The sequence below is a fragment of the Delftia sp. BGA-UO-ETr-SB1 genome (assembly GCF_059567865.1).
This window is the reverse complement of the sequence record NZ_JCAQOW010000005.1, coordinates 669,173-724,635: the sequence shown is the minus strand read 5'-3', so window position 1 is coordinate 724,635 and position 55,463 is coordinate 669,173. Positions and strand designations below refer to the sequence as shown.

Sequence of the window (55,463 nt, the reverse complement as noted above, 5' to 3'; positions counted from 1 at the left end):
CGGCCGAATACCAGCGCGGCCTGGCCCGCTACCAGCAACTGCGCAGCGGCCCCGCCTACCGTGAGGCCGTGGCCCGCCTGGAAGGCCAGCACACCGTCACGCAGAAGTGATGTGAATGGATATGGGTCCGGCATGGTGCCGGGCCTGTTGGTGGAAAGCGTCCTTTCGGGATGCTTGGTTTGGCGCCCTTCGGGGCGCTTTTTTGTTTCCCTCGCTCTACACTGGGCGGCCCCGTGTCAGTGGCTGCTATCGATAGCGAAGCTGCTGATGCAAGTACAGCATGCGTTGACGGCCGTTTTGTGAAGTTTCTGATCGATTTTCCCAACCCCCATGACGGTTCGGCCGCCCGGCTGCGCCATGGCTTCGGACCGCCGCTGCGCAGCCTGGCAGCCCATGCGCCCGAGCAGGTGCGCGGTGTGCTTGACGCCGTGCAGCAGGCCGCCCAGGCCGGCCTGTGGTGCCTGGGCTGGGTGCGCTACGAGGCGGCGGCGGCGTTTGACGCGGCCTACGCGGGCGCCTTGCATGCCACGCCGCAAGGCGAGCCGCTGGCCTGGTTTGCCGTCTTCGACGGCCCCCGGCCCTGGCCTGAAGACGCGGACGCAGTCGATGCCGGCCCTCAGGTGCAATCTCAGGTGCAATCTCAGGTGGAATCTCAGGTGCAATGGCAGCCCGGCCTGGAGCGTGCCGATTTCGATGCCGCCATCGCGCGCATCCACGAGGCGATTGCGGCCGGTGACTGCTATCAGATCAATTACACGGCCCAGTTCATGGGCCGGCTGCTGGGCGACATTCCATCGCTGTTCGCCGCGCTGCGCCGCGCCCAGCCCGGCGGCTACGTGGCCTGCATGGACAGCGGCGACGAGCGGGTGCTGTCCGTCTCGCCCGAGCTGTTCTTCGACTGGGATGGCGAACGCATCCTCACGCGCCCCATGAAGGGCACGGCGCCCCGTGGCGCCACGCCTGCACAGGACGAGGCGAACGTCCAGGCCATGCGGTCCTCGCCCAAGGAGCGGGCCGAGAACGTGATGATCGTGGACCTGCTGCGCAACGATGTCTCGCGCATTGCCGAGCCTTTCAGCGTCCAGGTGCCGCGCCTGTTCCATGCCGAACCCCTGCCCACCGTGTGGCAGATGACGTCCGACGTGCAGGCGCGCACGCGGCCCGGCACGGGCCTGGCGGACGTGTTTGCGGCGCTGTTTCCCTGCGGCTCCATCACGGGCGCGCCCAAGCGCCAGGCCATGCGGCTCATCCACGAGCTGGAACCGGGTCCGCGCGGCGTGTACTGCGGCGCCGTGGGCGTGGTGCGGCCCGGCATCGCAGCGGGGCGCGTGCACGCCACCTTCAATGTGCCCATACGCACGGTGGTGGCGCGTGGCACGGAACTGCGCTGCGGCATCGGCAGCGGCATCACCTCGGGCGCCGAGGCGCCTGCCGAATGGCAGGAATGGCGCCACAAGAGGGCTTTTCTGGACAAGGTGTGAAAGGGCGTGCAGCCATGGCGGATACGGACTTCGATTTCGACATTCTGGAAACCCTGGCCCTGCGGGATGGCGGTTTCATCCACCTGCAGCGCCATGTGACGCGCATGCAGGACGCGGCGCGGCATTTCGGCCGGCCCTGCACGGATGCCGTGCTGGAGCAGGCATTGCAGCAGCTGCGCCAGGCGCACGCCAGCGGCCACTGGCGCGTGCGCCTGGCGCTGGATGCCACGGGGCGGATACAGACCCAGGCGGCGCCGCTGCCGCCTTCCGCCACGCCTGTTCGGCTGGCGCTGGCCGACCGGCCCATCGCCAATGCGGTGGCGCATGGCGACTGGGTGCGTTTCAAGACCTCGCGCCGCGCGCACTACGACAGCCTGCAGCCCACCGATGCCTCGGTGTTCGACACCGTGCTCCACAACGAGGACGGCGAGATCACCGAGGGCACGCGCGGCAACATCGCCGTGCTGCTGGCGGGCCGCTGGGTGACCCCGCCGCTGTCCAGCGGCCTGCTGCCCGGCGTGGGCCGCGCTGTGGCGCTGGACGAGGGCCGCGTGGTGGAGCACCCGGTGCGGCTGGACGATCTGCCGCGCGTGCAGGGCTGGACCTTCGTCAACAGCCTGCGCGGCTGGCTGCCGGCAGTTCTGCGCTGAGCTGCAGGCTAGGGCGGAACTCATGGTTTTCAGGGATGGATTCCACAAGGCAATGTCAGACAATCGGTGAATATTGTTGAGCAATATCATTTTGATTGTTGGCTGATGCCTGTCTCCCCTGAGATCGATCCATGCATGAATTCCGTATTTCCCGCCGCGCGCTGATCAGCGCCGCGGCTGTCCTGGCGGCGGGCCCGCTGTGCGCCCAGACCACCTATCCCAACAAGCCCATTCGCGTCGTCGTCGGCTACGCGGCAGGCGGCTCGGTCGACCTGGTGGGGCGCGTGGTGGGTGACATCCTGGCCAAGCACCTCAATGCGACCGTCGTGGTCGACAACGTGCCCGGTGCCGCCGGCGTGGTGGCCGCGCAGCGCGTGGTCGGTGCCAAGGCCGACGGCTATACCCTGCTCGCAGGCTCCAGCAACGAATTGGCGGGCACGAAGTTCGTCAACGCCGCGCAGAAGTACGACCCGGCCACGGACCTGACCGGCATCGCGCTGACCGGCGTGCTGCCCAACCTGTGGGTGGCCGGCACCAAGATGCCGGCCAGGACCATCGACGAGTTCATCGCCCTGGCCAAGGCCCATCCCGGCAAGTACAGCTACGGCAGCCCGGGCATCGGGTCCACGCCGCATTTCTCGGGCGAGCTGATCAAGAAGATTGCCGGGGTGGACATCGTCCATGTGCCCTACAAGGGATCGGCCGCGATGACCAGCGACCTGGCCGGCGGCAACCTGGATTTCGCCATCGTCTCTCCCTCGGTGGCGGCTCCGTTCATCCAGAGCGGCAAGATCAAGGCCCTGGGCGTGACCACGGCCCACCGCATCGCCATGATGAAGGACGTGCCCGCACTGGGCGAGAACGCGGCGCTCAAGGGCTATGCGCTGAGCGGCTGGTTCGGGCTGGTGGGGCCCAAGGACCTGCCTGCCGAGGTGGTGGCCAGCCTGCAGAAGGCCTTGAAGGCGGGCCTGGCCGATCCGGCGATGCGCGCGCGCCTGGAAGGGGCGGGCATCATTGCCCCCACGGGCGACGAAAACCTGGCCCAGATCATCCGTACCGACATGGGCAAGTACGCCGAACTGGTCAAGTTCGCCAAGATCACGCCGGAAAACTGAAGCAGGGCCGGCCGCCATGAAAAACGCCTCGCTCCCCGAGGCGTTTTTCATTCGGGCCTGTGCAGGGCATGCAGGGACAGCAGCCCCTCGAACGCATCGCGCAGCGGCTGCAGCGACGGGCCGGCAGGCGCCAGCCGTTGCAGCGCGCAGGCCGCTGCCTCCAGCGTGGACAGCTGGCCCGGCGCATGGGCCTTGCGCAGGGCGCCGTAGTGCGAGGTGGGCAGGTCGCCCTGCAGTGCCAGGCGCGGCAGGGCCTGCAGGCCGGGGTTGAGGTAGAGCATCTTGCGGCTCTTGCGCCAGGTGGCGTCCAGCACCACCAGGCGCAGGTCCTCGGGGCATGGCGCGGGCTGCGGCCAGGGCGCTTGCCTGGCCAGGCCCAGCTGATCGCCGTGCGGTGTTTCCGGATAGAGCAGTACGGCCTGCCGCGGGGCGTCGCCCGACTGCCAGGGCGCGTGCAGCAGTGCCTGCAGCTGCGCTGGCTCGAAGGCCTCGCCCACCGCCAGGCGGCTGGCGGGCAGGCACAGGTGCAGCAGCCGGCCCGTGCCCTTGGCCTGCAGTTCTTCCTCGGGATGCTGGAGCACCAGCAGCTGCACCGCATGCGGCACCGGCTGCACCAGGGGGCACAGGCAGGTGCGCTCAGGGCGCAGGCATTGCGCGCAGCGTGCGCGGGTGCTCACGGCGGACAAGGCCCGGCGCCTGCCTTACAGGCGACCCTTGTAGTAGCTGGGCTTGTCCATGTCGGCGATTTCCACGCTGAGCTGGACCATCATGCCGGCCGGCTGGGGCGTGAGGCGGCGCAGCACCGCGGCAATGCCTTCGGACAGTTCTTTCTTGGCCGTGTCGGTACGGCCCGCCAGCAGGCGCAGCTGCACGTGGACGAAGCCTCGGTTGGCGGGGGCCGAGCCGATCTCGAACTGGCTGACTGGCAGCAGGCGGGCCTTGACGTCGGCCTCGTCCAGGATGCTGGGGTGGCTGCAGACGAAGGCGTTGAGTTCGGTCAGCAGTTGCTGGCCGGGCAGGCCGGCGAGGTTGTCGGTGTATTCGACGTAGAGATGGGGCATGGATGTCTCCGTTCCGGTGGTGAAGAGGGATTCAGGGGAGGGGTGGGGCCAGGCGCGAGACCTCGTCCAGCGCCGTCAGCAGCAGCTGCACGTCGATGCGCGTGTGGGAGGCCGACAGCGCAATGCGCAGCCGCGCCGTGCCTTCGGGCACGGTGGGCGGGCGGATGGCGGGCACCCACAGGCCGCACTCGCGCAGGCCTTCCATCACGGCCAGGGCCGTGGCGTTGGAGCCTATGACCAGGGCCTGCACGGCGGTGCGTGAGGGCAGCAACTGCCAGCCCGTGCGCGCCAGCAGCGGCGTGAGGCCGGCGCGCAGCTCGGCAATGCGTTCGGCCAGGGCCTCGCGGCGCTCGTCCTCGGCCTCGATCAGGGCCACGCTGGCCTGCAGCGCGCTGGCCAGCATGGGCGGCGCGGCCGTGGCGAAGATGTAGCTGCGCGTCTTTTGCAGCAGCCATTCGACCAGCATGTCGCTGCCCGCGACAAAGGCACCGGCCACGCCAGCGGCCTTGCCCAGCGTGGCCATGTAGAGCACGCGGGGCGAGGCGTTTGCGCCCGTCAGTCCCGCCTCGGCCAGGCTGCCCCGGCCTTGTGGGCCCAGCACGCCGAAGCCATGCGCGTCGTCGAGCAGCAGCAGCGCGTCGTGCTGCTCGCACAGCGCCAGCAGTCCCCGGATGTCGGCCACATTGCCGTCCATGCTGAACACGGCATCGCTGATGACCAGCTTGCGGCGGGCCGTGCTGGCGGCCAGTTGCGCGGCCAGATCGGTCAGGTCGGCATGGGCATAGCGGTGGACCTGGGCGCGCGACAGGCGGGCGCCGTCGATCAGGCAGGCGTGGTTGAGCGCATCGGAGAACAGGGCATCGCCCGCGCCCACCAGGGCCGGCACGATGCCGGCATTGGTGGCGTAGCCCGCATAGAAGTAGAGCGCGCGCGGCAGTTGCACGAAGTGCGCCAGCTGTTCCTCCAGCGCGGCGTTGGCCGTGCTGTGGCCGCTGACCAGGGGCGAGCCGCCCGAGCCGACGCCAAAGGCCTGGGCGCCCGCGCAGGCGGCGCGCACCAGGGTGGGGTGGCCGGCCAGGCCCAGGTAGTCGTTGCTGCAAAAGGCCAGCATGGGGTGGCCGTCCACCTCCATGTGAGCGCCGCTGGCGGCGCCCTGCAGCGGCGCCGTGGCGCGGCGGCGGCGGCGCAGGTGGGCCGCGTCGAGCTCGGCGATGCGCGCGGGGATGTCGTCCAGCCAGGAGCCGCTCATTGCCATTGCTCCGGCAGGGTGTAGGTGGTGGCGCGCGGGTCGGGGTGCTGCTGGAAGGGGATGTCGGCCAGCAGCGGCGCCTGCAGTTGCCGGTCCAGGTGCTGGCGCAGCCAGGCCATGTTTTCCTCGGGCACCAGCATGGCGGGGTCCACGCGGCTGGCAATCCAGCCGGCCAGGCGCAGGCCGCGCGCGCGGATGGCCTCGGCCGTGAGGGCGGCGTGGTTCAGGCAGCCCAGCCGCAGGCCCACGACCATGACCACGGGCAGGTCCAGCGCGCAGGCCAGGTCGGCGCCCGAGAGCTGGTCGGACAGCGGCACGAGAAAGCCGCCCGCGCCTTCCACCACCACGGCGTCGGCCTGTTCGGCTAGGCGCCGGTAGCTGTCCACGATGTGTGCGATCTCTATGGAGCGGCCGGCGCGCTGCGCGGCGATGTGCGGCGACATGGGATCGGGCAGCAGCACGGGGTTGTCCAGTTCGGGCGGCACGGTCAGGGTGGAGGCGGCGCGCAGCGCCAGCGTGTCCTCGTTGGCCCAGCCGCCCTGGCCGTCGGGCTCGGCGCCTGCGGCCACGGCCTTCATGCCCACCACGCGGGCATGGTGGCGGGCCAGCGCATGCAGCAGCCCGCAGGAGGCCAGGGTCTTGCCCACGCCCGTGTCGGTGCCGGTGACAAAGCAGCCAATGGTGCGGTGGGCGTTCACGAACGGTTCTCCTGGGCCAGGGTGTCTTCAAGGGCGGCCAGCGCGCTGGCGGCCAGGTGCTGCACGGCCTCTTCGTCCAGCAAATAGGGAGGCATGGCGTAGAGGGTGTTGCTGATAGGGCGCAGCAGCAGCCCGCGCTCCAGTGCGGCTGCGCTGTAGCGGCGCGAGAAGTCGGGCAGGGAGGTCTGCACATCCCAGGCCCAGATCATTCCCTGGCGCCGTGCGTGGCGCACGCGGGCGTGCTGGTTCAAAGGGGTGAAGGCGCCGTCAAGCCTTTGCGCCAGCGCGAGGTTGGCGTTGATGGCATCGGTCTGCTCGAACAGCTCCAGCGTGGCCAGGGCCGCGCGGCAGGCCAGCGGGTTGCCGGTGTACGAGTGCGAGTGCAGGAAGCCGCGCGCCACGGAATCGTCGTAGAAGGCGGCGTAGACGGTCTCGGTGGTCAGCACGGCCGACAGGGCCAGCGTGCCGCCCGTCAGGCCCTTGGACAGGCAGATGAAGTCCGGCCGTATGCCGGCCTGCTGGTGGGCGAACATGCTGCCCGTGCGGCCGAAGCCCACGGCGATCTCGTCCACCACCAGGTGCACCTCGTAGCGGTCGCACAGGGCGCGCGCCAGGCGCAGGTATTCGGGGTCGTGCATGGCCATGCCGGCCGCGCACTGCACCAGCGGCTCGACGATGAGGGCGGCCGTGGTCTCGTGGTGCTGCTCCAGCCACTGGCGCAGGCCTTCGGCGGCGCGCCGTGCCACATCGGCCGGGCTTTCGCCGCCTTGCGCGCCGCGTGCATCGGGGCTGGGCACGGTGTCGGCCAGGCGCACCAGGGGGGCATAGGCTTCGCGGAAGATGGGAATATCGGTCACGGCCAGCGCGCCCACGGTTTCGCCGTGGTAGCCGCCGGCCAGGCCGGCAAAGCGGCTCTTGGCGGGGCGGCCCAGGTTGCGCCAGTAGTGCGCGCTCATCTTGAGGGCGATCTCGGTGGCCGATGCGCCGTCGCTGCCGTAGAAGGCATGGCCCAGGCCGGTGAGCGTGGCCAGCCGTTCGGACAGCTCGACCACGGGCGCGTGCGTGAAGCCGGCCAGCATCACATGGTCAAGCCGGGCGAGCTGGTCGGTGAGCGCGGCCTGGATGTGCGGATGGCTGTGGCCGAAGAGGTTGACCCACCAGGAGCTGACGCCATCCAGGTAGCGGCGTCCTTCGGTGTCGTGGAGCCAGGGCCCCTGGGCGCGCGCGATGGCGATGGGGGGCGCGGCCTCGTGCCGCTTCATCTGGGTGCAGGGGTGCCACACAGCCGCAAGGCTGCGGGCGGCAAGCGATTGAGTCATCGCGCGATTGTCACACCGCAGCGCAGCTCACAGCTGCTGCGTGGGAACGTGGTGGCGCAGTTCGACCTGGCGGTTGGCATCATCCACGAAGACCAGCTGCGGCTGGTGCGTGGCCACGTCGGTCTCATGCACCTGGGCGAAGGAGGCAATGATCAGCAGGTCGCCCACGGCGGCACGGCGCGCGGCCGAGCCGTTGACCGAGATCATGCCGCTGCCGCGCTGGCCCTTGATGGCATAGGTGACGAAGCGCTCGCCGTTGTCGATGTTCCAGATGTGCACCTGCTCGTTCTCGACGATGTTGGCGGCGTCCAGCAGGTCCTCGTCGATGGCGCAGGAGCCTTCATAGTGCAGCTCGCATTGCGTGGTCTTGACGCGGTGGATCTTGGATTTGAGCAGGGTGCGGAACATGTTTTGTCTCTCGAGGGGCGCTTTGCGCGGTCTTGATGGGGCCTGGGCTGGCAAAAAAAGCCACCAAGTCTATATGCGAAGGAGAAATCCCATGAAGGCCGTGAAGTTGTTCAACAGCAGCGGCGCCGCTGCGGGGCCTGGCTTCAGTTCAGGTCGAGCACGCAGCCATCGCCGATGCTGTCGCGCCATACGCGGATGCGGCTGGGAGCGGGCTGCAGGTCGGCCAGGGAATCGGCAATGAACAGGCACAGGTTTTCCAGCGTGGGCTTGCCCAGGCCGGGGATTTCGTCGAGAAAGCGGTGGTCCAGCGCGTCGCCCAGGGTCTTCAGGCGCGAGCGCAGGTAGCCCAGGTCGATCACCATGCCGTTGTCCGGATTGCGCGGGCCGGTGACGCTGACCTCGGCGTAGTAGGTGTGGCCGTGGATGCGGCGGCTGCTCTCGGTTTCGATGGCGCGCTCCAGCGTGTGGGCGGCATCGAAGAAAAAGCGCTGGTGAACGGTGAACTGCATGGCAAAAATCAGCGGATGCCGGTGAGCTTGTGGGTCTGCAGGCTCAGGCGCCAGGCCGGGCGCTGCAGGCATTGCGCTATGCAGGCGGCCGTGTTGTCGGCCTGCAGGACGTTGTCCATGGGCTGCAGGAAATAGCGGTCGAAACGGGTGCCGGCCTCGATGGCCTGCAGATCGAAGCCGGGCTGCGGCCAGACCAGCTTGAGCTCCTGGCCGCTGCGCTGCACCCATTCGGCGCCGGCCTTGGGGCTGATGCACAGCCAGTCGATGCCCTCGGGCGCGGCCACGGTGCCGTTGCTTTCCACGGAAATGCGAAAGCCGCGCGCATGCAGGGCGGCGATCAGGGGCTCGTCCACCTGCAGCAGGGGCTCTCCCCCGGTCAGCACCACCATGCGGTGCTGGCTGTCTCCGGCTGGCCATTGGGACAGGATGCGTTCGGCCAGGGCGTCGGCCGTGGCGAACTTGCCGCCCAGCGTGCCGTCGGTGCCCACGAAGTCGGTGTCGCAGAACTGGCAGATGGCGCTGGCGCGGTCCTGCTCACGGCCGGTCCAGAGGTTGCAGCCTGCAAAGCGGCAGAAGATGGCCGGCGTGCCGGCCTGGCCGCCCTCGCCCTGCAGGGTGTAGAAGATTTCTTTGACGCTGTAAGTCATGGTGCATGGAGGCCGGTGGAGCCGGCCTGTCGGTGTGCGCGTGCCTGTATCCGTGCCCGCTAGACGGGCGTATAGGCCAGGCGCACGTAGATGGGCGCAAAGGCTTCGGCCTGGGTGATCTCGATCAGCGTTTCCTTGGCCAGCTCCAGCAGGGCGATGAAGGTCACGACCAGCACGGTCGAGCCTTTCTCGGGCTGGAACAGGGTCTCGAACTCGACGAAGCGCCGGCCCTGCAGGGCCTTGAGCACCTGGCTCATGTACTCGCGCACCGAGAGTTCCTCGCGCGTGATCTTGTGGCTTTGCACGAGCTTGGCGCGCTTGAGAATGTCGCGCCAGGCCGATTGCAGCTCGGCCACGTCCACATCGGGAAAGCGCGGCTGCAGGTTCTGCTCGATGTGGATCTGGGCCCGGAGGAAGTCACGCCCGTAGTGCGGCACCTGGCCGAGCTGGTGGGCAGCGAGCTTGATCTGCTCGTACTCGAGCAGCCGGCGCACCAGCTCGGCGCGCGGGTCCTCGGCCTCTTCGCCGCCTTCCTGCTTCTTGGGCGGCAGCAGCATGCGCGACTTGATCTCGATGAGCATGGCCGCCATCAGCAGGTACTCGGCCGCCAGTTCGAGGTTGCGGCTGCGGATCTCGTCGACATAGCGCATGTACTGGCGCGTCACGTCCAGCATGGGAATGTCGAGGATGTTGAAGTTCTGCTTGCGGATCAGGTACAGCAACAGGTCCAGCGGCCCTTCGAAGGCTTCGAGGAAGACCTCCAGCGCATCGGGCGGGATGTACAGATCCTGCGGCAGGGCGAACAGCGGCTCGCCGTACAGGCGCGCCAAAGCCACCTGGTCGATCACGACCGGGGTGCCGTCGCCAGGAGGGGGGGATGTGGCGGAGGCGCCCGCAGGCGCCAGCGCGGATTCAGCCTCGGCCATGCCTTGCTGCCTGGGCGAATGCCGCATGCGCAGGGTGCACGGTGGGAACAGGCTGATTTTTCATCGCATGGGCAATCAGGAGTTCGTCTGGTAGACGTAGGGCTTCTGGTCCACGCGGCCGGCGCGCAGGTCTTCCCAGACTTCGTGGTTCACGTCCTTGTCCCACAGCAGCGAGCGGCCGGCCAGCTGCTGGCTGGGCAGCTCGGGCTTTTGCTTCTTCAGGTCGTTGATGAAGTTGGTGGCGTCGGAGCGATAGTCGGGGCGGCGAAAGAATGACATAGTCTGATAACCTCTTGAATCGCGTGATTTTACCGGGACACCGCCGATGAACCTAGTCTCCCGTCTTCTGGGGGTGGCCGTGGCCGTGATGGGCATGCTCTCGCTGCCCGGCTGCGATCCCCAAAACATCAAGGAACTCGAAGAAGGCCTGTCCACCGAGGCCGACGTCCGCGCCCGCTTTGGCGAGCCCGAACGCATCTGGACCGAGCCCGACGGCTCGCGCACCTTCGAGTACAACCGCCAGCCCGCCGGCAGCCGCAACTACATGATCACCATCGGCACCGATGGCCGCATGAGCGCGCTGCGCCAGGTGCTGGCGCCGCACAACTTCGAGAAGATCCGCCCCGGCATGGATGAGGAGCAGGTGCGCCGCATGCTGGGCAAGCCCGCCAAGATCACGCCCTACCAGCTCAAGCAGGAAACCGACTGGGACTGGAACTACATCGATCCCCCCACGCGCGACATGGAGTTCACCGTGACCTTCGGGCCCGACGGCCGCGTGCTGCGCAGCGCCGGCCGCGAGAAACTGCACGGCGGCGCCTGACAGCAGGCCCTTGCAAGTTCCTGCAAGCATCCTGCGATGCGCTGTACCCTGCACGCCACAGCGCGCCGGGGCAACAGTCTCTAGAATCCGGGTTTGTACCTATGACACCCCATGGGTACGGTGAAGGCCCCGAACCGGGGCCTTTGCGACGATAGATCTGTCATCACCCCGACAATGTCCACGCCTTCCTTACCCGCTGCCGCGCCTGCTGCGCCTGTCCCGGCCACCGCTTCGCTGCGCCATGGCCTCTTCGAGGATGTCCAGGCCCTCTTCACCGGAACCCTGTTCGTGGGCATCGCCATGATGATGTTCGCCCAGGCGGGGCTTTTGACGGGAAGCACGGCGGGCCTGGCCTTCGTGTTGCACTACGCCACGGGCTGGCCGTTCGGCCTGGTCTTCTTCGCGATCAACATCCCGTTCTACTGGTTTGCCTGGACGCGCGTGGGCCGCACCTTCACGGTCAAGACCTTCATCTGCGTGGGCGCGCTGTCGCTGATCACCGAAATGGGGCCGCGCCTCATCCACATCGACTACCTGCACCCTGCATTTGCCGCCATTGCGGGCGGCCTGCTCATGGGCTCGGGCCTGCTGTTCCTGGCGCGCCACCGCTCCAGCCTGGGCGGCGCCACCATTGCCTCGCTCTACCTGCAGGACCGCTACGGCATCCGCGCTGGCAAGGTGCAGATGGCCATCGACTGCTGCGTGGTGCTGCTGGCGCTGTGGGTCGTGCCCTTCGAGCGCGTGGCCTGGTCGGTGCTGGCGGCCGTGATCATGGGCGTGTTCCTGGCCGTGAGCCACCGGCCCGGGCGCTACGCCGGGCAGTAGCCTCAGGGCGTCAAAGGCTGCCCATCGGGCGTGCGGTAGCGGACCGTGATGCCGCTGTTGTCTGCGGCTGCCCCGTCATCGCTCATCGCATCGACGGCCTTGCCCACTCCCTTGCCGACGATCTTGACCGTGCCCACGGCCGCATCCGCGGCCAGCCCCACGGCAGAGGCCGTGACGCTGACCGCCGTGGCCGTCACGGCCACCACGGTGCAGCCGTACAGCAGGGCGCTGGCGCACAGGCAAAGAAAAGCCCCCAGGGCCGGGGACCGTGAGGGCTTGCGGGACTTTGCAGACTTCATGATTGTCGTCCAACACACTGTGCGCAATCTTTGAAACCGGCAGAGCCTAAGTCAGGGACGCCGAGGAAGGGCCGCCCCGCACCGAGGGTGTCGCCGGGTGCCCGTATGCCCCCTTCAGGGGGAAGGCGCGAAGCGACTCAGGGGGCATTTCAATGTATACGCATGCCGGGTGTGGCACCGGGGAAGGGCTCCAGCACGTAGATGCCGGGGTTGGCCTTCTCATCGGCGTGGCTGGCTGCCAGCACCATGCCTTCGGAGATGCCGAACTTCATCTTGCGCGGCGCCAGGTTGGCCACCATCACGGTGAGCTTGCCCTGCAGCTGCTCGGGCTGGTACATGCTGGAGATGCCGGAGAACACGTTGCGTGTCTTGCCTTCGCCCACGTCCAGCGTGAGCTGCAGCAGCTTGGTCGAGCCTTCCACGGGCTTGCATTCCACGATCTTGGCGATGCGCAGGTCCACCTTGGCGAAGTCGTCGATGCTGATGGTTTCGGCAATCTCCTCGCCGCCGGGCAGGACCTTCTCGACCACGGGCTCGGGGGCCTCGAACAGGGCCTCCAACTGCTTGACGTCCACGCGCTGCATCAGGTGCTTGTACATGCCGATGGCATGGCCGGCGCCCAGCAGGTTCTGTGCGTCGGCGAATTGCAGCGGCGCCACGTTGAGGAAGCCTTCCACCTGTTCGGCCACGGCCGGCAGGATGGGCTTCAGGTAGATGGTCAGCAGGCGGAAGGCCTCGATGCAGGTGGTGCACACGTCCTGCAGGCGGGCGTCCATGCCTTCCTGCTTGGCCAGCTCCCAGGGCTTGTTGGCATCCACGTATTCGTTGACGCGGTCGCACAGCTGCATGATTTCGCGCACGGCGCGGGCCGTGTCGCGGTTCTCGAAGGCCTGGACGACGGCCTCGCTCTGGCCGCGCAGCTGGGCCAGCAGGGCCTGGCCGTCTTCGCTGACCGTGCCCAGCTTGCCGTCGAAGCGCTTGGCGATGAAGCCGGCCGCGCGCGAGGCGATGTTCACGTACTTGCCGATCAGGTCGGAATTGACGCGGGCCATGAAGTCATCGGGGTTGAAGTCGATGTCTTCATTCTTGCCGTTGAGCTTGGCGCCCAGGTAGTAGCGCAGCCACTCGGGGTTCATCTGCAGGCCTAGGTACTTGAGCGGGTCCAGGCCGGTGCCGCGGCTCTTGCTCATCTTCTCGCCGTTGTTCACGGTCATGAAGCCGTGCACGCAGATCTTGGTGGGCGTCTTGCGGCCGCTGAACTTGAGCATGGCGGGCCAGAACAGCGTGTGGAAGGTGATGATGTCCTTGCCGATGAAGTGGTACTGCTCCAGCGTGGGGTCGGCCATGTAGGCCTCGTAGTCCTCGCCACGGCGGTCCAGCAGGTTCTTGAGCGAGGCCAGGTAGCCCACGGGCGCGTCCAGCCAGACGTAGAAGTACTTGCCCGGCGCATCGGGGATCTCGATGCCGAAGTAGGGCGCGTCGCGCGAGATGTCCCAGTCGCCCAGGCCCTCGCTGGTCGTGCCGTCCGGGTTGGTGCGCACGCCGAACCATTCCTTGATCTTGTTGGCCACCTCGGGCTGCACATGCTGGCCGTCCTGGGTCCACTCGGTCAGGAACTCCACACAGCGCGGGTCCGACAGCTTGAAGAAGAAATGCTCCGAGCTCTTGAGCACGGGCTTGGCGCCGGACAGCGCCGAGTAGGGGTTGATCAGGTCAGTGGGCGCGTAGACGGCGCTGCAGACCTCGCAGTTGTCGCCGTACTGGTCCTTGGCATGGCAGCGCGGGCATTCGCCCTTGATGAAGCGGTCGGGCAGGAACATGTTCTTCTCGGTGTCGAAGAACTGCTCGATAGTGCGCGTCTCGATGAAGCCGGCAGCCTTCAGGTCCCTGTAGATCTGCTGGGCCAGCACGTGGTTCTCGGGCGCGTCGGTGTTGTGCCAGTTGTCGAAGGCGATGTGGAAGCCGTCCAGGTACTGCTTGCGGCCTGCGGCGATGTCGGCCACGAACTGCTGGGGCGTCTTGCCGGCCTTCTCGGCCGCAATCATGATGGGCGCGCCGTGGGCGTCATCGGCACCCACGAAGTTGACCGCGTTGCCCTGCATTCGCTGCGCACGCACCCAGGTGTCGGCCTGGATGTATTCCATGATGTGGCCGATGTGGAAGTTGCCGTTGGCGTACGGCAGGGCGGTGGTGACGAAGAGTTTGCGTGCGGTCATGGATGGCGGCTTTCTCGGGGGAACCTGACATTCTAGAAGGGCTGGGCGGTTGTGGGGCGGCGATGGCTTTTCCGTGCAGGCCGACATACGAGGGAGTTGTTGCGGGCCTTCGCTGCGCTAGGCCTGTTGGCTGCAGGCCGTCAGTTGGCGACCAGCGGCCGTTGCCAGCCCAGGAACTGCTCTATGTCGCTGCGCCGCGCCAGCGCGTCGCGCCGGCCCAGGGCCATGAGTTCGCGGGTGAAGCTGCGCTCGAACAACAGGTAGCTGGCCAGGGCGGCGCCGCGCGGGTCACTGGCGTCCTGGCGCACGCCCAGGGCGCCCAGCAGGGTGCGCATGGGCAGGGGCAGCTGGCCCACGTGGCGCGCGGCGATGGCGTCTATGCGCTCGGACGGCGAGATGACCAGCAGCTGCAGCGGGCGCAGGCGGCTGCGTTCGCGGTCGGCGGGGGGGATCAGGGCCAGCGTCTGGTTGATGCGCTCGGCGCGCTCCACGTCCAGGGACAGGGCGTCCAGGAAGATGCTGGACAGCGTGTGGCCCGCGATGTGGGCCAGCGACGGGTAGCTTGCGCCTTCTGGCGGCGGCCTGGCCGGCGGCTCGGTGCGCCGGCCCGCGCCCACGACGAGGATGCGCTCGGCGCCCAGGTGGATGGCGGGCGCCAGCGGCGCGGTCTGGCGCATGGAGCCGTCGCCGAAGTATTCGGTGGCGCCGTCCAGCGGCAGCGGCGTGGCCGGAAAGATGAAGGGGATGGCCGAGGAGGCCAGCAGGTGCGCGTGCGTGATCTGGGCGGCGGCGGCCTTGCGCTGGTTGCGCACCCAGGGCTGGAGCTGGTCCTGCGCCTGGCAGAAGGTCACGTGCTCGCTGGTGGTGTAGCTGGAGGCGGACACCGCCAGCGCGCGCAGGTGGCCGTCCGCGATCAGTTGGGGCAGGCGCTCCAGCGGAACCAGGCCGCGCGACAGCAGCCGGCCCAGCGGCTGGTTGTCCAGCAGCGAGCGCGGGCGCATGCGGCCCCAGCGCGCCAGGGCCCAGCCCAGCGACAGCAGGGTCAGCCAGCGCGCGCCGCTGCGCAGCACGCTCAGCGAGTCGGACAGGTAGATGTCCTCGGGCCGCAGGTTGCGCCAGATGCGCGACATGCGGCGCACGGCCCGGTCGAAATGGTCGCTGCCGCAGGCCAGGGCCGCCGCGTTGATGGCGCCGGCCGAGGTGCCGACCAGGATGGGGAAGGGATTGGGGCCATGCTGCTGGCCGCAGGCGCGGCGTATTTCGGCAATGGCCTCCAGCACGCCGGCCTGGTAGGCGGCGCGGGCGCCGCCGCCGCTGAGCAGCAGTCCGGTGCTGGGGGGAGGGAGGCTGGAGTCGGGTGAGGGCGCGGCATCGGGCATGCCTGGAGTGTGCCGCGCGCCGGCCGTCATCAGATCAGGGGATGACCCCGAAGGGATCAGGCCTTGGCCAGCAGGGAGCCCAGGTCCTTGCCGGAGATCAGGGCGATGCCCTGCTGCTTGGCCCAGGCGGCTGCATTCTCGGCCGGCGGCTGCAGCGACAGGTAGCAGACCGTGGCCGCATCGCGCGCCTGGCCTGCGGCCAGCAGGGCGCGCAGCGGCTCCATGCCGTGCACGCCGGCCTTCCAGCGCTTGGCGCTGGCCACGGTGGTGCGGCCTTCGCGTTCCAGCACGAAGTCGGCGCCGTCCTTGTCGGACAGGCGGGTCACGGTGTAGCCCTCGGCCTGCCAGGCGCGATCGAGCCGATCGGCGAACTCGCGCCAGCTTTGCTGGGCGGCGATCTCCAGGGCCTGCTCCACCTTGGCGGGGCTGGGCGCGCGCAGCTGGCGCCAGGCGGCAACGCAGCCTATGCCGAAGAAAGGCAGGGCGGTGATGGCGGCGAACGGCGCGATGTCCTTGGGCAGCAGCGCCGTGGACACCAGGGTCACCAGCGCGGCCAGCGCGATGCTGATCCACCAGCGCGAGCGCAGCAGGATCGCGAACAGGGAGTTGTGGGCCATCTTGAATTTCACGGGGCGGATCTTTCGCGGAAAAAGGCGGTAACAGGGGCCGCAAAGGCAGCAAGGCCCGCATTGTCTCGCGTGAGCGAGGGGATGGTGCCTTGGATAGACTATCCGGCTCTAGGAGTAATCAAAGCAATGGCAGTCACAGAACAAGCGCTCTTGGCCGCGCTCTCCAGCGTGCTCGACCCCCACACCGGCAAGGACTATGTGAGCACCCGCGCCCTGCGCAACCTGCAGGTCACGGGGGCCGACGTGGCCTTCGACGTGGAGATGGGCTATCCGGCGCAAAGCCTGGTGCCGGCGCTGCGCGGCCAGTTCGTCGCGGCGGCCAAGACCGTCGAGGGCGTGGGCAATGTCTCGGTCAACATCACGTCCAAGGTCGCCGCGCATGCGGTGCAGCGCGGCGTGCAGTTGCTGCCGGGCGTCAAGAACATCATCGCCATCTCGTCCGGCAAGGGCGGCGTGGGCAAGAGCACGACCACGGCCAACCTGGCGCTGGCGCTGGCCGCCGAGGGCGCGCGCGTGGGCATCCTGGACGCCGACATCTACGGCCCCAGCCAGCCCATGATGATGGGCATCTCGGGCCGCCCCGAAAGCCCCGACGGCAAGACCATGGAGCCGATGGAAAGCCATGGCGTGCAGGTCATGTCCATCGGCTTCCTGGTCAACAACGACCAGGCCATGATCTGGCGCGGCCCCATGGCCACGCAGGCGCTGGAGCAGATGCTGCGCCAGACCAACTGGAAGGATCTGGACTACCTGCTGGTGGACATGCCGCCCGGCACCGGCGACATCCAGCTGACGCTGGCCCAGCGCGTGCCCATGACGGGCGCCGTGGTCGTCACCACGCCCCAGGACATCGCGCTGATCGATGCCAAGAAGGGCGTGAAGATGTTCGAGAAGGTGGGCGTGCCCATCCTGGGCCTGGTGGAGAACATGGCGGCCCACGTCTGCACCAACTGCGGCCATGTGGAGCACATCTTCGGCGCCGAGGGCGGCAAGCAGATGGCGGCCGAGTACGGCATCGACTACCTGGGCGCCCTGCCCCTGTCGCTGCAGATCCGCCTGCAGGCCGACAGCGGCAAGCCCACCGTGGTGGCCGAGCCCGATAGCGAAGCCGCGCAGATCTACAAGAAGGTGGCGCGCGACCTGGCCGTGAAGGTGGCGCTCAAGGCACGCGATTTCACGAGCAAGTTCCCCACCATCACGGTGAGCCAGGGAACCTGACCCTTCTGGCGCTGCCGGCATGAACCTGCTGACCTCGATGCGGTATCTGGCGGCGCTCAACGAGCACCGCCATTTTGGCCGCGCGGCGCTGGCATGCCACATCACCCAGCCGGCGCTGTCCAATGCTCTGCGCGCGTTGGAGGAAGAGTTCGGCACGGTCATCGTGCGCCGGGGCCGCTCGTTCGCGGGCTTCACGCCCGAGGGCGATCAGGTGCTGGCCACGGCCCTGGCCATGCTGCGGGCCGAGGAAGGCCTGCGCCAGGAACTGAGCGCCGCCGCCGGCGCGCTGCGCGGGCAGCTGCGCATGGCGGCCGTGCCCACGGCCATGCCCATGCTCACGCGCTTTGCGGCCCTGCTGCGCGAGCACCATCCGGGCATCACGCCCGTGGTGCTGTCCATGAGCTCGGCCGAGATCGAGAGCGGGCTCGAAGACCTGTCGCTGGACCTGGCCCTGGGCTACAGCGCGCGCATGCCGCCGCGCGGCCCGCGCCTGCAGTCCTGGCCGCAGTACGAGGAGCATTACTACCTGCTGTGCCGCGAGTGCCGCGATGGGCAGGGCGAGGGCCGGCCCTTTGCCTTTGGCGCCGACATCGCCTGGCGCGAAGTGGCCGGCATGCCGCTGTGCCTTCTCACGCCCGACATGCACAACCGCACGGTGATCGACGAGGCCTTCGCCGCCGTGGACATGGCCGTGCAGCCCGCCATGGAAACCAACTCCGTGCTGACCCTGGTGATGGCCGTGGCGCAAGGAACGGATGGCATGACCACCGTGCTGCCCGGCGCCATGGTGGCCACGGTGCGCCACATGCCGGGCCTGGTGGCGCGGCCGCTGCGCTCGCCCGAACTGGTCACCCCCATAGGCTTCATGGCCCAGCAGGGCGTGGCGCCCACGCGCGCGCTGCAGGCGGCGCTGCAACTGCAGGACGACGCCGGTTGGCGTGCGCAGTGCCTGCGGCATGCGGGGGCGCTGGCGGGTTAGGGCCTGTTCACACTAATGCGAGGATCGCGTTGCCCGGCAGCCGGGCAACCCGAAGGGAAGCTGCCTGCCAGCCCGCCACTCAGCGTTGCGCTCCTTGTGCGTGTGAGCACACGCACGGCGTCGCGCGCCTTGATTGGCGGGCTGGCAGGCAGCTTCGCGACCCCGCATGAGTGGGAACAGGCCCTAGCGCCCTTCGCTGGAAGCAGCGACCGGGAGTGCTGTCGGTTGGGTTTCTTCCGGCACAGGCGGGCACCGTTCGAAGGCCGTAATATCATTCATATCAGAGCGCTTGCATGCCGCAAGCACTCGTATGAGAATATTTTGATGGCAACTGCAACCAATCTTCCCGTTGATCGGGCCATAAAGGCACTGGGCCAGAGCATTGAACTGGCGCGGCGGCGGCGGGGGCTGTCGCAGGCCGATCTGGCATCCCGCATGGGCGTTTCGGTCAGCACCGTGCGCCGCCTGGAAGATGGCCACCCCGGAATTGCGCTTTCCTATCTGGCAAGTGCCCTGCAGGTCTTCGGTGAGTTGGAGAAATTGCGCCTGCTCCTGGACACCCCGACCGACTCCGTCGGACTGGCACTGATGGATGCGCAACTGCCTGCGCGCATCTACAGCAAACGCCGCAAGGCACCCAAGGCGTTCTGAAGGGCGAATGCGACATGGTGACGCGCTCCGCTGCAATGGTCCACAACATGAAGTCGGAACTGGACGTGTGCCTGGGCAAGGCGGGCACGGCCGTGGGCAGGCTGGTATTCGTGCGCAACGGCATGCGCATGTTCACCCAGTTCGCCTACTTCCAGGACTGGCTGGGTCACAAGGATGCGTTCAACGTCTCCCCCGATCTCGCGCTCACGCCGATCTACCAGACGCGCAAACCAGAGACCCGGGAGGACTCCTTGTTCTTCCTTGCGCTGGGAGACACGGAGCCGGATGCCTGGGGGCGGCGTGTCATTGGCCGTGCGCATGCCAAGCGGCGCGAGAAGGACCCGGCTCTTGGGGCACTGACCGAACTCGACTACCTTTGCGCCGTCGATGACTTCAGCCGGATGGGCGCCCTGAGGTTGCGCAGTGCGCAAGGCGTCTATCTGGAGTCCGTACGCGCAGGGCAGACTGCGACGCCTCCGATGCTGGAACTGGAGAAAATGCTCGCCTCCTCGAGGGCCGTGGAGCTCGGCAGGGAGTCGGCCCAGGATCTGGCCTACCTGCGGGGCAAGGCGACCTCGCTGGGAGGCATGCGCCCGAAGTGCAGCATCCTTGATGAAAAGGGGCATTTGGCGTTGGGGAAATTCCCCAGCGTTCAGGACGATCGCAATGTGACGCGTGCCGAAGTCCTGGCGTTGAAACTGGCACGCCTGGCCGGCATTGATGCTGCACAAGCCCATGTGGTTGCCGTGCATGGCACGCCTGTGGCGGTCATCCGCCGTTTCGACCGTGGGCCCGGGGATACGCGCATTCCCTACATATCCGGCGCCACACTGCTGCAGGCGAGTCGGCAGCATGAACACGCGTACACCGAGGTGCTCGCGCAGATGAAGGGGCTGAGCGCGAACTACGTGGATGACGCGCGGCAGCTATGGCGGCGCCTGGTGTTCCATCACCTCATCACCAATGTCGATGACCATCTGCAAAACCTGGGGTTCCTCTATGTAGGGGACAACCAATGGCAGCTTTCCCCGGCATTCGACATCAATCCCATGCCGGAAAAGAACCGTGAGTCCAAGACATGGTTGAGCGAAGACACAGGCCCCATCACCAGCATGGCGCAGTTGATGGGCCAGGCCTCGCAATTTTCACTGAGCCGCGACCAGTCGCTGGCGATCGTGCGCCAGGTTGTCGGGGCCGTGTTGCAGTGGCGTGTGCTGGGCCTGTCTGCGGAGGTTGGAATGACCGCGCAGGAACTCGATGAGTTTGCCCTGGCATTCGACCACCCGGACCTGGATGACGCCAGGAAACTGGCGGGCCTGTGAAGGCCTGGACGGTTCAGGCCGGCTGGGTCCGCTGCCCTGCCAGCGCAGTCTCTGGCGTGGCGTTCGGCGCGGCATTCAATGCGGCGCGCACCACGTCGGGCGTGAAGGGCGCGGCGTAGAAGCGCCTGCCGGTGGCGTCGAACAGCGCATTGGCCAGCGCGGCCGGGCCGGGGACCGAGGCCGATTCGCCTGCGCCCATGGGGGGCTCGTCCTGGCGCGGCATCAGCACCACTTCGATGGGGGGCAGGTCGCGGAAGCCGATGATGGGGTAGCTGCCCCATTCGCGGCTGGCCACACCTTGCGCATTGAAGGCGACCTTCTCCATCAGGCTGCGGCTCAGGGTCTGGATGACGTTGCCGTGGATCTGGTGGCGCACGCCGTCGGGGTTGACCATCATTCCCGTGTCCTGGCCCACGACCAGGCGCCGCACGGTGATGCGGCCGCTGGCGGGGTCCACGTCGATGTCGATGACCCAGGCGGCCCAGGCCGCGCCGAAGCCGGGAAAGCGGCTGTGGATGTAGCGCGCATAGGCCACGCCGCGCCCGTGCAGCAGGCCGTCGGCGCCGGGGCGGCCCCGGCTTCCTGTGTGATTCCGCTGCCAGCCGGCGTGGCGAGCCGTGGCCTCGATCAGCTCGATGGCGCGCGGGTCATCGAGGTGGCGAACACGGTAGTCCACGGGGTCGGCGCCGGCCGCATGGGCCAGCTCGTCGATCATGCAATCGTGGGCAAAGGAATTGGGCAGGGCCGAGACGCCGCGCAGCCAGGATGAGCGCACGATGGGCGCCATGTCATGGCAGGTGATGCGCTGGCTGGCGTAGCGGTAGGGCGGCACGGCGGTGCGGTCGCCCATCTCCAGCGTGCGCGGCTCGCCCGGGATGCGGCCCGTGAGCAGCAGGGCCAGCAGCGGCGCGTCGTTGGAGGGGTAGCGCACGGCAAAGTCGTAGGCCAGCAGTTCGCCCCGGGCATCAATGGCCGCGCTCACGTCCATGAGCTGGGCCGTGCCCTTGGGCTCCCACTGGTGTTCCTGCTCGCGCGTGAGCTGCACGCGCACGGGCGCGCCCACGGCCATGGACAGCAGGGCGGCGTCGGCGCAGACATCGTCGGCGCAGTTGCGGCCGTAGCAGCCGGCCGCCTCCAGGCGCACGATCTCGATGCGGTCCTCGCCCAGTTGCAGCAGGCGGTCCAGGTCGGTGCGCAGCATGTGGGGGTTCTGCGTGCCGGCCCAGAGCTTGAGACGGCCCCCGCTGAAATCGGCCACGGCGCAGGACGGACCGATGGAGGCATGCATCTGGTAGGGCCAGACGTAGCTGCGGCGCAGTTCGGTGGCCGCACCCGTGCCGACGCCCGCGAAGGCATCGTCCACAGTGCCCTGGTCCAACAGCGAGCGGTGCTGGGCGGGATTGGCGCGTATCGCCGCAGCCAGATCGGATAAGTCAGGCGCTGGCGGCACGGCCTGCCATTGCACGCGCAGCGCGCGCATGGCGGCAATGGCCTGTTCCTCGCGGTCGGCGACCACGCCGACGAAGTCGCCCTCGGTGACCACCTGCACGTTGCCGGGCAGGTGGGCCACGGAGTCGCGCTCCACGGCCACCAGGCAGCGGCCGATGAAATCGCCGCCGTCGCGGCCCGGGTGCGGAGGGCGGATGACGCGACCATGGCGCATGCCGGGCACGCGCACATCATGGACAAAGCTCAGTTCGCCCGTGGCCTTGGCAGGGATGTCCACGCGCGCCGCGCCACGGCCGACCAGCCGGTATTCGCTGGCGGGCTTGAGCTTCACTTCCTGATCGGGCGGGGCCAGCGTCAGCTGCAGTTGCTGGCCGCGCAGCAGATCGCCATAGCCGAGTTCGCGGGCATCGCTGCCATCGGCAAAGCGCACCGCGCCATCCCGTGCCTGGAGCCGGTCCGCCGCCACATTCCATTGCTGCGCGGCCAGTGCCAGCAACTGCTCGCGCGCCTGGGCGGCGGCGCGGCGCAGCGGCACGGCCGAGATCTGGATGCTGGCGCTGGCAATGGTCGGGCCCTGGTTGGGCGCGGCGGCCGTGTGGCCCAGCACCATGTCCAGGCGCGCCAAAGGCACTTCGAGCTCTTCCGCCACGATCTGCGCCAGGGCCGTGCGTATGCCCGTGCCCAGGTCCACATGGCCGTTGAAGGCCAGGGCGCGCCAGCCCTGGGGCGCGGCTTCGTCGGCCAGCACGGCCACGAAGACCTCGGGCGTGGACTGCACATAGTCGGTGGCCGTGCCGGGCTGGCCGGGCGCAGGGCGCGGCGGCGCCACGGGCTGGCGCACCACGAGCAGGGTGTCGGCGCGCGTGAGCAGCTGTGCGTGCAGGGCTTGGGGCTGGGGCAGGTTCATGGGGCGGTGTTCTTCGCGGGCACGCTTTCAGGCGTGCCCTGTGCATGTTATGCACTCCGGGGCCGGCTGCGCAGGGCCGGCCCCATAGGCGCGTTGGCGCGGTGGGATCAACCTGCGGCGAGGGCGTCGGTGTCGGCGATGGCCTGGCTCAGCGGCATCACGGCCGCGTACTTCTGGGCCATGTCGAACAGGTTGGCCTCGTGCGGGCCCAGGGCGCGGTCGCCGCAGCAGTCGGCCACCACCAGCGGGCGAAAGCCCGACTGCATGGCATCGACCACGCTGGCGCGCACGCAGCCGCTGGTCACGCAGCCGGCCACCAGCAGGGTCTGCACGCCGCGCTGTGCCAGCCAGGGTGCGAGCATGGTGCCGAAGAAGGCTGAGGGCGTGCTCTTGCGCACCACGTATTCGCCAGCGGCCGGGGCCAGCTGGGGCACGATGGCGCTGTTGGGGCTGTCTTCCTTCAGGGTCAGCATGCCGGGCACCTTCAGGCAGAAGATGTTGTGGTCGGCATCGTCGTCCGAGAACACGATGCGGCTGTGCGCCACGGGCCAGCCGCGCTCGCGCGCATGGGCCAGCAGGTGCTGCGTCTGCGCGATGGCTTCGGGGATGTTGCCGCCGCCGAACACGGCCGGGTCGGCAAAGCCGTTGACGAAGTCGATGATGAGCAGGCCGAACGGGGCCTTGAGCGGCAGCGGCGTGCCGAAGCCCTGGCGTGCGTAGGCAGAGATGTCGCCCTGCACGCCCTCGGTGGGAACGCTTTGCGTGCTGGTGGTGGCGGTGGCGGTTGTCATGCGATGTCCTTTCCTTGCTTGGACCTTTTGGCGGCGCGCGCCAGTCCTTCCTCGTCCTGCACCACGCCGTCGATGACCGTGGGCTTGCCGTCCAGTGCCACCGAGCAGTGGCGCATGGGAATGTCGATGTGGCAGGCCGTGGTGCGGCTGCCCCCGGCCTCGTTGTTGGGGCCCATGGACCACAGGAAGTTGCCCTCGAAGGCGCGGGCGTCCATGCCGATGTGGGTTTCCTTGTTGTAGTGGGCCAGCATGGACCAGTGGGCGCGCGGCTGCAGCCCCCAGCCGATGTGGGAGACGGCGTAGGCCTCGGGGTCCTCGTAGGAGGCCATGTACTCCTTGAGGATGTCGGCCTGCAGGCCGCCGCTGATGCGCGTGACGTAGCCCTTTTCGATGACGAGTTCGATGGGCTCGGTCACGTAGTCCTTCATGGGCAGCAGGATGTCGCCCCGGTCCAGCACCACGCGGCCGTTGCTCTCGCCCTCGTCGGGCCAGGTCAGCACGAAGCCGCTGGGCCAGTGGTCCCAGCGGCCGGGCTGGTCCACGAAGCCGTATTCGCAGATGGCCGGGAAGCTGCCCAGGCGGCAGCGCAGGTCGGTGCCTGCGGCCGAGGTGATGTGCATCTGCCCGGCCGCCTCGATCAGCTTGGATGCGGCCTGCACGCGCGCGCGGTCGCCCTCGGTGGGCACCAGGCGGCACAGCACCTCGGGCGGCTCCACGGCCAGCAGGATCTTGGTGCCGGTCTGCAGGATCTCGTGCTGCTCGGGCGAGAACAGCAGGGTCATCAGGTCCAGCACCAGGTCGCTGGCCTTGAGCGCGGCGATGGCGGCGGGGTTGCCGGTCAGCGGCGTCGTGCCCAGGTAGGCCAGCGAGTCGCGGCTCAGTGATTTTTCGGCATTGACGGGCGGCAGGTCCAGGCGGTTGACGCGCGCCCCCATTTCGCTGGAGGCGGCGATGGCGCAGCGCAGCGTCTGCGGGTGCGTGTCGGCGCCCGTGAGCACGGTGACGGTCTGGCCGGCTTCGAGCCGGGACAGCGTGAGCACCTGCTTCCAGGCGTGGATCAGATCGATATCGCTGACGGACATGGTCGGCTCCTTGGTGTCGCGATGGATGGGAGTGGGCTGCAGTTGGACATTCAGTCCACCCGCGCGCCGAGGAAATCGCCGAGCGCAGCGTAGAAGCCGGCCTCGTTGTCCCAGGGGATCATGTGGCCGGCATTGGGCACGCGCACATGCTCGGTCTGGGGTGCCAGGCCTTGCCACTCGGCCACGTCCTCGCTGCGCACCACGTCGCCGCGCTCGGCCGTGACCAGCAGCAGCGGGTGCTGGATGCGGGGCAGGTCGGCATGGATGTCGTCACGGCCGAAGTCCTCGAAGCTCTGCACGATGGCCGGCTCGTGGCAGGTGTGCAGCCACTGGGCGCGCAGCTGGCGCTGCTCTTCGGTCCAGGTGGGGCAGAAGGCGCGCATGGCCTCGGCATCCATGCCCAGCGTGGCCTGGCGGATGGAGTCCACATACCAGGGCAGGGCGGCCGGGTAGGCGCGGCGGCCGGGGCCGGAGACCGGCGGATCGACGATGACCAGGCGCGTGAGCCCCACCGGCTGGCTGCGCGCGGCGCGCACGGCGATGCGTCCGCCCATGGAGTGGCCGACCAGCGCCCAGCGCTGCAGGCCCAGGGCCTGGGCGAAGGCGGCCACGTCGGCGGCCTGGGCATCGAGGCTGTAGTCCAGGCCCGGGCCGGAGGACGACAGGCCGCGCCCGCGCACGTCCAGAACATAGGTGTCGAACTGGCGGCCCAGGTGCTCGGCCACGAAGCCCCAGGTCACGGCCGGGCTGGTGATGCCGGGGATCAGGATGACGGCGTCGCGCTGCGCGCGTTCGCCCTCTGCGCCGCCGTAGCGCAGGTAGTGCTGGCGGATGCCGTTGGCGTGGACGTTGCCGCCGTAGCGGAATGTGCAGGGGGTGGGGGAGCTGGAGTGGCTGGTCATGCGTGTGTTCCTCAGGCCTTGGCTGCGCTGGTGCCGGTGTCGTAGGGATAGGCGCCCGACAGCAGCGCGCCCGCGCCCGGCACCACGGGGTCCAGCCCCAGTTCCTTGAGGATGGCATAGGTGGTGGCGATGGAGGCGGTCAGCACGGGCTTGCCGGTCTGGGCCTCGACCTGGGCCACGGCCGGCAGCGAGGGCATCTGCACGCAGGCCGACAGCACGATCACGTCGGCGTCGGCGTAGTTCATGCCGGCCACGATGCCGGGCAGCTTGGCGGGGTCGTGGCGGCCCACGTCCAGGTTGTCGGGGATCTCCAGCGCGCGCCAGTCCACGATCTCGAAGCCTTCGGCGGCCACGTAGTCCATGACCAGCTGGGTCAGCGGAATCATGTAGGGCGCCACCAGGGCGATCTTCTTGGCACCCATGACCTTGAGCGCTTCCACCAGCGCGCCGGCGCTGGTGATCACCGGGGCGGTGGCGCCATTGCTGGCCGTGCGCTCGGTCAGGCGCTGCTGCGAGACGCGGTGGTAGCCCTTGCCCATGGCCATGATGGCCACCAGGCAGGCATAGCCCAGCACGTCCACGCGCGCGTCGCTCAGCTCCAGCGCGCAGCGGTCGCTTTCGGCGTCCATGGCGGCCAGCTCCTCCTTCTGGACCTTCTTCATGCGCATGCGGCTGGAGTGGAAGGTGAAGCGGTCCTGCGGGCGCAGCGTGGAGTGGGCCTGCAGCATGGCCGGCACTTCGGTCTCCATGGTGGTGTTGGAGCTGGGGACGATCTGGCCGATGCGGAACGTTTTGGTCATGGACTTGCCTTTGCGAAGTTTCGAGGGTTTCTGATCAGAATCAACTGAGTGTGTACGCTTTATTCTTGCAAAAGACGTGCCGTCTTGCAAATGAGAATTTTCTCGGGGTTTGTACTGATTTGGTGCAGAAATTGCACCAAAAATGGCGAACTTCAATTTATTCTGCCGCCCTATGGTGCATGCGTCGATTTGAAAAATTCAAGCGCATACACCTGAATTAAGTGTTTTGTTGCCTGGCACGCTTCCTGCTCTACACCCTGCAAGGACGCGCCGAAGCAACGGTTGCCCCGTCTGGCTTTCAACATTCCTGCAAGGAGAAAACTGTGTCTCAATCCCCTCGAATCGCCGTTGTCGGCGCCGGTCTCGGCGGGGCTGCAGCTGCCAAGCTGCTGCTCCAGGAAGGCTTCAATGTCCGCGTCTATGAGCAGGCGCCCAGCTTCTCGCGCCTGGGAGCCGGCATCCACGTCGGGCCCAATGTGATGAAGATCCTGCGCCGCATCGGCATCGAGGACGCGCTCAACGAGCAGGGCTCGCATCCCGACTACTGGTACAGCCGCCACTGGCAGACGGGCGACGTGCTGGCCCAGATCCCGCTGGGCGACTACGCCGTCAAGGAATACGGCGCCAGCTACCTGACCGTGCACCGTGGCGACTTCCATGCGCTGCTGGTCGAGGCCCTGCCAGACAGCGTGATGGCCTACGGCAAGTTCCTGACCAAGGTGGAGGACCGCGGCAATGTGGTCGTCATGCACTTTGCCGACGGCACGACCGAGGAGGCCGACATCGTCATCGGCGCCGACGGCGTGAACTCCCGCATCCGCGAGGAACTGCTGGGCCCGGAGCTGCCCAAGTACGCGGGCTACCTGGCCCACCGCGCCGTGTTCCCCACGCCCGAGGTCAAGGCCGGCATGCTGCCCTTCGACGCCTGCGTGAAGTGGTGGAGCGATGACCGCCACATGATGACCTACTTCGTCACGGGCAAGGCCGACGAGCTGTACTACGTGACCGGCGTGCCCGTCGAGAAGTGGGATCTCAACGATCGCTGGCTGGAAAGCAGCAAGGAAGAGATGCGCGAGGCCTTCTCGGGCTGGCATCCCACCGTGCAGGCACTGATCGACGCCACCGTGGAAGTGACCAAGTGGTCGCTGCTCGAGCGCGATCCGCTGCCGCTGTGGAGCCGTGGCCGCCTGGTGCTGCTGGGCGATGCCTGCCATCCCATGAAGCCCCACATGGCCCAGGGTGCGGCCATGGCCATCGAGGACGGCGCCATGCTGGCGCGCTGCCTCAAGGAAGTCGGCGCGCACAACCATGAGCTGGCCTTCGCCCTGTACGAAGCCAACCGTGCCGAGCGCGCCAGCAAGGTGCAGCGCATCTCGCACGACAACACCTGGCTGCGCACCAACGAAGATCCGTCCTGGTGCTTCGGCTACGACGTGTTCAACGTGCCCCTGGTCGAGCCCAAGGTCAAGGCAGCGGCCTGATACTCGCTGCCTTGCCGGACGAGGGGAGGGAATCCCCCCCTCCTGTCCGGCCGCAGAACGCCGACATCCTGAACCGCAGCCAAGTTGCAAGAGCCTCGTCCCATGGGAACCCCAGTCCATCCAAGCAGTACACCCAGCCCCATCCGCCTGCAGGTCAATGCACGCGCATGCGAGGTGCCGGCAGCGCCCGGGACGGCGCTGCTGCATGTGCTGCGCAATGACCTGGAGCTGAACGGGCCCAAGTACGGCTGCGGCCTGGGCGAATGCGGCGCCTGCACGGTGCTGATCGATGGCGTGGCCGCGCGTTCCTGCGTGATCCCCGTGCGGGCGGCCGTGGGCCGCGAGGTCACCACGCTGGAAGGCCTGGGCTCGCGCCAGTGCCCCGGCCCCACGCAGCAGGCCTTCATCGACTGCCAGGCGGCCCAGTGCGGCTACTGCCTCAATGGCATGATCATGACCGTGGAGGCCCTGCTGCGCCGCAACCCCAATCCCACCGAGCAGGAGCTGCGCAACGAGCTGCACCACAACCTGTGCCGCTGCGGCACGCATGTGGAAATCATGCAGGCCGCCCTGCGCGCCGTGCAGCTGCGTGCACAACGCGCCGCGCTGCAGGCACCCTCCGGTTTTCCATCTTCCAGCGCGGGCGAGGTCCAGCCATGAGCCCGGCCGGCAACACTCCCGCCCTGCCTTCCGACCTGCTGCACGGCCTGGCGCTGCGCCCGCCCGTCGCGGCCTGGGACGGTCTGCGCTACCGGGGCAGCGTGCCCCTGCATGCACGGTTGCAGGACGCCCAGGCCATGGCCGGCGTGGTGGCTGCGGTGCAGCGCGGGCATTTTCTGGGTGTGGTGGCCGTGGCGCCTGTCCATGCCCGGCAGGCCGCTGCCAGCCTGGCCCCTGCCTGGGATGACCGGCAGGAAGCCAGGGCCGCCAGCGCGCCCCGTGCTGCCGACAGACCCGACAGAGCCGACAAGGCTGGCAAGGCCGACCTGCCCGATGCCGGCCGCTATGTCTGGCGCATGGCGGCGCCCGTGTCTTGCGAGGGTGCCGCACGCGCAGCCGTGTGGTGCCTGGACGGCCATGCCAGCGTCTGGTTGCCGCCCTGTGACGCGGATGTGCGGCAGATGATCGGCCGTGAACTGGCCGCATTGCTGCAATGCCCCGAGTCCGCGCTGCGGCTGTTCAGCCTGCCGGCCACGGCGGCCGGCACCCCGCATGTGCTGGATCTCATGGACGCAGCGGCCGATGCGGCCCTGCTGTCCCAGGCCGTGGGCCGGCCTGTCAGCGTGGCCTGCGAGGCCTGGACTGCTGCGGGCAGCGCAGACAGCCGGGAGCTGGTGCTGCGCGTGGGTGCGCAGCCTCCGCAAGGGCTTGAAGCCGACACGGCGGTGCAGCCTCAGCCGGGCAATGCATCGCCACAGCCAGACCTGCTGCTGTCCGACACGCCCTGGGCCGTGCGCCCCAGCATGGCGCGCCTGCTGAGCCAGCCCGAGCTGGCGCGCGCCGCGGCCCTGGCTACCGTGCTCGATGCCGGCGAAGTGCATGAACGCCGGCAGACCGCCAGCCTGCGGCATGCCGGCCTCGATGATCTGAATGCCGCCCAGGTCTTTGCCCGCGAAAGCCACTGGCATGAGCAGGCGCTGGACCAGGGCCGTGATCCGCTGCAATGGCGGCTGCAGCACCTGCCCGAAGGCCCGGTGCGCGATCTGGCGCAGGAGGTGGCCGAGCGTGCGCAGGCATCGCAGCAGGCACCATCCCACCAGGGTGCCGATGGCCGCCTGCTTGGCCGGGGCTTTGCCACCGCCCAGCTGCAGACCCTGGATGCGCAGGGCGCCGACCTCCATGCCTGGAGCGCCTGGGTGGCCGAGGTGGCCGTGCACCCGCAAACGGGCGAGATCGAAGTGACCCGCGTCGTGGCCGGCCATGACAGCCGCAGCCTGCAGGCGGCGCAGGCCGCCAGCACGCGGCCCGAGATCGTCCAGCAGGACCCGCAATTGCTGGCCGATGCGCGCCGGCTGCTGGGCGCAGCGCCCGCTTTTGACGACTGGGCAGGGTCCACAGCTTCCGCTGCTTCTTTCGATGTGATCGCCAAGCCCGGCTCCGACCTGGCGCAGCACGCGCCCGGCGATGTCTCGGTCATCCGCCAGGGCAATCTGGCGCTGGATGGCGTGACCACGCTGCCCGCCGCCGCCGCCATTGCCAACGCCATTCACCATGCGACAGGCGTACGCCTGCGCGAAGTGCCCTTCCAGCCAGAGCAACTGCGCCTGGCCCTGGCGGGCGAGGGCGCCGGCAAGCCCGGTGTGGCGCGGCCCGGCCGCGGCTGGGGCTGGCTGGCCGCAGGCGCCGCAGGCCTTGCCGGCATGGCCGCCATGGCCTGGCCGCTGAAGCCAGCCCTGCCGCTGACCGACGGGCCCGACGTTTCCCTGTACTCGCCGCAGGCCCTGGAGCGCGGCCGCCTGGTGGCGGCTGCGGGCGACTGCGTGGTCTGCCACACGGCCCCGGGCGGTGCGGCCAATGCCGGCGGCTTCGGGCTGGAGACGCCGTTTGGCACCATCTACTCCACCAACATCACGCCCGACAACGAAACCGGCATCGGCCGCTGGTCCTACGCGGCCTTCGAGCGCGCCATGCGCCACGGCATCCACCAGGACGGGCGCCAGCTGTATCCGGCCTTCCCGTACACGGCCTTCGCCAAGCTCAGCGATGGCGATCTGCAGGCCCTCTACGGCTACCTGATGTCCCAGCCCGCCGTGAAGGCCAAGGCGCCCGAGACGCAGCTGGCCTTCCCCTACAACCTGCGCCCGGCCATGGCGGGCTGGAACCTGCTGTTCCACGACGCCACGCCCTTCAAGGCCGACCCTGCGCGCAGCGCCGAATGGAACCGGGGCGCCTACCTGGTCGAAGGCGCGGGCCACTGCGCGGCCTGCCACTCGCCGCGCAATGCGCTGGGTGCCGAAAAGACCGGCATCCACTACCTGGGCGGCGGCGAGGCCGAAGGCTGGACGGCGCCCGCGCTCAATCAACTGGCCGGGGGCAAGCTGCCCTGGAGCCGCGAAGAGCTGTACCAGTACCTGCGCACGGGCTTCTCGGCCCGCCACGGCGTGGCGGCAGGCCCCATGGCGCCCGTCATCCACGGCCTGGCCCAGTTGCCCGAAGCCGATGTGCGCGCCATGGCCACCTATCTGATGGAACTGCCGGGCCAGGCCCCTCAGGCCGCCCAGGCCGCCGCACCGGCCATGCCGGCACCGGCCGCCGTGCAGGCGGCGGCGCCTGCGGCTCCACCTGCCAGGGCGCTGGACCGCCACGCCAATGGCGAACGTATCTACCAGAACGCCTGCGCGGTCTGCCATGAGGCGGGCAGCGGTCCCACATTGTTCGGCGTCAAGCCGCAGCTGGCCCTGAACACCAACCTGCATGCGGCCAGCCCCGACAACCTGGTCCAGGTGATCCTGAACGGCATACAGGCGCCGGCCGACGATGCGCTGGGCTACATGCCCGGCTTCGGGGACAGCCTGGATGACAGGCAGATCGCGGACCTGCTCGGATATTTGCGCGAACGATTTGCACCGGAGGAAAAAGCTTGGCCAGACGACACGAAGACGATTAACCGGCTGCGCATGCAGGCACAGGCGCATGCGCACTGAGGGCGGCAATGGGCAGCAATGAGCGGCGGCAGGGGCGATGCCGCGGATATGGACACCTTGCCCTGGAATCTCTCCAGGGCCTGGGTCCTGACATCTGATGCTGGGGACGGGTGATGGGCAACAACGGACGGCGCTGTCGATGTGCAGCCTGTCCGCAATGCGCCCATCGCCCGGATGCAGAGACCGACATCCGGAAATTTTCCATCGGGCCATGGAGATGGCGCCTAGGGAGCGGTTCGCTCCGGATGTGTGAAGGGTGGAAGGCACGGCAGGAGACGGCAACACAAGCTGAACGGCCTTGCCTGGGAAAAGACAGATTCAACAATTGCGATGGCTAGAAAAGGAGTCCCTGCATGTCATCTACATACATTTCGGTGGAAAAAGGCATCCAGACAGCGGGTGTCGGCAAGTTCCAATATCGGCTGTTCGTCATCTTCGGGCTGGTCTGGCTGGCCGATGCCATGCAGGTGCTGTCCATCGGCTTCAGCGCGCCGTCCATTGCCAAGACCTTCGGCAAGACCGTGCCCGAGGCGCTGCAGACCGGCACCTTCTTCTTCATCGGCATGCTGATCGGCGCCTTCGTCTTCGGCCGCCTGGCCGACCGCATCGGGCGCCGCCCGGTGCTGATGATGGCCGTGGTGATCGACGCCTTTGCGGGCGTGGCCTCGGCCTTTGCGCCCGAGTTCGCCTGGCTGCTGGTGCTGCGCTTCATCACCGGCATCGGCGTGGGCGGCACGCTGCCCGTGGACTACACCATGATGGCCGAGTTCCTGCCCAGCGACCGCCGCGGCCGCTGGCTGGTGCTGCTGGAATCGTTCTGGGCCGTGGGCACCATCTTCCTGGCCATCCTGGCGCTGGTGGCCGTGTCCTGGGGTGACGATGCCTGGCGCGTGATCTTCTTCGTGACCGGACTGCCGGCGCTGATCGGCGTGGTGCTGCGCTTCTACATCCCCGAGTCGCCCATGTTCCTCAACCGCAACGGCAAGTCCGAGGAGGCGCGCAAGGTGCTGCAGCGGGTGGCCAAGGTCAACGGCACCACGGCGGACATCCCCGCCCTGCAGCCTGAAAAGCAGGAGCGCAAATCCATCCTCGCGCTGTTCAACGGCGACCTGCGCCGCCGCAGCCTCTCGCTGTTCCTGGCCTGGGCGCTGATCTCCATCGCCTACTACGGTGTCTTCGTCTACCTGCCCGTCAAGCTCAGCAGCGAGGGCTTCGCCTTCATGCGCGGCCAGGTCTTCCTGGTGGTGCTGGCCCTGGTGCAACTGCCCGGCTTTGCGCTGTCGGCCTATGGCGTGGAGCGCTGGGGCCGCAAGCCCACGCTGATCGGCTTTTTGCTGCTCAGCGCCGTCGGCTGCATGTTCTACAGCCTGGGCTCGTCGCCCTTCGTGGTCATCGGCTCCACCCTGCTGATGAGCTTCTCGCTGCTGGGCACCTGGGGCGCGCTGTATGCGTTCACCCCCGAGGTCTACCCCACCGACCTGCGCGCCAGCGGCATGGGCATGGCCGGCGCCGTGGCGCGCTTCGGCGGCCTGTTCGCCCCGGCCATCATTGCGCCCATCATGGCCACCCACTTCACCCTGGCGCTGGCCGTGTTGTCCGCCATGCTGGTGGGCGGCGCCCTGTCGATCTGGGCCGTGGATGTGGAATCGCGCAACCGGGCGCTGGATTGATGACGGCCTGAGCTGACTGAAAGGTCGGCTCAGCACAAAGGCCAGAAGGATTTTTCCTTCTGGCCTTTGTTTTTTTGGGGAGGCTGCAACGGCTCAGTCGGCCTCGCCACCTTCCAGCATCTTCTTGAGCAGAAAATCCAGCGCCAGGCGCTCGGCCGGATTGAGCTTGCCGTAGGTGCTTTCGGTGATCTGCTTGGCGAAGGGCTCCATGTCGCGCACCAGGTCCTGGCCGGCCTCGGTGAGGTTGATGACGACCTTGCGGCGGTCGATGCGGTCATGGTCCACCTGCACCAGTTCGCGCTGCTTGAGCCGGTCCACCACGCCGCGGATGGTGGCCTGGTCGATCACGGTGGCCTTGACGATGTCGGCCAGCGAGCTGCCGCTGTTGTCGCGCACGGAGCACAGCACCACGAATTGCGCAGCCGTGAGCTGCGAGTCGGGAATGTATTGCTGGAAGAGTGCAGTGTGGCGCTGATAGACACGCCGCAGCAGGTGGCCGATCTGGTCTGAAAAATGATAGCCATCCTGTGGCGTCATGGCTGATGGCGGGTGGTTCATGGTGCGCGTGAGCTTATCAAAATTCACACCAAATACCGTGTGATTTGCGACAAGCCGGGCGCATTTGCCAAGTGCCGCAAACCCGCGCTGGCTGCGGCATCCGCAAGACCTGGGGCAGCAGGCGCAGCACTGCCCGGCGGCTCATTTGCCGATTGAATGGCGCAATCATCCGTTTGAATTTGACGGCTTGCCCGGCAGGCCTTGAAATGGCATGAGAGACAAAGCGCCAGCGGACCGGACCGCGCCGCTCCCCACAACGAAAGCCAGCAGGGACACCCATGCCAGCCACACAAGGGAAGATCATTCCCATTGCCGTCCTCAATGCCGCTGTTGCCGACAGCGCACTCGGCGCCCATGAGCGCGAGGCCGTCGAGCACGCCATTGCCGTCCATGCCCGACGCCCCGGCCCCCTGATCGAGTTGCTGCACGCCGTGCAGGACATGCTGGGCCATATCCCCGAAGCCGCCGTGCCGCGCATTGCCGATGCGCTGAACCTCTCGCGTGCCGAGGTGCATGGCGTCATCTCCTACTACCCCCATTTCCGCAGCACGCCAGCGGGCCGCCATGTGCTGCAGGTCTGCCGCGCCGAGGCCTGCCAGTCGCGCGGTGCCGACGCGCTGCTGGCCCACGCAGGTCAGGCGCTGGGCTGCGGATCGAGTGGGCACGGGCATGGGCATGGAACCAGTGTCGATGGCGCCGTCACGCTGGAGCCGGTCTACTGCCTGGGCCTGTGCGCGTCATCGCCTGCCGTGATGCTCGATGGCCAGCCCCATGCGCATGTCTCGGCCAACGGACTGGATGCACTCATCGCGCAATGCCGCCAGCCGGAGCAGGCCGGCGAGCCGGTGGCCCAGCCTGCGCATGCAGGGGCAGGGGCAGGGGCAGGGGCAGGGGCAGGGGCAGGGGCAGGCCCCGGCGTGCTCGTCTATGTGCCCCGCGATGCCGCCGCGCTGGCCGTGGGCGCTGACGCCGTGGCCGGCGCCCTGCAGCGCGAGTGCGCGGCGCGCGGCCTTCAGGTGCAGATCGTGCGCAACGGCTCGCGCGGCCTGCTGTGGCTGGAGACCCTGGTGGAAGTCGAGACGCCCGAAGGCCGCGTGGCCTACGGCCCGGTCACGGCCGATGCGGTGCCGGGCCTGATCGATGCCGGAATGCTGCAGGGCGGCAGCCATGCGCTGTGCCATGGACTGACCGAGGCCATTGCCTACCTGGCGCGCCAGGAGCGCCTGACCTTTGCGCGCGTGGGCGTCATCGATCCGCTGAACCTGTCCGACTATGCGGCCCATGGCGGCTGGCAGGGGCTGGAGCGCGCGGCGCGCATGGAGCCCGCGGCCATCGTGCAGGAGGTGCTGGATTCGGGCCTGCGCGGCCGTGGCGGTGCGGCGTTTCCGGCCGGCATCAAATGGAAGACCGTGGCCGCCGCAGCGGGGCCGCAAAAGTACATTGCCTGCAACGCCGACGAGGGCGACTCGGGCACCTTCGCCGACCGGCTGCTGATGGAGGGCGATCCCTACACGCTGATCGAAGGCATGGCCATCGCGGGCCTGGCCGTGGGCGCCACGCAGGGCCTGGTCTATGTGCGCAGCGAGTATCCGCATGCCATCGCCACCCTGCGCGAAGCCATTGCGCGCGCCGAGGCCGCAGGCTGGCTGGGCCGCGACGTGGCCGGCAGCGGGCGGGCCTTCCACATGGAGGTGCGCAAGGGCGCGGGCAGCTATGTCTGCGGCGAGGAAACGGCCATGCTGGAGAGCATCGAGGGCCGGCGCGGCATCGTGCGCGCCAAGCCGCCGCTGCCGGCCATAGCGGGGCTGTGGAGCCGGCCCACGGTGATCAACAACGTGATCACGCTGGCCACGGTGCCGCTGATCCTGGCGCGCGGCGCGGCCTTCTACCAGGGCTTCGGCATGGGCCGCTCGCGCGGCACGCTGCCGTTCCAGCTGGCCGGCAACATCGCGCGCGGCGGCCTGGTGGAAAAGGCCTTCGGCCTGAGCCTGCGCGAACTGGTGGAAGACTTCGGCGGCGGCACGGCCACCGGCCGCACCGTCAAGGCCGTGCAGGTGGGCGGCCCGCTGGGCAGCTATGTGGCGCCGGCCGACTGGGATGCGCCGCTGGACTACGAGGCCTATGCCGCCAAGGGCAACGTGGTGGGACACGGCGGCATCGTCGTGCACGACGACATGGCCGACATGGCGCAGCTGGCGCGCTACGCCATGGAGTTCTGCGCCATCGAGTCCTGCGGCAAATGCACGCCCTGCCGCATCGGCTCCACGCGCGGCGTGGAGGTCATCGACCGCATCGTGCGCGCCGGCACCGACCCTGCCGCCCACGCCGGCCAGGTGGCCCTGCTGGAAAGCCTGTGCGACACCATGCAGCATGGCTCCATGTGCGCCATGGGCGGGATGACGCCGTATCCCGTGCGCTCGGCGCTGAACCACTACCCCCAGGACTTCGGCATCGAGTCCACCACGGCCGCAGCGGCTGCCTGAACGGAGAACACCATGCTCGACCACTTGAAGCAAGCCGACTGGGGCACGCCCGCCAGCCCGTCCGAACGCCTGATCACCCTGGAGATCGACGGCCGCGAGGTCTGCGTTCCCGAAGGTACCTCGCTGATGCGCGCTGCCATGGAAGGCGGCGTCAGCGTGCCCAAGCTGTGCGCCACCGACAGCCTGGAGCCCTTCGGCTCCTGCCGCCTGTGCCTGGTGCAGATCGAGGGACGCAAGGGCTTTCCGGCCTCGTGCACCACGCCGGCCGAGCCGGGCATGAAGGTGCGCACGCAAAGCCCGCAACTGCAGGAGCTGCGCCGCGGCGTGATGGAGCTGTACATCTCCGACCATCCGCTGGACTGCCTGACCTGCAGCGCCAACGGCGACTGCGAACTGCAGGACATGGCCGGCACCGTGGGCCTGCGCGAGGTGCGCTACGGCTTCGACGGCGCCAACCACTTCAAGGGCCAGGCGCGCGCCGAGGTCGATGTCTCCAACCCGTACTTCAGCTACGACCCCAGCAAGTGCATCGTCTGCAACCGCTGCGTGCGCGCCTGCGAGGAGACGCAGGGCACCTTTGCACTGACCATCTCGGGCCGGGGGTTCGAATCGCGCGTCACGGCGGGGCAGGGCGGCAGCTTCATGGACAGCGACTGCGTCAGCTGCGGCGCCTGCGTGCAGGCCTGCCCCACGGCCACGCTGCAGGAAAAGACCGTGACCGAGCTGGGCCAGGCCGGGCACAGCGCCATCACCACCTGCGCCTACTGCGGCGTGGGCTGCGGCTTCAAGGCCGAGATGAAGGGCGAGCAGGTCGTGCGCATGGTGCCCTGGAAGGACGGCCAGGCCAACGAGGGCCATGCCTGCGTCAAGGGCCGCTTTGCCTGGGGCTATGCAACGCACAAGGACCGCATCACCCGGCCCATGGTCCGCGCGAAGATCACCGACCCCTGGCGCGAAGTGAGCTGGGAAGAGGCCATTGCCCACACGGCCCGCGAGTTCCGCCGCATCCAGGCGAAGCACGGCAAGGACTCGATTGGCGGCATCACCTCCTCGCGCTGCACCAACGAAGAGGCCTACCTGGTGCAAAAGCTGGTGCGCACGGCCTTCGGCAACAACAACGTCGATACCTGCGCGCGCGTGTGCCACTCGCCCACGGGCTATGGCCTGGGCCAGACCTATGGCACCTCGGCCGGCACGCAGACCTTCAAGTCCATCGAGCACACGGACGTGGTCATGGTCATCGGCGCCAATCCCACGGCCGCGCACCCGGTGTTCGGCTCGCGCATGAAAAAGCGCCTGCGCGGCGACGGCCGGCGTGCGGGCGCCAAGCTCATCGTCATCGACCCGCGCGAGATCGAGCTCGTCAAGTCGCCCCACATCCGCGCCGACTACCACCTGCAACTGCGGCCCGGCACCAACGTGGCCATGATCACCTCGCTGGCCCATGTCATCGTCACCGAAGGCTGGCTGGCCGAGGACTACATCGCCGAGCGCTGCGATGCCAAGTCCTTTGCCCAGTGGAAGGAATTCGTGGCCCGGCCCGAGAACTCGCCCGAGGCCATGGCCGAGGTCACCGGGGTGGCGCCTGACCTGGTGCGCGGCGCCGCGCGCCTGTATGCGCTGGGTGCCGAGGACCACGCGGCGGGCCGCCCCGTCAACGCGGCCATCTACTACGGCCTGGGCGTGACCGAGCATGCGCAGGGCTCGACCATGGTCATGGGCATTGCCAACCTGGCCATGGCCACGGGCAACGTGGGCCGCGAAGGCGTGGGCGTGAACCCGCTGCGCGGCCAGAACAATGTGCAGGGCTCCTGCGACATGGGCTCCTTCCCGCATGAGCTGCCCGGCTACCGCCACATCTCGGACAGCACGGTGCGCGCCGAGTTCGAGGGGGCCTGGGGCGTGGCGCTCAGCCCCGAGCCCGGCCTGCGCATTCCCAACATGTTCGAGGCGGCCCTGGCCGGCAGCTTCATGGGCCTGTACTGCGAGGGCGAGGACATCGTGCAGTCCGACCCCAACACCCAGCATGTGACGGCCGCGCTCTCGGCCATGGAATGCGTGGTGGTGCAGGACATCTTCCTCAACGAAACCGCCAAGTACGCCCATGTCTTCCTGCCGGGCGCCTCCTTCCTCGAAAAGGACGGCACCTTCACCAATGCCGAGCGCCGCATTTCGCGCGTGCGCAAGGTCATGGCGCCGCTGGCCGGCTATGCCGATTGGGAGGTCACCCAGCTGCTGGCCAATGCGCTGGGCTACGCCATGCACTACACGCACCCGAGCGAGATCATGGCCGAGATCGCCGCGCTCACGCCCAGCTTCGCGGGCGTGAACTACGACAAGATCGACCGGCTGGGCAGCGTGCAATGGCCCTGCAATGACAGCACCGAAGAGGCCGGCACTTCCATCATGCACAGGGACCGCTTCGTGCGCGGCAAGGGCCGCTTCATCATCACCCAGTACGTGGCCACCGACGAGAAGGTCACCCAGCGCTTTCCGCTGCTGCTGACCACGGGGCGCATTCTGTCGCAGTACAACGTGGGCGCCCAGACCCGGCGCACGCACAACAGCCACTGGCACAGCGAGGACCGGCTGGAAATCCATCCGCATGACGCCGAGGACCGCGGCATACGCGAAGGCGACTGGGTCGGCATCGCCAGCCGCGCGGGCGAGACCGTGCTGCGCGCCACCGTCACCGAGCGCATACAGCCCGGCGTGGTCTACACCACCTTCCACTTTCCCGAATCGGGCGCCAACGTCATCACCACCGACAGCTCGGACTGGGCCACCAACTGCCCCGAATACAAGGTCACGGCCGTGCAGGTGCTGCCCGTCCCTCAGCACGCCCAGCCGTCCGACTGGCAGCGCGGCTTTGCGCGCATGCACGAAGAGCAGATCGGCCTGTGGCAAGCCGCGCAGGCAGGCAGCATGGCCGTGGCGGGAGGCAAGTGATGGACAGCGCCAACCTGGTCCGCATGGCCAACCGCATCGGCGAGTTCTTCGAGGCCATGCCCGAGCGCGACGAGGCCCTGCAGGGCATTGCCGAACACATCCGCAAATTCTGGGAGCCCCGCATGCGCGCCGAACTGGCCCGCGTGCTGGCCAGCCCCGACGAGGCCCAGGCGCTCAAGCCCATCGTGCGCGAGGCGCTGGTGCTGCATCCGCTGACCTTGCCGTCGGCGGCGCAGGCTTAGCCAAACTGCTTCTTCCTCGCCATCTCCCGCGCCAGCTCCACAAAGCCGGCAGCGGCCGGCGACAGCCGCTCCATGCTGCGCACGGCCAAGCCGGTGACGCGGCGCTGGCGGGGCGAGAGGCTGCGGTAGACCATGCCTTCAGGCGCCTGCTCGGGCACGGCCAGGCGTGCGGCAATCGCAATGGCGTGGCCCTGGGCCACGAAGCCCTGCATGGAGGACATCTGCTCGAAGTGGTAGATGGCCGCAGGCTGGGCGCCGGCCTCGGCCAGGAAGCGGTCGATGTGCGCGCCCGACCCGGCCGAGGTGCGCACAAAGGCCTCGCCCTGCAGATCGGCTGCGCGGATGCTGCGCTGGGCCGCCAGCCGGTGCGATGCGGGCAGCAGCGCCACCAGTTCGTCTTCCACCAGGGGCACGGTCTCGAAGCGCTCGTCGGGCAGCACGACGAAGCCGATCTCCACGCGCCGCTCCAGCAGCCACTTGACCACGGTGTCGTCGTTTTGCTCGTCGATCTGCACCAGCACGGCGGGCTGGCGGCGGCGGTATTCGGTGATCAGCGGGGGCAGCAGACGCAGCGAAGAGGTGGCGCCGAACGAGGCCACGCGCAGCGTGCCGCGCGCCATGCCGCGTTCGGCATCGGCCTCCTGCCGCAAGGCCTCCTTTTGCTGGAGGATGTCGTTGGCGCGCTGCAGCAGCCGCGTGCCTGCGTCGGTCAGCGGGGAGTGAGGGCCTTCGCGCCGCACCAACTGCACCTGCAGCTCGCCTTCCAGCGCGCGCAGGGCATGGCTGACGGCGCTCTGGGTAATGCCCAGCAGCGCGGCCGCGCGCGAGAAACTGCCGGCGCGGGCCAGCGCCGCGAACACTTCGAGCTGGGTGAAGGTCATGGGATCACGGTGTCCAGGTCATGAGCATTCGCTCATTTGTCTATGAATCGATATGAGCACATAGTACGCGCCATGAATTTTCAACGCTTCTTCGGTCCTCACCTGCGGCTTGTCGGCATGGCCCTGCTGTGGGGCGCTTCCTGGCCTGCGGGCCGCGTGGTGGCACAGAACATGCCGCCGCTGGCAGCCGCCAGCCTGCGCTTCCTGCTGGCCGCCGCCGTGCTGCTGCCCTGGCTGTACTGGGCCGGCGGCATGGCCGGTCTCAGGCACTGGAGCGCCAAACGCTGGCTGGGCATGGCGGCCGCTGGCGCCACGGGCGTGTTCGGCTATGCGGCCTTTTTCCTGATGGGGCTGCAGCATGTGCCGGCCGGCAAGGCGGCCCTGGTGATCACGCTCAACCCCGTGCTCACGCTGGCGCTGGCGGTCTGGCTGTTCGGCGAGCGGCTCAACCGCACCATTGCCCTGGGCATGGCGCTGGCGGCCTGCGGCGCCGTGGTGGTGATCTCGCATGGCCAGCCGCTGGCGCTGCTGCAGGGATCGGTGGGCGCCGGCGAGCTGCTGATCCTGGGCTGCGTGGTGTGCTGGGTGACCTACACCCTGATCGGCCGCTGGCTGCTCACGGGTGTCGATGCGCTGTCGGCCACGGCCGTGACCTCGACCATGGGCGCGGCCATGCTGCTGGTGGCCAGCCTGGTGGTGGAAGGGCCGGCCGGCCTGCAGGCTGCCGTGCTTAGCAACGCAACCGCCTGGGGCGCGCTGGCCTTCCTGGCCTTCGGCGCCACGGCGCTTGCCTATGCCTGGTATTTCGATGGCGTCAAGGCGCTGGGTGCGGGTGCGGCCTCGGGCTACATCACCCTGGTGCCCGTGATCGGTGTGGCGCTGTCGGCGCTGTGGCTGGGCGAGAGCATCGATGCCAGCATCGTGCTGGGCGGCGGCATGGCCGTGGCCGGCACGGCGCTGATGAACTGGGGACGCAGGCCGGTGCCCGCCCCGCGCATGCAGGGTGCGCAGGCGGTAGTCCGCAGTTGACGTGTCAGGTGCTGCGCCTGGCGCGGATGGCATTGCGCGCGGCGCGCAGCAGCTTCAACTGGAGCCAGGATGCGGCGAGCAGGGCTGCCGCAACGATGAGCCAGTGATGCAAGGCAAACCCTGGCTGGTGAAAGCGCACGGGCAGATCGACTGCCTCCACCAGCACGCCCATCTCGATGAACGCCAGCAGGCCTGCCATGGCGGCAAGCCAGCCGGGTTCGCGCTGCGATGGGCCGGCTTGGGACCGCTTTCGGCGTCCTGCCAGCCTGAAGAAAATGCCCAGGGCGATGGTGCCCAGAATCAAGGCCAGCACCAGCTTGCCCAGCAAGCTGGCTGCGGCCGCGCCGCCCAGGGACAGGATCAGGCCCACGATTTCGGCCACGGCTTCGAACCGTGCCGCAAGGGCCTTGCGGATGCGCAACAACATGGCAGCCTTCCTTCAGCGTCCGTGCGCTTCAGAAGGCTGTGTGCCGCAGCATGGTGATTTCCTGAGCTTGCCCATCCCGTCCCCTTGGTTGTGTGATCCGGCGAGCGTATCAAACCCTGTCGGGCGACCGGAGGCGGTCCAGGCTCAGTCCATGCTGATGTTGCGCTCCGTGATCACCTTGGTCCAGCGCACGGACTCGGCCTGCAGGTGCTTTGCCGCTTCCTCGGGCGTGGAGCCCACGACTTCGGCGCCGATGGCCTTGAAGCGTTCGAGCACGTCGGGCTGCTTCATCTCGGCCACGAAGACCTGGTTGAGCTTCTTGACGATGGCCGGCGGCGTGCTGGCGGGCATGAAGACGGCGAACCAGGGCGAGACCTCGTAGCCCTTGATGCCGGCCTCTTCCATGGTGGGCACGTCGGGCATGCTGGACGAACGCTTGGCCGTGGTCACGGCCAGGGCGCGCAGCTTGCCCGACTGGATGTGCGGGCGCGCCGAGGTGATGGAGTCGAACATGTAGTTGACCTGTCCGCCCAGCAGGTCGGACACGGCCGGGCCCGATCCCTTGTAGGGGATGTGCAGGATGTCCACGCCGGCCAGTGAGTTGAACACTTCGCCCGCCAGGTGGATGGAGGTGCCGTTGCCGGCCGAGGCATAGGTCAGCTTGCCGGGCGAGGCCTTGGCGGCGGCCACCACGTCGGCCACGCTCTTGACGTTGGGCTGGGTGGAATTGGTGACCAGAATGTTGGGCACCACGGCCAGCACGCCCACGGGGGCGAAGTCCTTGATCGGGTCGTAGCTGAGCTTGCGGTACAGCGGCTTGTTGGTGGCCATGCCGATGGAAGTGATCATCAGCGTGTAGCCGTCGCCGGGCTGCTTGGCCACGAAGTCGGCGCCGATGTTGCCGCCGGCGCCGGGGCGGTTCTCGATCACGAAGGGCTGGCCCAGCGTGCGGCCGGCCTTCTCGCCCAGGGTGCGCGCGATGGCGTCCATGGCGCCGCCCGGCGGGAAGGGCACGATCCAGCGGATGGGCTTGCTGGGCCAGTTGGCCTCGGGTGCCTGCGCATGGGCGGCGGGCATCACGGCGGACAGGCACAGGCCTGCGGCTGCGGCGGTCAGAAAACGGCGTTTCACATTCACTTCAGTTGTCTCCGAAAAATTTGGTCTTGGTTTGGGCTGTGCTCAGGCGATGGCCGAGGGGTGCCGGGCCAGCGGCGTGACCTGGATGTCCATGTAGGGGAACAGCGGCAGGCCCTGCAGCAGCTCGTGCAGCTCGTCGTTGGAGGCCACGTCGAACACGCTGTAGTTGGCGTACTCGCCCACCACGCGCCAGATGTGGGGCCAGCGTCCGTCGTGCTGCAGCTGCTGGGAATAGGCCTTCTCGCGGGCCTTGATCTCGGCTGCCACGTCGGCGGGCAGGTCGTGGGGGATCTTCACGTCCATGCGGACCAGATAAAGCATGTTTGTCTCCAGGAGGAATGAAAGGAATTCAGGTCGCAGCCCCGGTCCGGGCCTGCCCCATGTCGAAGTGCTGCGGCTGGCTGCCGGCCAGCGCACGGTCGAAACGCGCGAGCTGCTGCAGGTCGATCTCCACGCCCAGGCCGGGCCCGTCGGGCAGTTGCAGCTCGAAGTCGCGGATGGCCATGCGCTCGGTGACGATGTCGTCCACCAGCAGCTGGGGGCCGAACAGCTCGCAGTTGTAGTGCTGCCCGCCCAGCGTGGCAAAGACGTGGGCCGAGGCGGCCGAGCCGATCGAGGTCTCCAGCATGGTGCCGCCGTACCAGCCGATGTCGGCCGCCTGGGCAATGGCCGCCACCTTGCGGGTGCGCAGCAGGCCGCCGTGCTTGGCCACCTTGAGCGAGAACACATGGCTGGCCTGCTCGCGCGCCAGACGCATGGCGTCGTAGGGCGTGCACACGCTCTCGTCGGCCATGACCAGGGCGCCCTGCAGCGTGGCCGTCAGCTCGCGCAGCGCGGGTACGTTCCAGCCGGCCACGGGCTGCTCGATCAGGGTCACGCCGGCATCGATCAATTGCGGCAGAAAGCGCCGCGCCGTGGCGCCGTCCCAGGCCTGGTTCACGTCCACGGTCAGCGTGGCGCGGCCCTGCAGGCCGCGCGCGATCTCGCTCACATGGGCCACGTCGGCCTCGGGCGTGCGCGCGCCGATCTTCATCTTGAAGATGCGGTGGCGTTTTTGTTCCAGGCGCAGATGGGCCTCGGCCAGGTCGCGCTCGATGTCGCCGCTGGCCAGCGTCCAGGCCAGGGGCAGGCTGTCGCGCTGCTTGCCGCCCAGCAATTGCCACAGCGGCAACTGCAGGCTGCGGGCCACGGCGTCCATCAGCGCGATCTCGACGGCGCTCTTGGCAAAGGCATTGCCCTTGCAGGCCAGGTCCATGCGCGAGAGGCAGGCCTCGAAGCGCGCACCGTCCTGGCCGATCAGGCTGGGCGCCAGGTGGTTGGTGATGGCGTGGTGGATGCTCTCGGGCGATTCCTCGTTCCACGACGGGCCGCCGATGGTGGCGGCCTCGCCAAAGCCCGTGGCGCCATTGCGCAGCCACAGCTGCACGATCACCGGGCTTTGCCGGCTGATGGAGCCGAACGACAGCTTGTGCGGACGGATGGTGGGAATGTCGAGGATCCGCGCCTCGATGCGCTCGATCAGGAAACGGTCTTGCATGGCAATGGCGTGTGTCTTGGCTGGCGGCGGCTGCCGGCGATGGACACAAGCGTAAATCCATGCATTGTGTGGATCTATTGAATTATTTGTGAGAAATCATTCGATGTTGTCGATGTATTGAATGCCTGCGCGGCAGGCAGGGGGCGCGGCAGCCTTGTGCTGCGCACGCCCTCTGGCGACGGGATCAGAAACTGCTGCGCAGCGTGACCATGATGCTGCGCGGCAGGCCGTAGTAGTTGCTGCGCGTGGCCGTGCCCACGCGCTCCCAGTAGACGCGGTCGAAGAGGTTGTCGATGTTCACGGCCAGCTTGACCTTGGGGGTGAGCGGGTAGGCGGCATAGACGGACCAGACGCCGTAGCCGCCCGCGCGCCAGCGCACGGTGCCCAGGGTGTCGTAGAACTCGCTGACGGCGCGCACGCCCGCGCCCAGCTCCAGCCCCTGGGCCACGGGGCCGGCCACGCGGTAGCGCGCCCACAGGTTCACGCTGTGGCGCGGTGACATGGTGCTGAAGTCGGTGCCCGTCTGCGTGACGGTGCCCTGCAGGTATTTGGAGCGCATGTAGGCGTAGCTGGCCGCCACGTCCCAGCGCGGCGACAGCGAGCCGACCACTTCGGCCTCGAAGCCTTCGGAGCGCACCTTGCCTGCGGGGATGACGAAGGCGGCATCGCCAGGGTCGGCCAGCGCGCGGTTGGTGTCCTGCATGCGGTACACGGCGGCGGTGGCATTCAGGCGTCCGTCCAGCAGACTGCCCTTGATGCCGGCCTCCACCTGCCGGCCCTCGCGCGGAGCGATCTGGCCGCCGCCGGCCAGGCGCCCGCTTTGCGGCTGGAAGATGCGCGACTGGCTGGCGTAGAGCGTCCAGCTGTCGTTCAGATCGAAGAGCACGGCGCCGAAGGGCGTGAACTGGCCATCGACCTCGTAGCCCGAGCGCGTGTTCTGCAGCCGGTCCGAGGTTTCTGTCTTCCACCAGCTCTTGCGCGCGCCCGCCACCAGGGTGAGGGCCTGCGTGGGCTTGATGCGCAACTGGCCGTAGACGCCGCGCAGGCTGGTGCGCGTGATGTCGTCGGCAAAGGGCTTGAAGCTGGGCTCGGGAATGGAGGAGGGGTCGTAGTGGAACAGGTCGGCCGGCGTGTTCATGGCGCCGCGCAGCATGCGCAGGTGCATGTTGGAGCTGCGGTAGTCCGCGCCCGCGATGAAATGGTGCGTCTGCCCGGCCCATTGCCAGGGCGTGCTGTAGTAGATATCGGCCGTGGTGTCGGCATAGTCGCGGTCCACGGTCTGGGCCTGGGTGAAGCGGCTGATGCCGGTGTCCGAGACGGCCGAGTAGCCGTTGATGTACTTGTCGCGCTGCTGGCGCAGCACGCGGCGTGCGGCCACCTTGAACAGGCCGCCGCCGTCGAGCCGCGTCTCCGACTCGATGAAGCCGGCCAGCGATTCGGGCGCGGCGCGGCCCCAGTCGGCGGCAATGGCCACGTCGCGCGGAATGGGGGCCAGCCTGCCGTCGGCGTGGGCGGGCAGGCCGGTGTCGTAGTTGCCCCGGCCGCGCTGCCAGGTGGCGCCCACCGAGACCGTGCTCTGGGAAGTGATGTCCAGCTCCACCGTGCCATACAGGGCCTGCTTGTGGCCGTCCATGGCCATCACGGGGCTGCCGAAGTTCTCGTGCAGCGCCACCACCCGGCCACGCAGGCGGCCATCTTCGGACAGCGGGCCGGTGACATCCACCTCGGCCCGCTTGCGCCCCCGCGAGCCCAGGCCGATGGCGCCCTGGCCCTGGTAGTCCGGCAGGGCGCGCTTGCGCACCAGGTTGAGCATGACGCTGGGCTCGCCCGCGCCCGAGAACAGCCCGGCCGGCCCGCGCAGGGCCTCGACCCGGTCGAACAGGGCCAGGTCCAGCGTTTCCTGGGTGGCCGGGTTGCCGCTGACGGTGAGACCGTCCAACTGGTAGGTGGAGGACTGGTAGCCGCGCGAGAGGATGTCGCTGCGCCCGCCCGTGCTGCTTTGCCGGCGCACGACGATGCCGGGCACCACCTTGGCGGCTTCGGTGAGCTCCACGAAGTTCTGGTCATCGAGCTGCGCGCGCGAGATCACGGACACGGACTGCGGCGTCTCCCGCGCCGTCAGCTCGATCTTGGTGGCCGCGCTGGCATAGGGCGCCCGGTAGCTGCCCGTGCCTTCCGTGCGGCCGTCGCGCAGGGCCGTGGCCGTCACCCGCACTTCGTCCAGCGCGGTCTGCGGGCGCGCCGGGGCGGGGCGCAGCAGCCAGCCGCCCTGGGGTTGGGCAGAGGCTTGCAGCCCGCTGCCGGCCAGCAGGCGCTGCAGTGCCTCGGCCGGCTCCAGGCGGCCCTGGACGGCGGGCGCGGTCTTGCCTGCCAGCAGGGCGCTGTCGGCCGCGATGCTGGTGCCGGTGGCGCGGGCCAGGGCCTTGATGGCGTCGGACAGCGGCTGGGCCGGCAGGTCGATGTCGGCAGGGGCGGCCAGGGCTGGCGTGCAGGCCAGTGCCGCCGCGCAGGCGAGCAGGGACAGGCAGGCGCGTGCCGGGCGGGAGGAAAGAGGGCGGGCGGGCATGGCGGGAACGTTCTCCTGGAAATCGGTTGTGCTCGCCTGTATGACGGGGCAGCCCGCCGGATCCCTGATGTGTGTTGGCCGCTTTTTTTCAGTTTTTCCGGATTTTTTCCGGCGCCGTGCTGCGCGGGGCCAGCCAGGTGGCGCCGTCGCGCTCCTGCACGCGCACGGCGGCGATGCGCGGCAGCGCGTCCAGGAAGCTCTCCACATCGGCGCGCTGCACGGCGGCCGTGATGCGCGGCCCGCCCGTGCCGTCGGCTACGGCCGCACGCACGGGCTGGCGGCGCCAGCGCGACAGCGTGGCCGCGATCTCGCCCAGCCCGGCGTTGTCGAAGACGATGAGGCCGCGTTCGATGGACGAGAAGCTGTCGCGCGCATCGCGCTGCACGCGACGGGGGAGGGGGCTGGCGTGGGCGCCATCGGCACCGGGGGCGGCACCGGCGCTTTCGTCCGGCAGTTCCCCCACTTCGCCCGCCTGCAGCAGCAAGAACGGTGCTCCTTCAGCACCTTTCACCGCCAAACGCACCGTGCCATGCTCCACGCTCACCCGCACCAGGCCCGGCAGGCGGTTGACGGTGAAGCGCGTGCCCAGCACGGTGATGCGCGCCTGGCCTGCGTCGATGGTGAAGTGGCGGTCTGCATCCCTGGCCACGTCGAACAGGGCCTCGCCCTGCTCCAGCACCACGGCGCGCTGGCGGCGCGTGTAGCGCGTGGCGATGCGGCTGGCCGGTCCCAGGGTCAGCACGCTGGCGTCGGGCAGGTTCAGCACGATGCGTTCGCCAATCGCACTGTCGCGGGCCAGGGCGAACACGGTGGCGTCCTGCCATTCAAGCCAGCCGCGCCATGCCAGCAGGCCAGCCGTGCCCAGGCCGGCAACGCCCAGCACGCCGCGGGTGATGGCTGCGCGGCGCGTGTTGCGGCGCTGGCGTGCGGCGGTGTTCACGGCCGTGGCCAGGGCCTCGGTGCGGGGCGTGGAGTCGAAGTCCTGCCACAGCGCCTCGAAGGCGGCGTATTCGGCGGCGTGGCGCGGGTCGGCGTCCATCCAGGTGCGCCAGGCGGCGGCGTCGGCGGCGCCGGGCTGCGCTCCCGCATCCCGGTGCATGCGTATGAACCAGCGCGCCGCCTCTTCGCGCGGCGTGGTCATGGCGTGAGCAGCTCGCGCGCGGCGCGCAGGTCCAGCAGGGCGCGCATCAGGTGGCGCTCCACCATGTTCAGGCTGATGCCCAGCGTGGCGGCAATCCTGGGCTGGGAATGGCCTTCCACCTTGCACAGCCAGAACACCTCGCGGCAGCGCGGGGGAAGCCCTTCGATGACCCGCTGCGCAGCGGCCAGGCGCTGCTGCAGATCGGCCAGCACCTCGGCGGAAGGCGCGGTGAATGCTTCCTGCACGGCGATGGCGTCCGCGCGCCTGCCGGGGGCCGTGGAGTCCGGCTCGCCTGCCAGGTCGGGCAGGGGCACGAAGCGGCGTTCATGCGCCATCTGGTCCGCGAGCACGGTACGCGCCACCACGCGCAGATAGGCGTGCGGTTGGGCGATGCCTTCATGCCTGCCGCTGAGGGCGTAGCGCACGAAGGCGTCATGCAGCACATCCTGCGCACGGTGGATGCAGCGCGTGCTGCGCCAGATGGCGGGCAGCAGGCTGCCGTAGGCCCAGCGCAGGTCCAGGCCCAGCCAGGCTGCGGGAGTCGGATGGCGTGTCATACGAACGGGAATGGAGGCCGGGCGTGCCGACCGGCAGGTTCAGGGAGCAGGGTTGCGGCATTCTAAATGAGACTTTTTCTCATTTGTTGCCGAATGCCCACGCGCGCTCTGCCCTGTCTGGCTCCGCTACAGCAACTCCGCCGGCCGCGTCTCCGATGCGCCGGTGCGGCAGGGCAGGGTGATGCGAAACAGCGACCCGCCTTCGGAGCGGTTGCTGGCGGCGATGGTGCCGTCCATGGCGTCGATGATCTTGCGGCAGATGGCCAGGCCCAGGCCGGTGCCGCCCGAGCCGTTGCGGGTTTTGCTGGACTGCACGAAGGGCTGGAAGATCTTGTCCAGTTCCTGCGGCGGAATGCCCGGCCCCTGGTCGGAGACGGCGATGCAGATATCGCCCTGCTCATCGATGCGGCCCTGCACATCGATGCGCCCGCCGATGGGCGAGAACTTGATGGCATTGGCCAGCACATTGCGCACCACCTGCTGGAAGCGCACGGGGTCGGCCTTGGCGATCAGCGGCGTGTCGTCGAGCTCCAGCCGCAGGTCGATCAGCTTTTGCTGCTGCTGCGGCTCCAGCTCGCGCACCACGGGCCGGATCAGGCTCCTGAGGTCGGTGCGCTCCACGTGGATGGTGCCCACGGCGCTTTCCAGCTTGGCCACGTCCAGCAGGTCGTTGACCAGGGCCAGCATGCGTATGCCCGCCTCGTGGATGTCGTTGAACATGTCGGCCATGGCGGGATTGCCGCGCGAGCGCAGGCCGCCGAGCTCGGCAAAGCCCATGATGGACTGCAGCGGGGTGCGCAGCTCGTGGCTCATGTTGGCCACGAATTCCGATTTCACGCGGAAGGCCTCTTCGGCCGCGTCGCGGGCTTCGCGGGTGGCATGCTCGGCTGCGCGGAATTCGCTCACGTCCACAAAAATGCTGAGCACGCCGGTGATCTGGCCCTGGGCATTCTTGACGGCTGCCTTGGAGATCTGCACATCGCGGTAGCTGCCGTCCACATGGGGCAGCCGGGCCTCCACCATCATGCGCTGGCCCGAGCGCATCACGACCTGATTGCTGCGCATCTGCAGCAGGGCATCGTCGCGCGCGTGCAGGCCCTTGATCTCGTGGCCGAGCACGGCGTAGCGGCCCCGGCCGAAGAAGTCCTCCCAGGCCTTGTTGACCAGGGCCACGCGCTGGTCCGCGTCGGTGACCAGCATGGGCAGGGGCGTGGTCTCGAACAGCAGATGCTGGAAGGCCAGCTGGGTCTGCAGCTCCTGCTGGGCCTTCCAGCGGGCGGTCACGTCCACGGCGCTGCCGGCAAAGCCCACCAGCCGGCCGTCGCGCAGCAGGGGAACCACGGCGATGTCGCAGAGCATCTCCCGGTTGCCCGGCAGGCGGAACATGGCCTGGCAGTTTCGCGGTGCCAGCCGGGCCAGGGGATCGAGCAGGGCCTGGATCTGCGCCAGGTACGAGCCGTCCACGATGTTCTCCAGCGGCTGGCCCACGGCCTCGGCGCTGGGCTGGCCGGTCAGCTGCTCCCAGCGCGCGTTCACGAAGGTCAGCAGTCCCTGGCTGTCGGTGCGAAAGATCAGCTCCTGCACGCTGCGCATGAGCACGGCCATCTCATGCTCGCTGCGCGCCAGGCGCGCCTGTGCCTGCTCCATGGCCTGCAGTGCCGACTTCTGGACCCTGCGGGTCTTGAGCACCGACCAGCTCAGTCCCAGCACCAGGGCCAGCAGGGCCACGCCGGCCACGAAGAAGGCAAAGGCGTTGTCCCGCCAGCGCGCCACCATGGCCGCGTAGGGCTCCTCCACCACCAGCAGCAGCGGCCAGTTGCGCACGGTGCGGAACGACACGATCTGGTGGCGCCCCAGCATGCCCGCGCCGATGTAGGAGCCGAATTCGCTGTGCGGCAGCCATTCCTGGAACAGCGGCGTCTGCAGCGCGGCGGCCGCCTGCACGCCCGTGCCCTCATTGGTGCTGGCCAGGGGCCGGCCGTCATAGGTCAGCAGCACGGCCTCGTAGCTGAGGGTCTCCAGCGTGGACTGGTAGAAATTGGCCACGGCGTCGGGATTGATCAGGGCCACCAGCACGGCGGGCATGCCGTTGTCCTGGTGGAAGGCCAGCAATTGCGGCAGGAAGGACACGCCGCGCGGCGTCGGATGCGCACGTGGCGCCAGCGACGACAGGCTGCGGCCGGGCACTAGCCGGCCCAGCTGGGGCTTGCCGGGGATGAGGACGGCCGCCTTGTCGTGCAGCAGATCCTGCGTGTTGATCTGCTGGCCGGCCTCCCCGGCCTGGGTGCTGGCCAGGATGAGGCCCTTGTCGTCGATCAGCGCCATGCTGCGCAGGTAGGGCAACTGGGCGATCAGCAGGGCCATGGCGGCCTCGCGCGTGCCGCGCCCACTGCCTGCGGCCACGATGGCCGGGTTGTGCGCCAGGCTGGCCAGGGCCATTTCGGTGTTCTCGAAGGTCTTGGCCGTCTGGTCCTCCAGCACGCGGGCCAGCAGCGAGGCCTGGGACTTGCTCTGGTCCGCATCGGCATGCAGCTGGCTCCAGACGAAGAGCACCAGTCCGGCGAGCACGCACAGTGCAAAGGTCAGCACCAGCGCCTTGATGTGGGCACTGCGCCGGGCTCCGAGAAAATGATGCGCGGCAGCTCGTTCAGACATGATGAAGGTGCTCCATCGGAAGTTTCAGGGCGCGACGATGGCGGTCAGGCCGTTGTGGCGCGCGGCCCTGGCCAGGCGGCCGTCGCGCTTGATGTCCGAGACGAACTGGTTCAGGCGCGCCAGCCACTGGGCGTCGGCAGGGCTGGCCGCATAGCCGTAGGGCAGCACATGGAAGGGCTGGGGCGGCGCGATCAGCTGCACCCAGTCCGAGCTGTCCAGCAGCTTGCGGCTGTATGGGTAGTCGGTCATGAACACGTCCACGCGCCCGGCCATGAGTTCCTTTTCGCGGGTTTGCGGCGGCTCCACCAGCACCAGGTGCGCATGCTTGAGCGACTCGCGCATGACCGGCTCCATGAAGGTGCCGCGCTGCACGGCCACCTGCACGCCGGGCTGGTCGATGTCGGCCCAGCTGCGCACGGCGGGGTTGCTCTTGGTGGTGATGCCGTAGATATCGCTGCTCAGGTAGGGCTGGGTGAAGCGCAGCTGCTGCTGGCGCTGCGGCAGGATGCCGACGGCGAACATGGCCACGTCGCAGCGCGACTCCAGCAGGTCGGGCACCAGCCGCGAGAAGGACGAGTCCACATGCTGCAGCCGCGCGCCCAGGTCCTTGGCAAGCTCTGCCGAGAGCTCCGCGTCGATGCCCGTGAGCCTGCCCGTGCGTGCGTCACGGTAGGTAATGCCGTAGTAGTCGGGCCAGATGCAGACCTTCAGCGTGTGGCTGCTGGCCACGCGGTCCAGCACCTCGCCGGCCCCTGCTGCGCCAGGCCCCATGGCCAGCACCGCCACCCAGACCGGAACCAGTGCCAGCAGCAGCGCCTGTACAACGGGCAGCACAACGGGCAGCACAACGGCCTGCACGGCGGCCCGCACCAGCGCGGACAGGCGCGCGGCGTTCCCGGACGGTATCTGCCATCGGCCCGCGGCGGCCTGCGTGTGCATCGTCATCAGTCGCTCCTGTAAAGACTGGCCAGGGTCTCCAGCAGCCGGTTCGGGCTGAAGGGCTTGAGCAGGTATTCGTCGGCACCGGCATTGAAGCCCGCCTCGCGGTCCTGCGCACTGCCCCGGGCCGTCAGCAGGATCACCCGCGTGTGCCGCAGGTCGTAGGAGGTCTTGATGCGGCAGCACACCTCCAGGCCGTCCAGCGTCCCCGGCATCATCATGTCCAGCAGCACGACGTCGGGCTGGCTGCGCTGGGCCAGGGCCCAGGCTTCGTCACCGGTCGGCGCCTCCATGACTTCGTATGCGCTGGACTCCAGCGTCATGCGCAACAGCTTGCGGATGTCGGCTTGGTCTTCGGCGATCAGTATCTTCTTCATGGCGGGCCTTTCGCAACGCAGTTGAAGGGTTCTGCGTTGGATTCAATCATAAATATCAAATTCATCAAATTTGTATTGAATTTTTTAATCGTATTTGATGCAAAATTGCTGCCATGTCCGAGAACAGCACCCCACCAGGCCAAATTCCGCACTACACGACCGCTGAGGTGGCCAAGCTGCTGGGCATGGCGGTGCGGTCGGTTCAGCTCATGGTCGATCGCGGCGATCTGGAGGCCTGGAAGACCCCCGGGGGGCACCGGCGCATCACGCGCGCCTCTGTGGAGCGCTGGCGCGGCAGGCAGGGCGATGCGGCCACCACGTCCGGGGCGCCGGCTGCGGCCCCGGCGCCCGCTCCCGCGCAGGCCGGCACGGGCCCGCGCGTGCTGCTGATCGAGGACTCCGTGCACTTCCAGAACCTGGTGCGCCTGCTGGTGCAGCGCCACTTTCCCGACGTGCAGCTGCACGTGGCGCACGACGGGATCACCGGCATGGCGCTGTACGGGCAGATCCAGCCCGACGTGCTGCTGGTGGACATCCTGCTGCCCGACATCGACGGCGCCGCCCTCATCACCACCTTGCGCACGCATGAGCAGTTCGCGCGCTGCAAGCTGCTGGTGGTCACCTCGCTGGATGCGGCAGAGCGCGAGGCCTACGCCTTTGCGCTGGGCGGCGCGCGCGTGATCCACAAACCCCAGCTCGTGCAGGAGCTGCCCGAGGCGCTGGGCGAGCTGCTGGGCAGGCAGGCAGCGTGAATCCGGCCCATCCTGCGGTCCTGCTGGTGGAGGACGATGCCTCGATTGCGCGATTCGTCACGCTGGCGCTGGAGGGCATGCCCCTCACCCTGGTGTCCTGCGCGAGTGCGGAGCAGGCGCAGAGCCTGCTGCAGAGCCAGCCCTTTGCCCTGCTGATCACCGACCTGATGCTGCCAGGCGCCTCCGGGGTCGAGCTCATCGAATGGCTGCGCAGCTCTCCGCAGGCCGGCTGCAGCGCCGTGGTCTTCAGCGCCGGCGTGCGGGCCGACGTGGCGCTGCGCCTGGAGCAACTGCAGGTCTGGGGCGTGCTGCGCAAGCCCGTGTCGGTGGCGCAACTGGTGGACTGCGTGGAATCGGTGCTGGCGGCGCAACCGGCCGGCTCTCCCGCGCCAGCCAGCTTGCAGGCTGCCGGTGCGGATGTGCCGGTGGATATGCCGTCGGATATGCCTGCGGATATGCCGGCGGATGGTGGCCCGGCCGCCGTCTCCAGCTACTTCGGCGGCGATGCCGCCCTGTTCCACAGCTACCGCGCCAGCTGTCTTGCGCAGTTGCCCGACGATGTGGCGCTGGGCGAAAACCTGCTGGCCGCGCGTGATGCCGCGGCGCTGCGCCGGCTGGCGCACAACCTCAAAAGCGTGCTGCGCCTGCTGGGGCACGAGCAGGCCAGCGGCCTGGCGCAGACGCTGGAGCAGGCCTGCCTGGCCAGCGACTGGGCCGGCGCCACCGATGCCTGGCGGCAACTGGGCGCGGCCCTGCTGGGTATGCTGGACGGCGCGGGCCAGCGGCCCCGGCGCGGCTGACACCGCGCCCGCCATTCCGTCATCCCGTCGTCATTGCGGCGGGCTGCGCCGCACCCAGCCGTGCCAGATTCCCGCCGCCGTGGGAATGGCCAGGCAGACGCCGGCCAGCATGTCGCCAAAGCCGCCGTCGCTGAACAGGGCCGAGACCAGGCCGATGGCCGTCAGCACGCCCAGTGCGATGGGCCAGCCCCAGAGGGCGAGAAAGCCCCGATGTTGCGCGCCGCTCATGCCGAGACCTCCTTGCCGCGCGGCGCGGGCTGCGGGGCCGGCACGCTCTTGCCCTTTTTGACCCACAGGTACAGGCCCGTGCCCAGCACGATGATGCTGGCGATGTCCAGCAGCGCCCAGAGGATCTGCATGGCCCGCCCGCCGTAGTCGCCGAAGTGCAGCGGCTGGGACACCAGCAGCGCCGTCAGATACCAGGGCAGGGCGGGCGCGGCCGTGACCTGGGCGGTCTTGGCGTCCACCAGCACGGGCAGGAACAGGCGCGAGGTCAGGGGCTCGTTGCCGCGCAGGAAGAAGGTGTGGTGGTGCGGGCTGGAGAACGTGGTGCCGGGGAAGGCGATGAAGTACAGCTTGGTGCCCGGCACCTGCTGCTGGGCGGCCTGCAGCGATTGCTGCAGCGAGGCGCGCTCCGCCACCGGCACCGTGTCCTGGCCCTGGTAGGGCGCCAGCACGCTGCTGAGCTGGTCATGCTGCCAGTACTTGATCAGCAGGTCGGCCCAGGTATTGATCATGCCGGTGGCGCCCACCACGAACAGCCACACCAGCGTGACGATGCCCAGCAGGTTGTGCAGGTCCAGCCACTTCAGGCGCGGCTGGCGCGTGCGGCGCACGGTGCCGAAATCGAGCTTGCGCATGAAGGGTGCGTACAGCACCACGCCGCTGACGATGGCGATCAGCAGCAGCAGCCCCATGAAGCCCAGGAACAGCTTGCCCGGCAGCCCCGCGAACAGGTCCACGTGCAGCTTGAACATGACCCACATGAAGCCCTGGTCGAAGCGCGGCTGGGCCAGCAGCTCGGCCGTGCGCGCATCGACCACCACCGAACGGAAATCGTCCGTGGGCGCCGGCGTGGGCGTCATGGTGACGAACCAGAGGTCATCGGTGTCGTCGGACTTGGAGACGAACTGCACCACGCGGTCCGGGTGCTGGGCACGGGCCACCTCCAGCACCTTGTCCAGGCTGGCATGGGGCGTGCCCTGGGGCATGGGCGGGGCCTCCACCTCGGTGCCCAGCAGGTGGCCGATTTCGTGGTGGAAGATCAGCGGAAGGCCGGTCAGGCACAGCAGCAGCATGAAGA

At 68.6% G+C, this 55,463-nt stretch carries 53 protein-coding genes (2 of these 53 running past the window's edge); 20 read left to right on the top strand and 33 right to left on the bottom strand.

What is annotated here, in order from left to right:
- The 4 genes from AC57B5_RS13415 to AC57B5_RS13400 all read left to right on the top strand — a co-directional run.
- Window positions 1-110 carry the final stretch of a DUF4148 domain-containing protein gene (locus AC57B5_RS13415; protein WP_013803916.1) on the top strand. 202 nt of this gene lie to the left of the window's left edge, so the window shows 110 of its 312 coding nt (coding positions 203-312); its start codon lies beyond the left edge, outside the window; its stop codon occupies window positions 108-110.
- Window positions 111-299: 189 nt separating this feature from the next.
- Window positions 300-1,481, top strand: coding sequence for an aminodeoxychorismate synthase component I (pabB, locus tag AC57B5_RS13410; protein ID WP_496399718.1), 1,182 nt, complete (start codon window positions 300-302; stop codon window positions 1,479-1,481).
- Between the two features lie 14 nt (window positions 1,482-1,495).
- Entirely contained in the window at window positions 1,496-2,131 is a 636-nt protein-coding gene (locus AC57B5_RS13405) for an aminotransferase class IV (RefSeq protein ID WP_496399717.1), read from the top strand.
- Between the two features lie 131 nt (window positions 2,132-2,262).
- Window positions 2,263-3,246, top strand: a complete 984-nt coding sequence (locus AC57B5_RS13400; protein WP_239973943.1) for a Bug family tripartite tricarboxylate transporter substrate binding protein — start codon at window positions 2,263-2,265, stop codon at window positions 3,244-3,246.
- Window positions 3,247-3,293: 47 nt separating this feature from the next.
- On the opposite strand, the gene AC57B5_RS13395 is transcribed toward AC57B5_RS13400, so the two are convergent.
- The 10 genes from AC57B5_RS13395 to AC57B5_RS13350 all read right to left on the bottom strand — a co-directional run bounded on the left by AC57B5_RS13395 (window position 3,294) and on the right by AC57B5_RS13350 (window position 10,342).
- A complete protein-coding gene (locus AC57B5_RS13395; protein ID WP_496399716.1) occupies window positions 3,294-3,932 on the bottom strand; it encodes a tRNA-uridine aminocarboxypropyltransferase in 639 nt (212 codons plus the stop codon).
- Window positions 3,933-3,947: 15 nt separating this feature from the next.
- A complete protein-coding gene (locus AC57B5_RS13390) occupies window positions 3,948-4,307 on the bottom strand; it encodes a 5-carboxymethyl-2-hydroxymuconate Delta-isomerase (RefSeq protein ID WP_034390779.1) in 360 nt (119 codons plus the stop codon).
- 31 nt (window positions 4,308-4,338) lie between these two features.
- Entirely contained in the window at window positions 4,339-5,556 is a 1,218-nt protein-coding gene (gene bioF, locus AC57B5_RS13385; RefSeq protein WP_496399715.1) for an 8-amino-7-oxononanoate synthase, read from the bottom strand.
- Window positions 5,553-6,254 (bottom strand): dethiobiotin synthase, encoded by a 702-nt coding sequence (bioD, locus tag AC57B5_RS13380; RefSeq protein ID WP_013803910.1) that lies wholly within the window; start codon window positions 6,252-6,254, stop codon window positions 5,553-5,555. Before bioD ends, bioF begins: the two co-directional genes overlap by 4 nt.
- Window positions 6,251-7,573, bottom strand: coding sequence for an adenosylmethionine--8-amino-7-oxononanoate transaminase (gene bioA / locus AC57B5_RS13375; protein ID WP_496399714.1), 1,323 nt, complete (start codon window positions 7,571-7,573; stop codon window positions 6,251-6,253). Before bioA ends, bioD begins: the two co-directional genes overlap by 4 nt.
- Before the next feature lie 27 nt (window positions 7,574-7,600).
- Complete coding sequence (gene panD, locus AC57B5_RS13370; RefSeq protein WP_012203760.1) at window positions 7,601-7,981, bottom strand: aspartate 1-decarboxylase; 381 nt, start codon at window positions 7,979-7,981, stop codon at window positions 7,601-7,603.
- A 143-nt stretch (window positions 7,982-8,124) separates the two neighbouring features.
- The gene (locus AC57B5_RS13365) at window positions 8,125-8,490 is read right to left on the bottom strand and encodes a 6-pyruvoyl trahydropterin synthase family protein (RefSeq protein ID WP_012203761.1); all 366 of its coding nucleotides are present in this window, start codon (window positions 8,488-8,490) and stop codon (window positions 8,125-8,127) included.
- An 8-nt stretch (window positions 8,491-8,498) separates the two neighbouring features.
- A complete protein-coding gene (queE, locus tag AC57B5_RS13360; RefSeq protein WP_192367094.1) occupies window positions 8,499-9,137 on the bottom strand; it encodes a 7-carboxy-7-deazaguanine synthase in 639 nt (212 codons plus the stop codon).
- Between the two features lie 59 nt (window positions 9,138-9,196).
- Window positions 9,197-10,063 carry a segregation and condensation protein A gene (locus tag AC57B5_RS13355; RefSeq protein WP_013803906.1) on the bottom strand — a complete coding sequence of 289 codons (867 nt, stop codon included), beginning with the start codon at window positions 10,061-10,063 and terminating at the stop codon, window positions 9,197-9,199.
- A 75-nt stretch (window positions 10,064-10,138) separates the two neighbouring features.
- The gene (locus AC57B5_RS13350) at window positions 10,139-10,342 is read right to left on the bottom strand and encodes a DUF3460 family protein (RefSeq protein WP_012203764.1); all 204 of its coding nucleotides are present in this window, start codon (window positions 10,340-10,342) and stop codon (window positions 10,139-10,141) included.
- Between the two features lie 46 nt (window positions 10,343-10,388).
- Here AC57B5_RS13350 and AC57B5_RS13345 point away from each other — a divergent pair, with 46 nt between their 5' ends.
- Window positions 10,389-10,886 carry an outer membrane protein assembly factor BamE domain-containing protein gene (locus tag AC57B5_RS13345; protein WP_012203765.1) on the top strand — a complete coding sequence of 166 codons (498 nt, stop codon included), beginning with the start codon at window positions 10,389-10,391 and terminating at the stop codon, window positions 10,884-10,886.
- Window positions 10,887-11,060: 174 nt separating this feature from the next.
- Window positions 11,061-11,711, top strand: a complete 651-nt coding sequence (locus tag AC57B5_RS13340) for a YitT family protein (protein ID WP_063327090.1) — start codon at window positions 11,061-11,063, stop codon at window positions 11,709-11,711.
- A gap of 2 nt (window positions 11,712-11,713) precedes the next feature.
- On the opposite strand, the gene AC57B5_RS13335 is transcribed toward AC57B5_RS13340, so the two are convergent.
- From AC57B5_RS13335 to AC57B5_RS13320, 4 genes are all read right to left on the bottom strand, one after another.
- The gene (locus tag AC57B5_RS13335; protein ID WP_496399713.1) at window positions 11,714-12,010 is read right to left on the bottom strand and encodes a hypothetical protein; all 297 of its coding nucleotides are present in this window, start codon (window positions 12,008-12,010) and stop codon (window positions 11,714-11,716) included.
- A 149-nt stretch (window positions 12,011-12,159) separates the two neighbouring features.
- Window positions 12,160-14,226 (bottom strand): methionine--tRNA ligase, encoded by a 2,067-nt coding sequence (gene metG, locus AC57B5_RS13330; protein ID WP_496399712.1) that lies wholly within the window; start codon window positions 14,224-14,226, stop codon window positions 12,160-12,162.
- Window positions 14,227-14,366: 140 nt separating this feature from the next.
- Window positions 14,367-15,605 (bottom strand): patatin-like phospholipase family protein, encoded by a 1,239-nt coding sequence (locus AC57B5_RS13325; RefSeq protein ID WP_013803901.1) that lies wholly within the window; start codon window positions 15,603-15,605, stop codon window positions 14,367-14,369.
- Window positions 15,606-15,661: 56 nt separating this feature from the next.
- Window positions 15,662-16,222: a restriction endonuclease gene (locus AC57B5_RS13320; RefSeq protein WP_034398227.1), complete on the bottom strand. Its 561-nt coding sequence runs from the start codon at window positions 16,220-16,222 to the stop codon at window positions 15,662-15,664.
- Window positions 16,223-16,360: 138 nt separating this feature from the next.
- Here AC57B5_RS13320 and apbC point away from each other — a divergent pair, with 138 nt between their 5' ends.
- The 4 genes from apbC (at window position 16,361) to AC57B5_RS13300 (ending at window position 20,404) form a co-directional block, all read left to right on the top strand.
- Window positions 16,361-17,452 (top strand): iron-sulfur cluster carrier protein ApbC, encoded by a 1,092-nt coding sequence (gene apbC / locus AC57B5_RS13315; protein WP_012203771.1) that lies wholly within the window; start codon window positions 16,361-16,363, stop codon window positions 17,450-17,452.
- 19 nt (window positions 17,453-17,471) lie between these two features.
- A complete protein-coding gene (locus tag AC57B5_RS13310) occupies window positions 17,472-18,431 on the top strand; it encodes a LysR family transcriptional regulator (RefSeq protein ID WP_100566113.1) in 960 nt (319 codons plus the stop codon).
- Between the two features lie 324 nt (window positions 18,432-18,755).
- On the top strand, window positions 18,756-19,082 hold the full coding sequence (locus AC57B5_RS13305) for a helix-turn-helix domain-containing protein (RefSeq protein ID WP_013803898.1): 327 nt from the start codon (window positions 18,756-18,758) through the stop codon (window positions 19,080-19,082).
- A 14-nt stretch (window positions 19,083-19,096) separates the two neighbouring features.
- Window positions 19,097-20,404: a type II toxin-antitoxin system HipA family toxin gene (locus AC57B5_RS13300; RefSeq protein ID WP_496399711.1), complete on the top strand. Its 1,308-nt coding sequence runs from the start codon at window positions 19,097-19,099 to the stop codon at window positions 20,402-20,404.
- A gap of 13 nt (window positions 20,405-20,417) precedes the next feature.
- On the opposite strand, the gene AC57B5_RS13295 is transcribed toward AC57B5_RS13300, so the two are convergent.
- The 5 genes from AC57B5_RS13295 to AC57B5_RS13275 all read right to left on the bottom strand — a co-directional run bounded on the left by AC57B5_RS13295 (window position 20,418) and on the right by AC57B5_RS13275 (window position 26,335).
- Complete coding sequence (locus AC57B5_RS13295) at window positions 20,418-22,760, bottom strand: xanthine dehydrogenase family protein molybdopterin-binding subunit (RefSeq protein ID WP_496399710.1); 2,343 nt, start codon at window positions 22,758-22,760, stop codon at window positions 20,418-20,420.
- A 107-nt stretch (window positions 22,761-22,867) separates the two neighbouring features.
- Window positions 22,868-23,551 carry an N-carbamoylsarcosine amidohydrolase gene (locus AC57B5_RS13290; RefSeq protein WP_199960123.1) on the bottom strand — a complete coding sequence of 228 codons (684 nt, stop codon included), beginning with the start codon at window positions 23,549-23,551 and terminating at the stop codon, window positions 22,868-22,870.
- On the bottom strand, window positions 23,548-24,633 hold the full coding sequence (locus tag AC57B5_RS13285) for a 2,5-dihydroxypyridine 5,6-dioxygenase NicX family protein (protein ID WP_012203775.1): 1,086 nt from the start codon (window positions 24,631-24,633) through the stop codon (window positions 23,548-23,550). The genes AC57B5_RS13290 and AC57B5_RS13285 overlap by 4 nt, the downstream gene beginning before the upstream one ends.
- A 50-nt stretch (window positions 24,634-24,683) precedes the next feature.
- Window positions 24,684-25,535, bottom strand: coding sequence for an alpha/beta fold hydrolase (locus tag AC57B5_RS13280; RefSeq protein ID WP_496399709.1), 852 nt, complete (start codon window positions 25,533-25,535; stop codon window positions 24,684-24,686).
- Window positions 25,536-25,546: 11 nt separating this feature from the next.
- Entirely contained in the window at window positions 25,547-26,335 is a 789-nt protein-coding gene (locus AC57B5_RS13275) for a maleate cis-trans isomerase family protein (protein ID WP_012203777.1), read from the bottom strand.
- 323 nt (window positions 26,336-26,658) lie between these two features.
- On the opposite strand from AC57B5_RS13275, the gene AC57B5_RS13270 reads away from it, so the two are divergent.
- From AC57B5_RS13270 to AC57B5_RS13255, 4 genes are all read left to right on the top strand, one after another.
- Window positions 26,659-27,816 carry an FAD-dependent monooxygenase gene (locus tag AC57B5_RS13270; RefSeq protein ID WP_012203778.1) on the top strand — a complete coding sequence of 386 codons (1,158 nt, stop codon included), beginning with the start codon at window positions 26,659-26,661 and terminating at the stop codon, window positions 27,814-27,816.
- 102 nt (window positions 27,817-27,918) lie between these two features.
- Window positions 27,919-28,476, top strand: coding sequence for a (2Fe-2S)-binding protein (locus tag AC57B5_RS13265; protein WP_012203779.1), 558 nt, complete (start codon window positions 27,919-27,921; stop codon window positions 28,474-28,476).
- Window positions 28,473-31,460 carry a c-type cytochrome gene (locus tag AC57B5_RS13260; RefSeq protein WP_496399708.1) on the top strand — a complete coding sequence of 996 codons (2,988 nt, stop codon included), beginning with the start codon at window positions 28,473-28,475 and terminating at the stop codon, window positions 31,458-31,460. Before AC57B5_RS13265 ends, AC57B5_RS13260 begins: the two co-directional genes overlap by 4 nt.
- A 353-nt stretch (window positions 31,461-31,813) precedes the next feature.
- Window positions 31,814-33,130, top strand: coding sequence for an MFS transporter (locus AC57B5_RS13255; RefSeq protein ID WP_013803891.1), 1,317 nt, complete (start codon window positions 31,814-31,816; stop codon window positions 33,128-33,130).
- 93 nt (window positions 33,131-33,223) lie between these two features.
- Here the strand turns inward: AC57B5_RS13255 and AC57B5_RS13250 are convergent, their stop codons facing one another.
- Entirely contained in the window at window positions 33,224-33,667 is a 444-nt protein-coding gene (locus AC57B5_RS13250) for a MarR family winged helix-turn-helix transcriptional regulator (protein WP_016449026.1), read from the bottom strand.
- A 299-nt stretch (window positions 33,668-33,966) separates the two neighbouring features.
- On the opposite strand from AC57B5_RS13250, the gene AC57B5_RS13245 reads away from it, so the two are divergent.
- From AC57B5_RS13245 to AC57B5_RS13235, 3 genes are read left to right on the top strand one after another with little or no spacing between them, the layout of a single operon-like run.
- Window positions 33,967-36,171 (top strand): formate dehydrogenase subunit gamma, encoded by a 2,205-nt coding sequence (locus AC57B5_RS13245; protein ID WP_496399707.1) that lies wholly within the window; start codon window positions 33,967-33,969, stop codon window positions 36,169-36,171.
- Between the two features lie 12 nt (window positions 36,172-36,183).
- The gene (gene fdhF / locus AC57B5_RS13240) at window positions 36,184-39,120 is read left to right on the top strand and encodes a formate dehydrogenase subunit alpha (RefSeq protein ID WP_496399706.1); all 2,937 of its coding nucleotides are present in this window, start codon (window positions 36,184-36,186) and stop codon (window positions 39,118-39,120) included.
- Window positions 39,120-39,362: a formate dehydrogenase subunit delta gene (locus tag AC57B5_RS13235; RefSeq protein WP_013803888.1), complete on the top strand. Its 243-nt coding sequence runs from the start codon at window positions 39,120-39,122 to the stop codon at window positions 39,360-39,362. The genes fdhF and AC57B5_RS13235 overlap by 1 nt, the downstream gene beginning before the upstream one ends.
- Here AC57B5_RS13235 and AC57B5_RS13230 read toward each other — a convergent pair.
- Window positions 39,359-40,243, bottom strand: a complete 885-nt coding sequence (locus tag AC57B5_RS13230) for a LysR family transcriptional regulator (protein WP_213757950.1) — start codon at window positions 40,241-40,243, stop codon at window positions 39,359-39,361. The two genes, AC57B5_RS13235 and AC57B5_RS13230, sit on opposite strands and share 4 nt — an antisense overlap.
- Before the next feature lie 72 nt (window positions 40,244-40,315).
- Here AC57B5_RS13230 and AC57B5_RS13225 point away from each other — a divergent pair, with 72 nt between their 5' ends.
- The gene (locus AC57B5_RS13225) at window positions 40,316-41,272 is read left to right on the top strand and encodes a DMT family transporter (protein WP_496399705.1); all 957 of its coding nucleotides are present in this window, start codon (window positions 40,316-40,318) and stop codon (window positions 41,270-41,272) included.
- Between the two features lie 4 nt (window positions 41,273-41,276).
- Here AC57B5_RS13225 and AC57B5_RS13220 read toward each other — a convergent pair whose 3' ends face one another.
- From AC57B5_RS13220 to AC57B5_RS13175, 10 genes are all read right to left on the bottom strand, one after another.
- A complete protein-coding gene (locus AC57B5_RS13220) occupies window positions 41,277-41,699 on the bottom strand; it encodes a hypothetical protein (protein ID WP_496399704.1) in 423 nt (140 codons plus the stop codon).
- Window positions 41,700-41,843: 144 nt separating this feature from the next.
- Entirely contained in the window at window positions 41,844-42,836 is a 993-nt protein-coding gene (locus AC57B5_RS13215; protein ID WP_012203793.1) for a Bug family tripartite tricarboxylate transporter substrate binding protein, read from the bottom strand.
- A 42-nt stretch (window positions 42,837-42,878) separates the two neighbouring features.
- On the bottom strand, window positions 42,879-43,157 hold the full coding sequence (gene catC / locus AC57B5_RS13210; RefSeq protein ID WP_012203794.1) for a muconolactone Delta-isomerase: 279 nt from the start codon (window positions 43,155-43,157) through the stop codon (window positions 42,879-42,881).
- A 28-nt stretch (window positions 43,158-43,185) separates the two neighbouring features.
- Complete coding sequence (locus AC57B5_RS13205) at window positions 43,186-44,373, bottom strand: muconate cycloisomerase family protein (RefSeq protein WP_012203795.1); 1,188 nt, start codon at window positions 44,371-44,373, stop codon at window positions 43,186-43,188.
- A 184-nt stretch (window positions 44,374-44,557) separates the two neighbouring features.
- A complete protein-coding gene (locus AC57B5_RS13200; protein ID WP_353177540.1) occupies window positions 44,558-46,939 on the bottom strand; it encodes a TonB-dependent siderophore receptor in 2,382 nt (793 codons plus the stop codon).
- 88 nt (window positions 46,940-47,027) lie between these two features.
- Complete coding sequence (locus AC57B5_RS13195) at window positions 47,028-48,080, bottom strand: FecR family protein (protein WP_496399703.1); 1,053 nt, start codon at window positions 48,078-48,080, stop codon at window positions 47,028-47,030.
- A complete protein-coding gene (locus tag AC57B5_RS13190; protein WP_496399702.1) occupies window positions 48,077-48,637 on the bottom strand; it encodes an RNA polymerase sigma factor in 561 nt (186 codons plus the stop codon). The genes AC57B5_RS13195 and AC57B5_RS13190 overlap by 4 nt, the downstream gene beginning before the upstream one ends.
- A 126-nt stretch (window positions 48,638-48,763) precedes the next feature.
- Window positions 48,764-51,292, bottom strand: coding sequence for a sensor histidine kinase (locus tag AC57B5_RS13185; protein WP_043825280.1), 2,529 nt, complete (start codon window positions 51,290-51,292; stop codon window positions 48,764-48,766).
- Between the two features lie 24 nt (window positions 51,293-51,316).
- Window positions 51,317-52,237, bottom strand: coding sequence for an ABC transporter substrate-binding protein (locus AC57B5_RS13180; RefSeq protein WP_496399701.1), 921 nt, complete (start codon window positions 52,235-52,237; stop codon window positions 51,317-51,319).
- Window positions 52,237-52,608 carry a response regulator transcription factor gene (locus tag AC57B5_RS13175; RefSeq protein WP_012203798.1) on the bottom strand — a complete coding sequence of 124 codons (372 nt, stop codon included), beginning with the start codon at window positions 52,606-52,608 and terminating at the stop codon, window positions 52,237-52,239. The genes AC57B5_RS13180 and AC57B5_RS13175 overlap by 1 nt, the downstream gene beginning before the upstream one ends.
- Window positions 52,609-52,721: 113 nt before the next feature.
- On the opposite strand from AC57B5_RS13175, the gene AC57B5_RS13170 reads away from it, so the two are divergent.
- Together AC57B5_RS13170 and AC57B5_RS13165 are read left to right on the top strand one after the other, a co-directional pair.
- Window positions 52,722-53,360, top strand: a complete 639-nt coding sequence (locus AC57B5_RS13170; RefSeq protein ID WP_012203799.1) for a response regulator — start codon at window positions 52,722-52,724, stop codon at window positions 53,358-53,360.
- On the top strand, window positions 53,357-54,160 hold the full coding sequence (locus tag AC57B5_RS13165) for a response regulator (protein WP_496399700.1): 804 nt from the start codon (window positions 53,357-53,359) through the stop codon (window positions 54,158-54,160). The genes AC57B5_RS13170 and AC57B5_RS13165 overlap by 4 nt, the downstream gene beginning before the upstream one ends.
- A 30-nt stretch (window positions 54,161-54,190) precedes the next feature.
- Here the strand turns inward: AC57B5_RS13165 and AC57B5_RS13160 are convergent, their stop codons facing one another.
- Together AC57B5_RS13160 and AC57B5_RS13155 are read right to left on the bottom strand one after the other, a co-directional pair.
- Window positions 54,191-54,388 (bottom strand): hypothetical protein, encoded by a 198-nt coding sequence (locus tag AC57B5_RS13160; RefSeq protein WP_034390825.1) that lies wholly within the window; start codon window positions 54,386-54,388, stop codon window positions 54,191-54,193.
- On the bottom strand, window positions 54,385-55,463 hold the 3' portion of the coding sequence (locus AC57B5_RS13155) for a PepSY-associated TM helix domain-containing protein (protein ID WP_230356411.1). The gene runs 64 nt beyond the window's last position; the window shows 1,079 of its 1,143 coding nt (coding positions 65-1,143); the start codon falls outside the window, past its right edge; it ends in the stop codon at window positions 54,385-54,387. Before AC57B5_RS13155 ends, AC57B5_RS13160 begins: the two co-directional genes overlap by 4 nt.

Coding starts and splice junctions, on each gene's coding strand:
- AC57B5_RS13230 (WP_213757950.1), bottom strand. CDS start 40,243: ATGACCTTCACCCAGCTCGAAGTGTTCGCGGCGCTGGCCCGCGCCGGC.
- AC57B5_RS13185 (WP_043825280.1), bottom strand. CDS start 51,292: ATGTCTGAACGAGCTGCCGCGCATCATTTTCTCGGAGCCCGGCGCAGT.
- AC57B5_RS13300 (WP_496399711.1), top strand. CDS start 19,097: ATGGTGACGCGCTCCGCTGCAATGGTCCACAACATGAAGTCGGAACTG.
- AC57B5_RS13200 (WP_353177540.1), bottom strand. CDS start 46,939: ATGCCCGCCCGCCCTCTTTCCTCCCGCCCGGCACGCGCCTGCCTGTCC.
- AC57B5_RS13355 (WP_013803906.1), bottom strand. CDS start 10,063: ATGGCCGAGGCTGAATCCGCGCTGGCGCCTGCGGGCGCCTCCGCCACA.
- AC57B5_RS13405 (WP_496399717.1), top strand. CDS start 1,496: ATGGCGGATACGGACTTCGATTTCGACATTCTGGAAACCCTGGCCCTG.
- AC57B5_RS13180 (WP_496399701.1), bottom strand. CDS start 52,237: ATGACGATGCACACGCAGGCCGCCGCGGGCCGATGGCAGATACCGTCC.
- AC57B5_RS13220 (WP_496399704.1), bottom strand. CDS start 41,699: ATGTTGTTGCGCATCCGCAAGGCCCTTGCGGCACGGTTCGAAGCCGTG.
- AC57B5_RS13390 (WP_034390779.1), bottom strand. CDS start 4,307: ATGCCCCATCTCTACGTCGAATACACCGACAACCTCGCCGGCCTGCCC.
- AC57B5_RS13225 (WP_496399705.1), top strand. CDS start 40,316: ATGAATTTTCAACGCTTCTTCGGTCCTCACCTGCGGCTTGTCGGCATG.
- AC57B5_RS13325 (WP_013803901.1), bottom strand. CDS start 15,605: ATGCCCGATGCCGCGCCCTCACCCGACTCCAGCCTCCCTCCCCCCAGC.
- AC57B5_RS13400 (WP_239973943.1), top strand. CDS start 2,263: ATGCATGAATTCCGTATTTCCCGCCGCGCGCTGATCAGCGCCGCGGCT.
- AC57B5_RS13250 (WP_016449026.1), bottom strand. CDS start 33,667: ATGACGCCACAGGATGGCTATCATTTTTCAGACCAGATCGGCCACCTG.
- AC57B5_RS13280 (WP_496399709.1), bottom strand. CDS start 25,535: ATGACCAGCCACTCCAGCTCCCCCACCCCCTGCACATTCCGCTACGGC.
- AC57B5_RS13350 (WP_012203764.1), bottom strand. CDS start 10,342: ATGTCATTCTTTCGCCGCCCCGACTATCGCTCCGACGCCACCAACTTC.
- AC57B5_RS13310 (WP_100566113.1), top strand. CDS start 17,472: ATGAACCTGCTGACCTCGATGCGGTATCTGGCGGCGCTCAACGAGCAC.
- bioF (WP_496399715.1), bottom strand. CDS start 5,556: ATGAGCGGCTCCTGGCTGGACGACATCCCCGCGCGCATCGCCGAGCTC.
- AC57B5_RS13275 (WP_012203777.1), bottom strand. CDS start 26,335: ATGACCAAAACGTTCCGCATCGGCCAGATCGTCCCCAGCTCCAACACC.
- AC57B5_RS13190 (WP_496399702.1), bottom strand. CDS start 48,637: ATGACACGCCATCCGACTCCCGCAGCCTGGCTGGGCCTGGACCTGCGC.
- AC57B5_RS13195 (WP_496399703.1), bottom strand. CDS start 48,080: ATGACCACGCCGCGCGAAGAGGCGGCGCGCTGGTTCATACGCATGCAC.
- catC (WP_012203794.1), bottom strand. CDS start 43,157: ATGCTTTATCTGGTCCGCATGGACGTGAAGATCCCCCACGACCTGCCC.
- AC57B5_RS13260 (WP_496399708.1), top strand. CDS start 28,473: ATGAGCCCGGCCGGCAACACTCCCGCCCTGCCTTCCGACCTGCTGCAC.
- AC57B5_RS13255 (WP_013803891.1), top strand. CDS start 31,814: ATGTCATCTACATACATTTCGGTGGAAAAAGGCATCCAGACAGCGGGT.
- queE (WP_192367094.1), bottom strand. CDS start 9,137: ATGACTTACAGCGTCAAAGAAATCTTCTACACCCTGCAGGGCGAGGGC.
- apbC (WP_012203771.1), top strand. CDS start 16,361: ATGGCAGTCACAGAACAAGCGCTCTTGGCCGCGCTCTCCAGCGTGCTC.
- AC57B5_RS13320 (WP_034398227.1), bottom strand. CDS start 16,222: ATGGCCCACAACTCCCTGTTCGCGATCCTGCTGCGCTCGCGCTGGTGG.
- AC57B5_RS13160 (WP_034390825.1), bottom strand. CDS start 54,388: ATGAGCGGCGCGCAACATCGGGGCTTTCTCGCCCTCTGGGGCTGGCCC.
- AC57B5_RS13245 (WP_496399707.1), top strand. CDS start 33,967: ATGCCAGCCACACAAGGGAAGATCATTCCCATTGCCGTCCTCAATGCC.
- AC57B5_RS13365 (WP_012203761.1), bottom strand. CDS start 8,490: ATGCAGTTCACCGTTCACCAGCGCTTTTTCTTCGATGCCGCCCACACG.
- AC57B5_RS13235 (WP_013803888.1), top strand. CDS start 39,120: ATGGACAGCGCCAACCTGGTCCGCATGGCCAACCGCATCGGCGAGTTC.
- AC57B5_RS13205 (WP_012203795.1), bottom strand. CDS start 44,373: ATGCAAGACCGTTTCCTGATCGAGCGCATCGAGGCGCGGATCCTCGAC.
- AC57B5_RS13285 (WP_012203775.1), bottom strand. CDS start 24,633: ATGTCCGTCAGCGATATCGATCTGATCCACGCCTGGAAGCAGGTGCTC.
- AC57B5_RS13290 (WP_199960123.1), bottom strand. CDS start 23,551: ATGACAACCGCCACCGCCACCACCAGCACGCAAAGCGTTCCCACCGAG.
- AC57B5_RS13340 (WP_063327090.1), top strand. CDS start 11,061: ATGTCCACGCCTTCCTTACCCGCTGCCGCGCCTGCTGCGCCTGTCCCG.
- AC57B5_RS13265 (WP_012203779.1), top strand. CDS start 27,919: ATGGGAACCCCAGTCCATCCAAGCAGTACACCCAGCCCCATCCGCCTG.
- bioA (WP_496399714.1), bottom strand. CDS start 7,573: ATGACTCAATCGCTTGCCGCCCGCAGCCTTGCGGCTGTGTGGCACCCC.
- AC57B5_RS13335 (WP_496399713.1), bottom strand. CDS start 12,010: ATGAAGTCTGCAAAGTCCCGCAAGCCCTCACGGTCCCCGGCCCTGGGG.
- AC57B5_RS13295 (WP_496399710.1), bottom strand. CDS start 22,760: ATGAACCTGCCCCAGCCCCAAGCCCTGCACGCACAGCTGCTCACGCGC.
- panD (WP_012203760.1), bottom strand. CDS start 7,981: ATGTTCCGCACCCTGCTCAAATCCAAGATCCACCGCGTCAAGACCACG.
- AC57B5_RS13175 (WP_012203798.1), bottom strand. CDS start 52,608: ATGAAGAAGATACTGATCGCCGAAGACCAAGCCGACATCCGCAAGCTG.
- AC57B5_RS13305 (WP_013803898.1), top strand. CDS start 18,756: ATGGCAACTGCAACCAATCTTCCCGTTGATCGGGCCATAAAGGCACTG.
- fdhF (WP_496399706.1), top strand. CDS start 36,184: ATGCTCGACCACTTGAAGCAAGCCGACTGGGGCACGCCCGCCAGCCCG.
- metG (WP_496399712.1), bottom strand. CDS start 14,226: ATGACCGCACGCAAACTCTTCGTCACCACCGCCCTGCCGTACGCCAAC.
- AC57B5_RS13170 (WP_012203799.1), top strand. CDS start 52,722: ATGTCCGAGAACAGCACCCCACCAGGCCAAATTCCGCACTACACGACC.
- AC57B5_RS13345 (WP_012203765.1), top strand. CDS start 10,389: ATGAACCTAGTCTCCCGTCTTCTGGGGGTGGCCGTGGCCGTGATGGGC.